The organism is Nocardia rhizosphaerihabitans (assembly GCF_014646295.1).
GTDB lineage: Bacteria > Actinomycetota > Actinomycetes > Mycobacteriales > Mycobacteriaceae > Nocardia > Nocardia rhizosphaerihabitans.
Genome location: NZ_BMNE01000008.1, coordinates 115,344 through 171,532, shown reverse-complemented (window position 1 = coordinate 171,532; position 56,189 = coordinate 115,344). Strand labels below are relative to the sequence as shown.

General features: G+C 69.8%; 56 protein-coding genes (2 of these 56 cut by a window edge). 33 read left to right on the top strand and 23 right to left on the bottom strand.

The features are described 5' to 3' along the window. On the top strand, positions 1-395 hold the 3' portion of the coding sequence (locus IEY60_RS28945) for an alpha-(1->6)-mannopyranosyltransferase A (RefSeq protein ID WP_373291780.1). 1,267 nt of this gene lie to the left of the window's left edge; only the last 395 of its 1,662 coding nucleotides appear in the window; its start codon lies beyond the left edge, outside the window; it ends in the stop codon at positions 393-395. Positions 396-448: 53 nt separating this feature from the next. Further along, a complete protein-coding gene (locus IEY60_RS28940; protein ID WP_189033734.1) occupies positions 449-1,456 on the top strand; it encodes a phytoene/squalene synthase family protein in 1,008 nt (335 codons plus the stop codon). 90 nt (positions 1,457-1,546) lie between these two features. On the opposite strand, the gene IEY60_RS28935 is transcribed toward IEY60_RS28940, so the two are convergent. Beyond that, positions 1,547-1,906: an ArsR/SmtB family transcription factor gene (locus tag IEY60_RS28935; RefSeq protein WP_189033672.1), complete on the bottom strand. Its 360-nt coding sequence runs from the start codon at positions 1,904-1,906 to the stop codon at positions 1,547-1,549. A 180-nt stretch (positions 1,907-2,086) separates the two neighbouring features. On the opposite strand from IEY60_RS28935, the gene IEY60_RS28930 reads away from it, so the two are divergent. Next, positions 2,087-3,997 (top strand): heavy metal translocating P-type ATPase, encoded by a 1,911-nt coding sequence (locus IEY60_RS28930; RefSeq protein ID WP_373291785.1) that lies wholly within the window; start codon positions 2,087-2,089, stop codon positions 3,995-3,997. A 113-nt stretch (positions 3,998-4,110) separates the two neighbouring features. Here IEY60_RS28930 and IEY60_RS28925 read toward each other — a convergent pair whose 3' ends face one another. After that, positions 4,111-4,479 (bottom strand): Rv2175c family DNA-binding protein, encoded by a 369-nt coding sequence (locus tag IEY60_RS28925; RefSeq protein WP_268241496.1) that lies wholly within the window; start codon positions 4,477-4,479, stop codon positions 4,111-4,113. Between the two features lie 146 nt (positions 4,480-4,625). Between IEY60_RS28925 and pknB the strand changes: the two genes are divergently transcribed. Further along, positions 4,626-6,596, top strand: coding sequence for a Stk1 family PASTA domain-containing Ser/Thr kinase (pknB, locus tag IEY60_RS28920; RefSeq protein WP_195826245.1), 1,971 nt, complete (start codon positions 4,626-4,628; stop codon positions 6,594-6,596). Between the two features lie 238 nt (positions 6,597-6,834). Here the strand turns inward: pknB and IEY60_RS28915 are convergent, their stop codons facing one another. After that, positions 6,835-8,220 (bottom strand): class II 3-deoxy-7-phosphoheptulonate synthase, encoded by a 1,386-nt coding sequence (locus tag IEY60_RS28915; RefSeq protein ID WP_189033669.1) that lies wholly within the window; start codon positions 8,218-8,220, stop codon positions 6,835-6,837. Positions 8,221-8,374: 154 nt separating this feature from the next. Here IEY60_RS28915 and IEY60_RS28910 point away from each other — a divergent pair, with 154 nt between their 5' ends. Further along, the gene (locus tag IEY60_RS28910) at positions 8,375-8,749 is read left to right on the top strand and encodes a hemophore-related protein (RefSeq protein WP_189033668.1); all 375 of its coding nucleotides are present in this window, start codon (positions 8,375-8,377) and stop codon (positions 8,747-8,749) included. Here the strand turns inward: IEY60_RS28910 and IEY60_RS28905 are convergent. Together IEY60_RS28905 and IEY60_RS28900 are read right to left on the bottom strand one after the other, a co-directional pair. Beyond that, positions 8,743-9,939, bottom strand: a complete 1,197-nt coding sequence (locus tag IEY60_RS28905; protein ID WP_189033667.1) for a sensor histidine kinase — start codon at positions 9,937-9,939, stop codon at positions 8,743-8,745. The genes IEY60_RS28910 and IEY60_RS28905 overlap by 7 nt on opposite strands. Then, entirely contained in the window at positions 9,936-10,592 is a 657-nt protein-coding gene (locus IEY60_RS28900) for a response regulator transcription factor (protein ID WP_189033666.1), read from the bottom strand. The genes IEY60_RS28905 and IEY60_RS28900 overlap by 4 nt, the downstream gene beginning before the upstream one ends. A gap of 171 nt (positions 10,593-10,763) precedes the next feature. Here IEY60_RS28900 and IEY60_RS28895 point away from each other — a divergent pair, with 171 nt between their 5' ends. Beyond that, complete coding sequence (locus tag IEY60_RS28895; RefSeq protein WP_189033732.1) at positions 10,764-11,261, top strand: polyadenylate-specific 3'-exoribonuclease AS; 498 nt, start codon at positions 10,764-10,766, stop codon at positions 11,259-11,261. A 65-nt stretch (positions 11,262-11,326) separates the two neighbouring features. Here IEY60_RS28895 and qcrB read toward each other — a convergent pair whose 3' ends face one another. The 4 genes from qcrB to ctaE are packed head-to-tail and all read right to left on the bottom strand — an operon-like array spanning position 11,327 to position 15,662. Beyond that, positions 11,327-12,952: a cytochrome bc1 complex cytochrome b subunit gene (qcrB, locus tag IEY60_RS28890; protein ID WP_189033665.1), complete on the bottom strand. Its 1,626-nt coding sequence runs from the start codon at positions 12,950-12,952 to the stop codon at positions 11,327-11,329. Beyond that, on the bottom strand, positions 12,949-14,088 hold the full coding sequence (qcrA, locus tag IEY60_RS28885; protein WP_189033664.1) for a cytochrome bc1 complex Rieske iron-sulfur subunit: 1,140 nt from the start codon (positions 14,086-14,088) through the stop codon (positions 12,949-12,951). The genes qcrB and qcrA overlap by 4 nt, the downstream gene beginning before the upstream one ends. Before the next feature lie 43 nt (positions 14,089-14,131). Beyond that, positions 14,132-14,995 (bottom strand): cytochrome bc1 complex diheme cytochrome c subunit, encoded by an 864-nt coding sequence (gene qcrC / locus IEY60_RS28880; protein ID WP_189033663.1) that lies wholly within the window; start codon positions 14,993-14,995, stop codon positions 14,132-14,134. A gap of 55 nt (positions 14,996-15,050) precedes the next feature. Beyond that, positions 15,051-15,662, bottom strand: a complete 612-nt coding sequence (gene ctaE, locus IEY60_RS28875) for an aa3-type cytochrome oxidase subunit III (protein WP_189033662.1) — start codon at positions 15,660-15,662, stop codon at positions 15,051-15,053. A 179-nt stretch (positions 15,663-15,841) separates the two neighbouring features. On the opposite strand from ctaE, the gene IEY60_RS28870 reads away from it, so the two are divergent. Together IEY60_RS28870 and trpD are read left to right on the top strand one after the other, a co-directional pair. After that, positions 15,842-16,261, top strand: a complete 420-nt coding sequence (locus IEY60_RS28870; RefSeq protein ID WP_189033661.1) for a hypothetical protein — start codon at positions 15,842-15,844, stop codon at positions 16,259-16,261. Positions 16,262-16,354: 93 nt separating this feature from the next. Then, positions 16,355-17,416 (top strand): anthranilate phosphoribosyltransferase, encoded by a 1,062-nt coding sequence (gene trpD / locus IEY60_RS28865; RefSeq protein ID WP_189033660.1) that lies wholly within the window; start codon positions 16,355-16,357, stop codon positions 17,414-17,416. A gap of 13 nt (positions 17,417-17,429) precedes the next feature. Here the strand turns inward: trpD and IEY60_RS28860 are convergent, their stop codons facing one another. From IEY60_RS28860 to IEY60_RS28850, 3 genes are read right to left on the bottom strand one after another with little or no spacing between them, the layout of a single operon-like run. After that, positions 17,430-17,705, bottom strand: a complete 276-nt coding sequence (locus IEY60_RS28860) for an Lrp/AsnC family transcriptional regulator (protein ID WP_189033659.1) — start codon at positions 17,703-17,705, stop codon at positions 17,430-17,432. Positions 17,706-17,709: 4 nt separating this feature from the next. Beyond that, complete coding sequence (gene trpF / locus IEY60_RS28855) at positions 17,710-18,312, bottom strand: phosphoribosylanthranilate isomerase (RefSeq protein WP_189033658.1); 603 nt, start codon at positions 18,310-18,312, stop codon at positions 17,710-17,712. A gap of 18 nt (positions 18,313-18,330) precedes the next feature. Beyond that, positions 18,331-20,115: a DEDD exonuclease domain-containing protein gene (locus tag IEY60_RS28850; RefSeq protein WP_189033657.1), complete on the bottom strand. Its 1,785-nt coding sequence runs from the start codon at positions 20,113-20,115 to the stop codon at positions 18,331-18,333. 678 nt (positions 20,116-20,793) lie between these two features. Between IEY60_RS28850 and IEY60_RS28845 the strand changes: the two genes are divergently transcribed. The 13 genes from IEY60_RS28845 (at position 20,794) to IEY60_RS28785 (ending at position 33,160) form a co-directional block, all read left to right on the top strand. Then, complete coding sequence (locus IEY60_RS28845; RefSeq protein WP_189033656.1) at positions 20,794-21,363, top strand: C40 family peptidase; 570 nt, start codon at positions 20,794-20,796, stop codon at positions 21,361-21,363. A gap of 229 nt (positions 21,364-21,592) precedes the next feature. Beyond that, entirely contained in the window at positions 21,593-22,606 is a 1,014-nt protein-coding gene (locus IEY60_RS28840; RefSeq protein ID WP_189033655.1) for an NlpC/P60 family protein, read from the top strand. 7 nt (positions 22,607-22,613) lie between these two features. After that, positions 22,614-23,627: a hypothetical protein gene (locus tag IEY60_RS28835; protein WP_189033654.1), complete on the top strand. Its 1,014-nt coding sequence runs from the start codon at positions 22,614-22,616 to the stop codon at positions 23,625-23,627. Between the two features lie 54 nt (positions 23,628-23,681). Further along, positions 23,682-24,809: a glycosyltransferase family 4 protein gene (locus tag IEY60_RS28830; RefSeq protein WP_189033653.1), complete on the top strand. Its 1,128-nt coding sequence runs from the start codon at positions 23,682-23,684 to the stop codon at positions 24,807-24,809. 43 nt (positions 24,810-24,852) lie between these two features. Continuing rightward, a complete protein-coding gene (locus tag IEY60_RS28825; RefSeq protein WP_189033652.1) occupies positions 24,853-25,248 on the top strand; it encodes an SRPBCC family protein in 396 nt (131 codons plus the stop codon). A 53-nt stretch (positions 25,249-25,301) separates the two neighbouring features. After that, a complete protein-coding gene (locus IEY60_RS28820; protein ID WP_189033651.1) occupies positions 25,302-25,739 on the top strand; it encodes an SRPBCC family protein in 438 nt (145 codons plus the stop codon). Then, positions 25,736-27,016 (top strand): ArsA family ATPase, encoded by a 1,281-nt coding sequence (locus tag IEY60_RS28815; RefSeq protein WP_308426138.1) that lies wholly within the window; start codon positions 25,736-25,738, stop codon positions 27,014-27,016. The genes IEY60_RS28820 and IEY60_RS28815 overlap by 4 nt, the downstream gene beginning before the upstream one ends. Further along, complete coding sequence (locus IEY60_RS28810) at positions 27,006-27,842, top strand: hypothetical protein (protein WP_189033650.1); 837 nt, start codon at positions 27,006-27,008, stop codon at positions 27,840-27,842. The genes IEY60_RS28815 and IEY60_RS28810 overlap by 11 nt, the downstream gene beginning before the upstream one ends. Further along, positions 27,839-28,834, top strand: coding sequence for an ROK family protein (locus IEY60_RS28805; RefSeq protein WP_189033649.1), 996 nt, complete (start codon positions 27,839-27,841; stop codon positions 28,832-28,834). The genes IEY60_RS28810 and IEY60_RS28805 overlap by 4 nt, the downstream gene beginning before the upstream one ends. A gap of 117 nt (positions 28,835-28,951) precedes the next feature. Beyond that, on the top strand, positions 28,952-29,680 hold the full coding sequence (locus IEY60_RS28800) for a lysophospholipid acyltransferase family protein (protein WP_189033648.1): 729 nt from the start codon (positions 28,952-28,954) through the stop codon (positions 29,678-29,680). 92 nt (positions 29,681-29,772) lie between these two features. Then, positions 29,773-30,546, top strand: a complete 774-nt coding sequence (locus tag IEY60_RS28795) for a sporulation protein (protein WP_189033647.1) — start codon at positions 29,773-29,775, stop codon at positions 30,544-30,546. A 113-nt stretch (positions 30,547-30,659) separates the two neighbouring features. Continuing rightward, a complete protein-coding gene (locus IEY60_RS28790) occupies positions 30,660-32,048 on the top strand; it encodes an ABC1 kinase family protein (protein WP_229740215.1) in 1,389 nt (462 codons plus the stop codon). Continuing rightward, entirely contained in the window at positions 32,045-33,160 is a 1,116-nt protein-coding gene (locus IEY60_RS28785) for an AraC family transcriptional regulator (RefSeq protein ID WP_229740214.1), read from the top strand. The genes IEY60_RS28790 and IEY60_RS28785 overlap by 4 nt, the downstream gene beginning before the upstream one ends. On the opposite strand, the gene IEY60_RS28780 is transcribed toward IEY60_RS28785, so the two are convergent. Further along, the gene (locus IEY60_RS28780; RefSeq protein ID WP_189033646.1) at positions 33,079-34,569 is read right to left on the bottom strand and encodes a flavin-containing monooxygenase; all 1,491 of its coding nucleotides are present in this window, start codon (positions 34,567-34,569) and stop codon (positions 33,079-33,081) included. The genes IEY60_RS28785 and IEY60_RS28780 overlap by 82 nt on opposite strands. A gap of 158 nt (positions 34,570-34,727) precedes the next feature. On the opposite strand from IEY60_RS28780, the gene IEY60_RS28775 reads away from it, so the two are divergent. After that, on the top strand, positions 34,728-36,281 hold the full coding sequence (locus IEY60_RS28775) for an alkaline phosphatase D family protein (RefSeq protein ID WP_189033645.1): 1,554 nt from the start codon (positions 34,728-34,730) through the stop codon (positions 36,279-36,281). 51 nt (positions 36,282-36,332) lie between these two features. After that, positions 36,333-37,604, top strand: coding sequence for an FAD-binding oxidoreductase (locus IEY60_RS28770; RefSeq protein ID WP_189033644.1), 1,272 nt, complete (start codon positions 36,333-36,335; stop codon positions 37,602-37,604). 69 nt (positions 37,605-37,673) lie between these two features. On the opposite strand, the gene IEY60_RS28765 is transcribed toward IEY60_RS28770, so the two are convergent. After that, positions 37,674-38,090, bottom strand: a complete 417-nt coding sequence (locus IEY60_RS28765) for a cytochrome c oxidase subunit 4 (protein WP_189033643.1) — start codon at positions 38,088-38,090, stop codon at positions 37,674-37,676. Between the two features lie 10 nt (positions 38,091-38,100). Next, positions 38,101-39,222 carry an aa3-type cytochrome oxidase subunit II gene (gene ctaC / locus IEY60_RS28760; protein WP_189033642.1) on the bottom strand — a complete coding sequence of 374 codons (1,122 nt, stop codon included), beginning with the start codon at positions 39,220-39,222 and terminating at the stop codon, positions 38,101-38,103. A 352-nt stretch (positions 39,223-39,574) separates the two neighbouring features. Here ctaC and asnB point away from each other — a divergent pair, with 352 nt between their 5' ends. Further along, a complete protein-coding gene (asnB, locus tag IEY60_RS28755) occupies positions 39,575-41,593 on the top strand; it encodes an asparagine synthase (glutamine-hydrolyzing) (protein ID WP_189033641.1) in 2,019 nt (672 codons plus the stop codon). Positions 41,594-41,652: 59 nt separating this feature from the next. On the opposite strand, the gene IEY60_RS28750 is transcribed toward asnB, so the two are convergent. Continuing rightward, the gene (locus IEY60_RS28750) at positions 41,653-42,579 is read right to left on the bottom strand and encodes a carbohydrate kinase family protein (RefSeq protein WP_373291784.1); all 927 of its coding nucleotides are present in this window, start codon (positions 42,577-42,579) and stop codon (positions 41,653-41,655) included. Between the two features lie 185 nt (positions 42,580-42,764). Then, positions 42,765-43,121: an iron-sulfur cluster insertion protein ErpA gene (erpA, locus tag IEY60_RS28745; RefSeq protein ID WP_067496006.1), complete on the bottom strand. Its 357-nt coding sequence runs from the start codon at positions 43,119-43,121 to the stop codon at positions 42,765-42,767. 258 nt (positions 43,122-43,379) lie between these two features. Here erpA and IEY60_RS28740 point away from each other — a divergent pair, with 258 nt between their 5' ends. Beyond that, the gene (locus tag IEY60_RS28740; protein WP_189033639.1) at positions 43,380-44,039 is read left to right on the top strand and encodes a DUF3043 domain-containing protein; all 660 of its coding nucleotides are present in this window, start codon (positions 43,380-43,382) and stop codon (positions 44,037-44,039) included. Positions 44,040-44,094: 55 nt separating this feature from the next. Here IEY60_RS28740 and IEY60_RS28735 read toward each other — a convergent pair whose 3' ends face one another. After that, entirely contained in the window at positions 44,095-44,262 is a 168-nt protein-coding gene (locus IEY60_RS28735; RefSeq protein WP_189033638.1) for a hypothetical protein, read from the bottom strand. A gap of 86 nt (positions 44,263-44,348) precedes the next feature. Between IEY60_RS28735 and IEY60_RS28730 the strand changes: the two genes are divergently transcribed. After that, entirely contained in the window at positions 44,349-45,344 is a 996-nt protein-coding gene (locus tag IEY60_RS28730; RefSeq protein WP_189033637.1) for a helix-turn-helix domain-containing protein, read from the top strand. Here the strand turns inward: IEY60_RS28730 and IEY60_RS28725 are convergent. Then, complete coding sequence (locus IEY60_RS28725; protein WP_189033636.1) at positions 45,304-45,735, bottom strand: hypothetical protein; 432 nt, start codon at positions 45,733-45,735, stop codon at positions 45,304-45,306. The genes IEY60_RS28730 and IEY60_RS28725 overlap by 41 nt on opposite strands. Before the next feature lie 2 nt (positions 45,736-45,737). Further along, positions 45,738-45,899, bottom strand: a complete 162-nt coding sequence (locus IEY60_RS28720; RefSeq protein ID WP_189033635.1) for a hypothetical protein — start codon at positions 45,897-45,899, stop codon at positions 45,738-45,740. Between the two features lie 204 nt (positions 45,900-46,103). Here IEY60_RS28720 and IEY60_RS28715 point away from each other — a divergent pair, with 204 nt between their 5' ends. The 5 genes from IEY60_RS28715 (at position 46,104) to IEY60_RS28695 (ending at position 50,530) form a co-directional block, all read left to right on the top strand. Further along, a complete protein-coding gene (locus IEY60_RS28715; protein ID WP_189033728.1) occupies positions 46,104-46,985 on the top strand; it encodes an alpha/beta hydrolase in 882 nt (293 codons plus the stop codon). Positions 46,986-47,075: 90 nt separating this feature from the next. Beyond that, a complete protein-coding gene (gene cobU, locus IEY60_RS28710; protein WP_189033634.1) occupies positions 47,076-47,612 on the top strand; it encodes a bifunctional adenosylcobinamide kinase/adenosylcobinamide-phosphate guanylyltransferase in 537 nt (178 codons plus the stop codon). An 80-nt stretch (positions 47,613-47,692) separates the two neighbouring features. After that, a complete protein-coding gene (cobT, locus tag IEY60_RS28705; protein WP_189033633.1) occupies positions 47,693-48,763 on the top strand; it encodes a nicotinate-nucleotide--dimethylbenzimidazole phosphoribosyltransferase in 1,071 nt (356 codons plus the stop codon). Between the two features lie 172 nt (positions 48,764-48,935). Continuing rightward, complete coding sequence (locus IEY60_RS28700) at positions 48,936-49,685, top strand: adenosylcobinamide-GDP ribazoletransferase (protein WP_189033632.1); 750 nt, start codon at positions 48,936-48,938, stop codon at positions 49,683-49,685. A gap of 131 nt (positions 49,686-49,816) precedes the next feature. Beyond that, on the top strand, positions 49,817-50,530 hold the full coding sequence (locus IEY60_RS28695; protein ID WP_189033631.1) for an MBL fold metallo-hydrolase: 714 nt from the start codon (positions 49,817-49,819) through the stop codon (positions 50,528-50,530). A 52-nt stretch (positions 50,531-50,582) separates the two neighbouring features. On the opposite strand, the gene IEY60_RS28690 is transcribed toward IEY60_RS28695, so the two are convergent. Together IEY60_RS28690 and gcvT are read right to left on the bottom strand one after the other, a co-directional pair. Next, complete coding sequence (locus tag IEY60_RS28690) at positions 50,583-51,680, bottom strand: branched-chain amino acid aminotransferase (protein WP_189033630.1); 1,098 nt, start codon at positions 51,678-51,680, stop codon at positions 50,583-50,585. A gap of 26 nt (positions 51,681-51,706) precedes the next feature. Continuing rightward, a complete protein-coding gene (gene gcvT, locus IEY60_RS28685; RefSeq protein ID WP_189033629.1) occupies positions 51,707-52,807 on the bottom strand; it encodes a glycine cleavage system aminomethyltransferase GcvT in 1,101 nt (366 codons plus the stop codon). 238 nt (positions 52,808-53,045) lie between these two features. Here gcvT and IEY60_RS28680 point away from each other — a divergent pair, with 238 nt between their 5' ends. Together IEY60_RS28680 and IEY60_RS28675 are read left to right on the top strand one after the other, a co-directional pair. Next, entirely contained in the window at positions 53,046-54,596 is a 1,551-nt protein-coding gene (locus tag IEY60_RS28680; protein ID WP_229740212.1) for a bifunctional phosphatase PAP2/diacylglycerol kinase family protein, read from the top strand. 81 nt (positions 54,597-54,677) lie between these two features. Next, complete coding sequence (locus tag IEY60_RS28675; RefSeq protein ID WP_189033628.1) at positions 54,678-55,310, top strand: nucleotidyltransferase domain-containing protein; 633 nt, start codon at positions 54,678-54,680, stop codon at positions 55,308-55,310. A gap of 5 nt (positions 55,311-55,315) precedes the next feature. Here the strand turns inward: IEY60_RS28675 and IEY60_RS28670 are convergent, their stop codons facing one another. After that, positions 55,316-56,189: the 3' portion of a glycoside hydrolase family 18 protein gene (locus IEY60_RS28670; RefSeq protein ID WP_189033627.1), read on the bottom strand. The gene runs 158 nt beyond the window's last position; 874 of the gene's 1,032 nt are visible here — the last part of the coding sequence; the start codon falls outside the window, past its right edge; its stop codon occupies positions 55,316-55,318.

Below are 56,189 nucleotides of genomic sequence, written 5' to 3'. Positions count from 1 at the left end.
GCCAGGTCGCCTTGATCGTGGTGCTCGTCGCGACCTGGTGGCGGTTCCGGCACAGCGAGCGTGAGGCCGTGATGGGCATCATCATCGCGTTCGTCGCGATCGTGCTGCTCTCGCCCGCCGCACTGCCCTGGTATTACTCGTGGCCGCTGGCGCTGGCCGCCGGGTTCGCACTCTCGACGCTGACCTTGCAGTGGCTGGTGGGCATCTGCACCTGGTTGATGCTGGTGTTCCAGCCCGACGGGTCGATCGGGCTGTACAACTTCTGGCACGTCGCGCTGGCTACCTTCGCCGCCGTCGTCGCCGCGCTGTCGCTGCGCACCGTCGACCCGCTGCACCTGCGTTCGGCCAGTTCCCACCCCGTCACCAGGGAACCGGCGCCCACCGTCCGGGCATGAGTGGTCAGCGTCCGGGTGCGGTCGCGCCTGCCGACCTTGCCGCGCGTCCCGCGATGCCGGACAGCGAGATTGCGCCTGCCGCCGGACACGGCAGGGTGACCACGCTCGATAGTGCGTACGCGAGCTGTCGGCGGATCGCCGCCGAACACGGGCGCACGTATTACCTGGCGACCACCTTGCTCACGCCACCGCGGCGACGAGCGGTGCACGCGCTGTACGCCTTCGCGCGGATGGTCGACGACATCGTCGATCACGCCGACAACCCGGCGCGGGTGCTCGATCCGCGCGACGGTGCGCACGCCGCCACGGCCGACGACCCGGCCGCGGTCAGCCCCGCCCAGCACCTCGATCTGGTCGAGAAGCAGCTGCGGCTCGCTCTCGAACGCGGCGATATCGACACCGCCGACCTGCGGCGACACCAAATCCTCACCGCGGCCGCCGACACGATCCGCCGCTACGACATCGCCCACACCCATTTCTGGACGTTCCTCGGCGCCATGCGCATGGACGTCCCCGGTACGGCCACGCACCGCACCCGCTACGCGACGATGACCGAGCTGCGCGAGTACATGCGCGGTTCCGCGGCCGCCATCGGCCTGCAATTGCTGCCGGTGCTCGGCACGGTCGTCCCCGTCGCCGAGGCCGAACCCGCCGCCGCGGCGCTGGGTGAGGCGTTCCAGCTCACGAACTTCCTGCGCGATGTCGCCGAGGACCTCGACCGCGACCGGATCTACCTGCCCGCCGACGAGCTGGCCGCCTTCGGTGTCGACGAAGACCACCTGCGCGCCTGCCGGGCCGCCGGCCGCACCGATCAGTCGCTGCGCCGCGCTCTGGCCCATCTGATCGCCGTCAATCGCGATATCTACCGCCGCGCCGAGCCCGGCATCGAGCTGCTCGAGCCGCGTGTGCGTCCGGCGATCCGGACCGCGGCCGTGCTCTACGCGGAGATCCTGGAACGCATCGAGGCGGCGGATTTCCAGGTCTTCGAGCGGCGGGCGACGGTACCCAACCATCGCCGAATCCTGGTCGCCGCCAAGGGGTTCGCCACTTCTCTCCGCTGACGATCGCCGCTCGCGGCGCCGGTCCGTTAGAGGAGACGCGAGGGCGGACGATCAGCCCCGCGATGCCGGGCCATTCGACGCGGCCCGATGTCAGCCCGCGATCTCGGGTCGCTCGGCTAGACCCAGGCGCAGGTGTTCGCTGTGGTAAATGGCCTCGTCGAGCAGTTGCGCGACGTGCTGGTCGTAGAGGCTGTAGACGATGCTGCGCCCGGCGCGGGTGCCGGTGACCAGACCCAGATTGCGGAGTAGCCGCAGCTGATGCGAGACGGCCGACTGTTCCATCCCGACCAATTCGGCGAGTTCGGTGACCGGGCGCGGGCCCTGACGCAGCTCGGAGAGGATCAGCAGCCTGCTCGGTGTCGCCAGCGCCTGCAGGGTGGTCGCCACGTGCGCGGCGGCGGCAGCGTCCAGCCGCGTCGCCGGGCGGTCGCCTTCCACACCGTGTCCCATGGCGTGGAGCTTAGCGGACTGTAACACATGAAAACCTCTTCATATGATCTGTTATTCTCGGGTCCTCGTTTCCCGCTTCGGAGGTGCCCTGTGGTCTCGTCCACCGCCACGCCCACCCGTCCGGCCGCCACCGCCTCGCGCGGTCCGACCGTGCGGACCCGGCTGTTCGCGATCCCCGAGATGCGCTGGGCCGCCGCGGCGACCGCGCTGTTCGCGCTCGGGCTGGCGGCGAAGCTGACCGGTGGGCCGTCGTGGTTGTGGTGGTCGCTGCTGCTGGCCTGCTATCTCACCGGCGGCTGGGAACCGGGGCTCGACGGTCTGAAAGCCTTGCGGGACAAGACGCTCGATGTCGACCTGCTGATGGTGGTGGCCGCGATCGGAGCCGCGGCGATCGGTCAGGTCGTCGACGGCGCGCTGCTCATCGTCATCTTCGCCACCTCGGGCGCGCTCGAAGCGCTGGCCACCACGCGCACCGAGGATTCGGTGCGTGGGCTGCTCACCCTGGCGCCCGACACGGCGACCCTGCTCACCGCCGACGGTGAACAGACCGTCGCCGCGGCCGATCTCGCCGTCGGTGACGTGATCCTGGTGCGGCCCGGCGACCGGATCGCCGCCGACGGACGCGTGGTCGACGGGGCGAGCGAGATCGATCAGGCCACCATCACCGGCGAACCGCTTCCGGTGGACAAGACCACCGGCGACGACGTGTTCGCCGGGACACTCAACGGCACCGGCGCACTGCGGGTCCGCGTCGAGCGCAGGGCCGAGGATTCCGTCGTCGCGCGGATCGCGGCGCTGGTCGAGGAGGCGGGCCGCACCAAGGCACGGACCCAGCTGTTCATCGAGAAGATCGAGCAGCGCTATTCGATCGCCATGGTCGTCGCCACCCTCGCGGTATTCGTGATTCCGCTGATTCTCGGTGCGGCGTTGCGGGATTCACTGCTGCGCGCGATGACATTCATGATCGTGGCCTCCCCCTGCGCGGTGGTGCTGGCCACCATGCCGCCGCTGCTCGCCGCCATCGCCAACGCGGGGCGCCACGGTGTGCTGGTGAAGTCGGCCGTGGTGATGGAACAGCTGGGCGCGACCACTCGCGTCGCGTTCGACAAGACGGGCACACTCACTCGCGGTGCACCGGAACTCGCCGAGATCCATACCCTCCTGGACTACAGCGAAGACCAGGTCCTGCGCCTGGCCGCCGCGGTCGAGCATCCCAGCGAGCATCCGCTGGCCGCCGCCACCGTGCGCGCCGCCCGCCGACGTGGGCTCGCGATCCCGGCTGTCATCGATTTCGCCGCCCGGCCGGGTCGCGGTGTGTCCGGCCGGGTCGACGGCAGCGTCGTGCGCGTCGGCTCGCCGCTTGTCCTCACGGACGACCAGACAGCGCCCGCCGGCCGCTCACCGCAGGCCTCCTCGGCCGGGGACCTCGTATCGATCGTGCAGTCGCGCGGCCGCACCGCGGTGGTCGTACTCCACGATGACGAACCGATCGCGGTGCTCGGCCTCACCGATCAGATCCGGACCGAGGCCGCAGGTGCCGTCGCGGCTCTCACCGAATCCACCGGCAGCGCACCGGTTCTCCTGACCGGCGACAACCACGCCACCGCCACCCAGCTCGCCCGGCAGGTCGGCATCACCGAGGTGCGCGCCGAATTGCTGCCACACGACAAGGTTGCGGCCGTGCGTGCGCTGGAAGGCGACGGTGCGCGGGTGACGATGGTCGGCGACGGCATCAACGACGCACCCGCGCTGGCCGCCGCGCACGTCGGGATCGCGATGGGTGGCGCGGGCTCGGATCTCACGCTGCAGACCGCCGACGCCGTCGTCGTCCGGGACGATCTGACCACGATTCCCGCCGTGCTCGCGCTGTCCCGCCGTGCCCGCCGGGTGGTACTGGCCAATCTCGCCATCGCGGGCGGTTTCATCGGGGTCCTGGTCGTCTGGGACCTGGTCGGCCATCTCCCGCTGCCCCTCGGCGTCCTCGGGCACGAGGGCTCGACCGTCATCGTCGGCCTCAACGGCCTGCGACTACTGCGCTCGTCCGCTTGGCGCCGCGCGATGGGCCAGGCTCAGGCCGACGGCCCGTTGTAGCCGACCACCACCGCGCTGAGCGTTCACCGAACGCTTCGACGGCCCTGATTGCGACCGATCAGCGCGATAGTGAACGTTCAGCGCGGTGGCCTGGAGCGAGCGGTGCGCCGGAATCAGAAGGGTTCGGCGGCGGCGCGGCGGACGACTTCGCGGGCCAGGGGGCCGTGCAGGGCGTCGACTGGGCGGCCGGGGAGGGAGTCGTCCTCGGTGTAGATCCAGCGCAGGATGTCCTCGTCGCTGTACTTGCCGTCGCGCATCACCGTGATCAGGCCGGGGAGCATCCGGACGATCTCGTCGTTGTCGTCGAAGAACCGGGACGGAATGCCTGCGACACCGTTGCGGCGGATCGCGAGGAGCTGGTGGTCACGCAGGAGCTGGTGCACCGCGGTGACCGGGATACCGAGTATGTCGGCGGCCTCGGGGAGCGAGACGACGGTTTCGGTGTCGGGCAGCACATCGTGGCTGCAGGGGAAGGCACTCACTCGCACAACCGTAGTACGTGTGCACGCTTCGCGTGATAGGGGCTGGCCCGCATCGGCTGGCATGCCATCATCACCCGGTTACGATCGTGGGGGCCGCACACGGTGGCCTTGTCGCTTGTCGCAGTGTCGCGAGGGGTGAGAAGTTTGTGAAAGCCGGAGGACATCACTTGATCGGCCAGATGCTGGAAGGGCGCTATCGCATCGATGCGCCGATCGCCCGCGGCGGAATGTCGATGGTGTTCCGGGGAACCGATACCCGGCTGGATCGCCCGGTGGCGATCAAGGTGATGGATCCGAAGTTCGCCGGGGATCCGCAGTTCCTGACCCGCTTCGAGTTCGAGGCGCGCGCGGTCGCGAAGCTGAAGCATCCGTCGCTGGTCGCCGTGTACGACCAGGGCATCGACGGCGAGTACCCGTTTCTGATCATGGAACTGGTCGAGGGCGGCACGCTGCGCGAACTGCTGCGCGAACGCGGCCCGATGCCGCCGCACGCCGTGCGCGCCGTCGCCGAGCCGGTGCTGCGCGCGATCGGCACCGCCCATGACGCGGGCCTGGTGCACCGCGACATCAAGCCCGAGAACGTGCTGATCTCCGATGCGGGCGAGGTGAAGATCGCCGACTTCGGCCTGGTCCGGGCCGTTGCCGCCGCCAACACGACCTCCGCCAGCGTCATCCTCGGCACCGCCGCCTACCTCTCCCCCGAGCAGGTGACCACCGGCACCGCCGACGCCCGCTCCGACGTGTACTCCTTCGGCATCCTGATCTTCGAACTGCTCACCGGCCGGGTGCCGTTCACCGGCGACAACTCGCTGTCGGTGGCCTATCAGCGGGTCGAGAACGACGTGCCGCCGCCGAGCCAGTTCATCGGCGGCGTGCCGCCGGAGTTCGACGCGCTGGTGGCCAAGGCCACCTCCCGCGATCCGCAGCAGCGCTACACCGACGCCCACGAGATGGCCGCGCACCTGCAGTCGATCGCGATGGAACTGAGCCTGCCCCCGTACCGGGTGCCCGCGCCGAGGGATTCGGCCGAACACCTCAGCGAGAGCTACCGGACCGGCGACGCGCACCACCCCGGTGAACGGCCCGCGACCCCGAATCCGGTTGCCGCGCATCCGGTTCCGAGCCCCGACCACCAGCCCCAGCACACCAGGGTGGTCACCGCGCCACGGCCGCGGCCCGACGAATACTCGCGCGCCCTCTCCCCCGCCGCGGCGCACAACCCGTTCGTGGCGAACGAGGGCACGTCCCGCCGCACCGGCGTGGTGTGGGCGGCGATCGTCACCGCGCTGACCCTGCTGGTCGGGATCGGCGGCTGGTGGCTCGGCGTCGGCCGCTACACCGCGGTGCCGCCGATCGCCGGGATGGACTCCGAACGCGCCGTCGCGGTGCTGCAGGAGGCGGGCTTCGAGACCGTGCTGCGCAACAAGGCCTCGGACACCATTCCGGTGGGCGGCGTGGTCGGCACCGATCCGTCGGCGGGCTCGCGGGTCACCAAGAGCTCCACGATCGCGGTGCTGATCTCCAACGGCAAGCCCAGGGTCCCCGATATCAAGCCGGGCGACCAGATCAGCGCGACCAACCAGGCGATCCGCGACGCGGGCCTGCAGCCGATCGACAGCGGCGAGGCGGCCAGTACCGCGCCGAAGGGCTCGCTGGCCAAGGTGGAGCCCGCGCCGGGCACGGTCCTGCCGATGGGCGCGCAGGTGAAGGTCTACCGCAGCAAGGGGTCGCAGCCGGTCAATGTGCCCGATGTGCGCGGCAAGACCGCCGAGGAGGCCGCTCGCGCCCTGACCAGTGCCGGGCTGACCGTGCGCGAGACCCGCGTGCAGTACGACAAGAGCGTCGAGGGCGACAAGGCGATCGGCACCGACCCCGCCGTCGGCACCACCCTGCAGTCGGGCGACAGTGTGACGCTGATCGTGTCGAGCGCGGTGAAGGTGCCCAATGTGATGGGTCAGAGCGTCGGCAGTGCCCGCTCCAAACTGCAGCAGCTGGGTCTCCAGGTGGAGGTCAAGTCGCTCACCGACTCCGACAGCTCCCTGGTGATCGGCCAGGTGCCCGGCTTCAACTCGAATGTGGAGGCGGGCAGCGTCGTGACGCTCACCGCCCTGCCTTGAAGAGATCGGGACAAGGACGACAAGGAAAAGCCCGGGCGCGGTCATCGCTGACCGGCCCGGGCCCTCACCGAACTCCCAGCTACGCACATCCCGACCCGGAGGAGGGATCGGCCACGCAGTGGCCGGTTCGCGGCCGTCCCGTCGATCAGGCGCCGTTGCGTAGGCGACGAAGGAGCAAGCAACGGTGCCTGATCGACGGGACCAACGGGCCGCGAACTCGAGCGCGCCAGCGCTCCAGTTAACGCAGCATCTCGGCGACCAGGAACGACAGCTCCAGCGACTGCTGGGTGTTCAAGCGCGGGTCGCAGGCGGTCTCGTAGCGGTCCTCGAGGTCGAGGTCGGAGATGTCCTGCGCGCCGCCGAGGCACTCGGTGACGTTCTCGCCGGTCAGCTCGATGTGCAGGCCGCCGGGGTGGGTGCCCAGGGCGTGGTGCACCTCGAAGAAGCCCTGCACCTCGTCGACGATGCGGTCGAAGTGGCGGGTCTTGAAGCCGGTCGAGGACTCGTGGGTGTTGCCGTGCATCGGGTCGCACTGCCAGATCACCTGGTGGCCGGTGGCCTGGACCTTCTCGATGATGGGCGGCAGCACGTCGCGCACCTTGCCGTTGCCCATCCGGGCGACCAGGGTGAGCCGGCCGGGCTCGTTGTTCGGGTCGAGGCGCTCGACATACTCCACGGCCTGGTCGGGCGTGGTGGTCGGGCCGATCTTCAGGCCGATCGGGTTGGCCAGCAGCTCGGCCAGCGCGATGTGGGCGCCGTCGAGCTGACGGGTGCGCTCACCGATCCACAGGAAGTGCGCGGACAGGTCGTAGAGCAGCGGCTCGCCGGTCTCGCTCTCGCTCAGCCGCAGCATCGCGCGCTCGTAGTCCAGGACGAGGGCTTCGTGCGAGGCGTAGATGCGGGCCGACTTCAGGCTCGGGTCGTTGACCTGGCAGGCGGTCATGAACCGCAGGCCGCGGTCGATCTCCTCGGCCAGCGCCTCGTAGCGGGCGCCCGCGGGCGACTGGGCGACGAAGTCGCGGTTCCAGTCGTGCACCTGGTGCAGGTCGGCCATGCCCGCGCTGGTCAGCGCGCGGACCAGGTTCATCGCGGCACTGGCGTTGGCGTAGGCGCGGACCAGGCGCGATGGGTCGTGGCGGCGCACCGCCTCGTCGGCGACCAGCGAGTTGACCATGTCGCCGCGGTAGGACTTGAGGCCGAGCGCGTCGATGTCGGAGGAGCGCGGCTTGGCGTACTGGCCCGCGATCCGCGCCACCTTCACCACCGGCAGGCTCGCGCCGTAGGTGAGCACGACGGCCATCTGCAGCAGGGTGCGGATGTTGCCGCGGATGTGCGGTTCGGTGTTGTCGGCGAAGGTCTCCGCGCAGTCACCGCCCTGCATGAGGAACGCCTCACCGCGCGCGACGGCGGCGAGCTGGGATTTGAGCTCCTCCACCTCGGCGGGCAGGCAGATCGGCGGCACGCTCTCGAGCACGGTGCGCATCGTCGCGGCCTCTTCGGCGTCCCACGACGGCTGCTGCAGGGCGGGCCGCGCCAAAGCGGCGTCGAGTCGGCTGCGCAGTTCCGCGGGCAGCGGCGGCAGTTCCGGCAGGCGGTCAATGGGTACGTCGACGGTCCAGGTCACCAGATCAGAATACGTAATCCGCGCGCGGAACCCCACCGCCGGGCCGGTCGGTGCGCAAGTCCGCCGCGCCGACCTCACGCCGGGCAAACAGGCGTGTTGATGGACTGCATGCGGGTCGCGACCCCGCGGCCACACCGAGAAAGGTTTACCGACGATGAAGTGGAACCACCTGTCGACCCGCACGGCGCTGGTGATCGGCCTCGCCGCGCTGGCGACCGCGGCGACCGTCGGCACGGCGACCGCCGCACCCGGCGATCGGACCCACCCGATGCTCGAGACGACATGTTCGGTGGAACAGATCGAGGCCGCGCTCGCCGAGCACGCGCCCGACCTCGCCCAGAAGCTCGCACAGCGCCCCGAGCATCGCGCGAAACTCGCGGAACTGCTGGCGAAGTCGCCCGAGGAGCGGCGCATCGTCATCCAGCAGCGTCAGGGCGAGCACCCCGGACCGCACGACGGCGGGCACGACGGGCACGACGGGCAGCACGCTCGGATGCTCGAAGTCCTCGAGGTGTGCGCCACCTACTGAGTGGGTCGTCGTGCTACCGCTATCCCGGGGGCGGGCAGTGACATCGTGATGATCAGCCCGCCGTCGGGATCGGCCGCCGCGTGCACGGTGCCGCCGTGCGCGTGGGCCACCGATCGGACGATGGACAGCCCGAGGCCCGCGCCGCGGCGGGCGCCGGGGTCGGTAGCACGGCGGGTGGTGTCCGCGGCGCGGCGGAACGGCTCGAACAGTCCGTCGAGTTCGAATTCCGGCACCATCCGGCCGGTGTTGGCGACGGTCAACCGGACGGCTCCGGTTTCGGTCGCGCACTCGATGCGCACCCGTCCGCCCGGGCGGTTGTACCGGACCGCATTGTCGACGAGGTTGTGCACCAGCCGCTCCAGCAGGATCGGGTCGCCGTCGACCGGCGCGGGCGAGACGTCACAGTCGAGCGACACCTCCGCGCCGGTGGCCTCGGCCGTGCTGAGGTCGGCCACATGCCGGGCGATTCCCGCCAGGTCACAGCGCCTGCGCTCGATGAGCTGCTGCTCGCTGGAGACCAGCAGCAACAACCCGTCGATCAGGCGTTCGTGACGGCCGTTGACCTCGAGCAGGGTCTCGCCGAGCTGCCGCAACGATTCGGGCGCGTCCGGCCGGTCCAGCGCCACCTCGATCAGGGTGCGGTTGATCGCCAGCGGGGTGCGCAGTTCGTGGGAGGCGTTGGCGACGAAGCGGCGCTGGCTGTCGAAGGCACGGTCGAGTCGTTCGAGCATGGCGTCGAAGGTGTCGGCGAGGTCCTTGATCTCGTCGGGCGGCCCTTCCAGCGCGATGCGTTCGTGCAGGCTGCGGTCGGCCACCCGGCGCGCGGTAGCGGTCACCCGCTGCAGCGGTGCCAGTGCCCGTCCCGCGAGTAGCCAGCCGAAGCCGGCGGCCGCGATCCCGACCACCGCGAGCGCCGTCAGCGACGAGATCAACATCGCCCGCAGCACATCACGACGTTCTTGTGCGGCCTGGGCGGCGATCGCCTCGGCGAGCCGTTCGGTACCGGGCATCCGATCGCCCAGCGCCAGGTGCTTGCTGATGATCATGTGCGTCGTCGCCGCGGGCCGCCGGTCCAGCCACTGCTCGAGCGAGAAGTACATCACCGCGATCAGCACCGCTCCGGCGACGAAGAACGAGGCCGCGTACAGCAGGGTCAGCCGCAGCCTGATGGTCGACCGTGGGCGGCTCATCGGATGCGGTAGCCCGCGCCGGGCTCGGTCTCGATCAGCGCCGGTTCCCCGAGCTTGCGGCGCAACATCATGATCGTGTACCTGACCACGCCGGTGAACGGGTCGATGTTCTCGTCCCACGCCTTCTCCAGTAGTTGTTCGGCCGACACCACACCGCCGTCCGCGCGCATCAGCTCACGCAGCACGGCGAACTCCTTCCGTGACACCGTGATCGGCAGACCGTCGCGGGTCAGTACGTGGCGGTGCACGTCGAGGCACAGCCCACCGCGGCGCAGGACCGGAGGGGTGGCCGGATGCGCCCGGCGCCCGAGCGCCTGCACCCGGGCGACCAGTTCGGCGAAGGCGAACGGCTTGGTCAGGTAGTCGTCGGCACCCAGCCCGAGCCCGGCGACCCGCTCACCGATCCCGGCCGCCGCGGTCAGCATCAGCACCCGGCTGTCCACGCCGTGCTCGATCATCCAGCCGCACACCTGGTCGCCGGACGCGCCGGGGATGTCCCGATCCAGGACGACGACGTCGTAGTCGTTGACCGGCACGCGTTCCAGTGCGGCGTCACCGTCGTAGACCACGTCCACCGCCATGGCATGCCGGCGCAGCCCCGTGCCGATCGCGTCGGCCAATATCGTCTCGTCTTCGACCACCAGCACCCGCACGGGCGACATCTTGCCCGCCGACCCTGTTTGTTCGCTGTGAGGTCACGGCATACCCGTGCGCGTCGCGTGCGAACCGTCGACATAGGGTTTCGGTCAACCCATCGTGGGCTACGGACCGTGCCGTCCCGCCGGAGGACCACGGCCGCCCACCGGCACGAAGAGGCGATCTCCCTGCGATATTTCTATGATTCGGAATTCGTCGAGGACGGCGTGACGATCGATCTGATCTCGATCGGCGTCGTCTGCGAGGACGGCCGCGAATACTACGCGGTGTCCACCGAATTCGATGCGCGGCGAGCCGGGCCGTGGGTCCGCAAACATGTGCTCCCGAAATTGCCGCCCGCGGGATCGCCGCTGTATCGCACCAGGGAACAGATCCGCGACGACCTGTTCAAGTTCTTCCTGCCCCGGCCGAGCGTGCAGCCGGAGCTGTGGGCCTGGGTGGGCGCCTACGATCACGTCGCGCTGTGCCAGCTGTGGGGTGACATGACCGCGCTGCCCAAGGGCATGCCGCGCTACACCAACGAGCTGCGTCAGCACTGGGTCGCGCACGGCAGCCCCGTGCTGCCGCCGATCCCCGACGACGCCCACGACGCGCTGGCCGACGCCAGGCACAACCTGGCCAAGTTCGAGGCGATCGAGGCCTACCGGCGCACCCCGCGCCTCTGAGCCGGAAACACGGGAAAGGCCCCGAGTCGCAGCGACTCGGGGCCTTTCTCGTTGTGCTTGCGCGATCAGTGACCGTGCGGCTCGTCACCGTTGGCGCGTGCCTGCTCGTTCGCGAGCGCGGTGAGCATCTTGTGCTCCTCGATGTGCTCGTTCTCGAAGTAGGCGTCGGACTCGGCCTTCGGGTCGGCCCGCAGGAAGCTACCGGTGCCCGGCTTGCCCGCCGAACCCAGCTTGTTCATCTTCTTGGGCACCGGGGCGCCCTGGTACTCCAGCGGGATCGCGTGGCCGTGGCCGTCGACCGGGCCCAGCGGCTGGTGCACCTCGATGTACTCACCGTGCGGCAGGCGCTTGATGACACCGGTCTCGATGCCGTGCTCGAGCACCGCCCGGTCACTGCGCTGCAGACCGATGCAGAACCGGTAGGTCACGAAGTACGCCAGCGGCGGCAGCAGCAGCACGCCGATGCGGCCGATCCAGGTCGTCGCGTTCAACGAGATGTCGAACTTGAACGCGATGATGTCGTTGACACACGACAGCGTCAGCACCACGTAGAACGCGATGGCCATGGCACCGATGGCGGTACGCACGGGCACGTCGCGCGGACGCTGGAGCAGGTTGTGATGCGCCGTGTGATCGTTGGTGAGGCGCTTCTCGATCCACGGGTAGGCGATCAGCAGGGTGAACACCAGACCCATGGTGAGGGCGACCCAGACGACGGCCGGGACCGTGTAGCGACCCAGGTAGAGCTCCCACGGCGGCATCAGACGCGCCAGACCGTCGGTCCACATCATGTAGAAGTCCGGCTGCGAACCCGCCGAGACCTGGGACGGGTTGTACGGACCCAGGTTCCAGATCGGATTGATCTGCAGGACACCACCCATGATGCCGACGATGCCGAGGGTGAACGCGAAGAACGCGCCCTGGTCCGCGGCGAACACCGGCACGATGCGCGCGCCGACCACGTTGTTCTCGGTCCGGCCCGGGCCGGGGAACTGGGTGTGCTTCTGGTACCAGACCAGCGCGACGTGCGCGCCGATCAGCGCCAGGATGATGCCGGGCAGCAGCAGCACGTGGGCGATGTAGAGACGCGGGATGATGATGTCGCCGGGGAAGTCGCCACCGAACATCAGCCAGTGCATCCAGGTACCGATGACCGGCAGGCTCATGGTGATACCACCGAACGCGGCACGAAGACCGGTGCCCGAGAGCAGGTCGTCGGGCAGCGAGTAGCCGAAGAAGCCCTCGAACATCGCCAGGATCAGCAGCAGCGAGCCGATCACCCAGTTCGCCTCACGCGGCTTGCGGAACGCGCCGGTGAAGAAGATGCGGAACAGGTGGATGATGATCGACGCCGCGAACAGCAGGGCCGCCCAGTGGTGGATCTGCCGGACGAACAGCCCGCCGCGCACCTCGAAGGAGATGTTCAGCGCGGTCTCGTACGCCCGCGACATGCCGACGCCGCGCAGCGGCTGGTAGGCGCCGTCGTAGGTGACGTGCGCCATCGACGGATCGAAGAACAGCGTCAGGTACACACCCGACAGCAGCAGGATGATGAACGCGTAGAGCGCGATCTCACCCAGCAGGAACGACCAGTGGGTCGGGAAGACCTTGTTGATCGACCGCTTCATGAACGCGGCGGCGCGATACCGCTCGTCCATCTCGTTGGCTTGGTTCGCCACCAGAGTGCTCATGAACGACGCTCCCAGAAGGCCGGGCCGAGCGGCTCGATGAAGTCGCCGTTGGCGACCAGGAAGCCCTCGGAGTTGACGGTGATCGGCAGCTGAGGCAGCGCGCGGGCGGCCGGACCGAAGACCGGCTTACCCCACTCGGTCGCCGAGAACTGCGACTGGTGGCAGGGGCACAGGATGCGGTTGGTCTGCTGCTCGAACAGTGAGGTCGGGCAACCGAGGTGGGTGCAGATCTTCGAGTAGGCGAAGTAGTCGCCGTAGTTGAAGCTCTCCTGGCCCTTGCGCTTGATCGCCTTCTCGGCATCCTCGGTACGCAACCGGATCAACATGACGGAGTTGCGGACACCGCGCAGCGACTGCAGGGTCGCGTGCGAATCGCCACGCCACTTCTCTTTCCACGGGAACACGGTTTCCATGGCGCCCGCGTCCAGGTCCTCCGGACGCACCAGCACGATGTCCTCGGGACGACCGGTGTCGCGACGGATGTAGATGGTCTCGCCCGGGTAGTCCGGGGTCCAGCCCGACACCCACAGCGGCGACTTGTCGCGCTTGGCCCACGGGTTCTTCACCATGCCGCCGATGAACACCAGCAGCGAGCCGATGCCGAGTACACCGACGCCGGCACCAGCGGTGCCGAGCATCATCTTGCGACGACCCAGGGTGGAGGTGTCGAGCGCGTCCTGCAGCTCGGCCGCCAGGGTCCGGCGCTCGACCTCGTCCGACGGGCCGTCGTGGCGCTGCTGGATCGAGATCTCGGCGGGGATGAACCGCTTGCGGATCAGCACGACGGCGATACCGATGACCAGCACCGAGATGCCGAAGGTCAGGCCGATGAGCGGGGTGAACAGCGCGTAGGCCTGGTGGCCTTCCTGGCGGTTGCCCTTCCACTCCCACGGCCAGAACAGGAAGACACCGATCAGCGCGGCGGCGGCAAGGCCGGAGATGGCGAACCAGAACGTGACCGCACGCTCGGCGCGCTTCTCGGCGCGGGTGCCCGGCACCGGCCACCGCTCGCCGCGGTACGCGACGTCGACGCCGTCACGCGCGGTACCGAGCTCGACCAGCTCGTCGCGCGTCATCGCGTCCAGTTCGTCTTCGGTGGGTTCGCGACCCATGTCGCTTCGCTCCTGTCCACTCATGACTGTGTCCTATCCGACATGCTCGCCTTCGCGCGCTGGCCGATCATGTCCGTGATCCGATCCACATCGCGGCGCCGACCACGGCGGTGATGCCGATGACCCAGATCGCGAGGCCCTCGGTCGCCGGACCGAACCCGCCGAGATCCCAGCCGCCGGGCGCCTTCTCCTCGGCCGCGTTCTTGACGTAGGCGACGATGTCGCGCTTCTCCTCCGGCGACAGCTGCCGGTCGGAGAACTTCGGCATGTTCTGCGGGCCGGTGACCATCGCGTTGTAGATCTGCGCCTCGTTGGCGGGCGCCAGCGAGGGCGCGAACTTGCCGCTGGAGAGCGCACCACCGCGGGCGGTGAAGTTGTGGCAGGAGGCGCAGTTCATCCGGAACAGCTCCGAGCCGCGGGCGATGTCGTCGCCACGCAGCGATTCCTGCGCGATCTCGCCGTTGGCGTCACGGATCACCGAGGGGCCACCGCCGTTGGCGGCGACGTACGCGCCGATCGCGTCGGTCTGATGCGCGTCGAACTTCTCCGGCTTGCGCATCGCCTGGGCTTCGTTGCGGGTCATCGGCATGCGGCCGGTGGACACCTGGAAGTAGACGGCGGCCTCGCCGACGCCGATCAGGCTGGGGCCACGTTCTTCCACACCCTGCAGGTTGGCGCCGTGGCAGGTGATGCACGAGGTGTCGTAGAGCTGCTTGCCCTCGCGGATGAGCGCGGACTGATCCTCGTGCGCGGTGGCGATCTGCGGCTCGGGAGTGAGCGCCGTGGCCAGGAAGCCGGCTCCGACCAGACCAACGAGCAACGCGAGACCGCCCGCGATACGACGGCGAACGCGACGCTGCTTACGCGTCTTGGCGGCCTGCCCGTTGCCGGGGCCAGCGGGCTCTGGGGCCGACGGGGGAGATGAACTCATCTGTGTCCCTTTGGAGTAGACGGAACCGACTTGTGCAAATGTTGTGCGCCCGCGCCTAGCGGACGAAGTAGATCGTGGCGAACAGCCCGATCCAGACGATGTCGACGAAGTGCCAGTAGTACGACACCACGATCGCGGCGGTCGCCTGCGCGGGCGTGAACTTGCTCAGCGTGGTGCGGATCAGCAGGAACACGAACGCGATCAGACCGCCGATCACGTGCAGGCCGTGGAAGCCGGTGGTGATGTAGAAGACCGAGCCGTAGGAGCTGCCTGCGATCGAGGTTCCCTCGTGGACCAGGTGGTAGTACTCGTAGCCCTGGCCGAACACGAAGAAGGTGCCCATCGCCAGGGTGATCATGTACCAGCGGCGCAGGCCGAACACGTCGCCCCGCTCCGCGGCGAACACGCCCATCTGGCAGGTGAACGACGATGCGATCAGCACGGCCGTCACCGGGATGGCGAGCGTCATGTTCAGCTCGGTCGGCTCCGGGGGCCAGTTGCCGTGCGCCTGCGCGCGCGCAACGAAGTACATGGCGAAGAGGCCGGCGAAGAACATCAGCTCGCTCGACAGCCAGATGATGGTTCCGACGCTGACCATGTTGGGCCGGTTCAGCGAATGCACACGCTGAGTAATGGCCGATCCTGGGGTGCCTACTGCGGTCGTCACGGGGTAAGTATGACTCTTCGTAGTACGACAGCTGTACCCGGGTACGAAACTTTGTCGCGCAAGGCGGAAAACCCACGCACAGAGGGGGTCCGCGACCTCGGTCGGCGTGTTGGCGACGATCACGTGACGACTCATTGTGACAGCGTTGGATGTGGATAACCTGAGACGAGGAGGCGGCGATGGTCGTGGTGCGGATGTGGCGGCGATTGTTCGGTGGAAGCGCGCAGGCGCTCGACCCGGCGCGGGCCGATCTGGTCGTGGTCGCGTCGAGTTTCGACGACGTCGAGGCCTGCTCGGCGGTGCTGGACCGGGCGACCGGCCTGGATCGGGAGGCCGAGGCGGTGCTGCGCCACCACCTGCGCCTGCCCGCCGGGCAGTTGGAGGCGGCCTGTGAGATCGCCGGATACGACGGGTACACGCGCGCCGAGCCGGTGCGTGCGGCCACTGACGAGCTGGTGCCGATCATCCTGCAGCGGGTGCAGGTACTCGACCCGCTGAGCTGTTCGCAGGAGCGTTCGCGGATGGCCGGGCTCGCCCAGCGCCACGACGGTGTCGCCGACGGCTGGGACGCGCTGCAGCCGCCTCGTCCCGCCCCTTAAACTTGCTCAGCGGCGCAATAAGGTTGCGCAACACAGGCGCGCGCGAGAAGAGTTTGCGCGACGGTGTCGGTCGAGGAGAAGGATGCGGAGCAGATGAGCGTGCGCAGCTGGCCCCAGGTGCTCGGAACCCTCGCCGACGGTGGTGACCTGGCCGCGGACGACACCACCTGGGTGATCGACGAGATCTTCACCGACAACGCCACCGCGGCCCAGATCGCGGCGTTCGGCGTCGCCATGAAGATCAAGGGCCCCACCCCCACCGAGCTGGCGGGCATGGTCGCGGGCATGCTCGGGCACGCCCGCCTTGTCCATGTCGACGGCGACGCGGTCGACATCGTCGGCACCGGCGGTGACCGGTCCGGCTCGGTGAACATCTCCACCATGTCCTCGGTGGTCGTGGCCTCGGCCGGTGTGCCGGTGGTCAAGCACGGCAACCGGGCCGCATCGTCCAAGTCCGGTGGCGCCGACGTGCTGGAGGCGCTGGGCGTGCGGCTCGCGCTCGGCCCGGAGTCGGTGGCGCGGTCGGTGCGCGAGGCGGGCATCGGTTTCTGCTTCGCGCCGCTGTTCCATGCCGGGCTGCGCTTCGCCGGGCCCGCGCGCAAGGAGATCGGCATCCCGACCGTGTTCAACGTGCTCGGGCCGCTCACCAACCCGGCACAGCCGCGGGCGGGGCTGATCGGCTGCGCGTTCGCCGACCTCGCGCCGGTGATCGCCGGTGTGTTCGCCGAGCGTGACGCCAGTGCGCTGGTGGTGCGCGGGCGCGACGGGCTCGACGAGATCACCACCTCCGACCTCACCGATGTGTGGGTGGTCAGCGGCGGGCGGATCAGGCAGACGGTGATCGATCCGACGCGCCTCGGTATCCCCCGCGTCGAGCTGGACGCGCTGCGCGGCGGCGACGCCGAGGTCAACGCCGGGATCGCGCGCGAGGTGTTCGCCGGGACGCCGGGCCCGGTGCGCGACGCGACCCTGCTCAACTCCGCCGCCGCGATCGTCGCCTACGACCTCTCGCGCGGGGTCGGCGATGCCGACCTGGACCTGGACGCCGCGCTGGCGGGCGGGCTCGAGCGCGCCGCGGCCGCCGTCGACAGCGGCGCGGCGGCGAAGCTGCTGCAGAGCTGGGCCGAGCTCACCCAGACCCTCGACGAGGGCTGAGCGAGCGAAAGCCTCACTCCCCCAGCGAGAATCCGGCTTCCACGTCGGCGCTCGAATATGACTTGAAGGCGATGTGGGTGGTGGTGCGGACCACGCCTTCCACCTTGTCGATGCCGCTGGTGACCACCTCGGCGATCCGCGCGTGATCGCGGACCCGCACGATCGCGATCAGGTCGACGTCACCGGCGCAGGAGTACACCTCGGCGACTCCTGCGGTGTCGGCGAGCGCCTGCGCGGTCTCGGGGATACGAGAGTTCTCGGCCTGGATCAGCACGATCGCGGTAATCATGGGATCAGCCTAGAACTTGCGGCCGCTCGGTGGCCGCTTTGAACCGTCGCATGAGGTCACGGCTCTTCACGCCGGGCGCCGATTCCACCGAACTGGACACGTCGACGCCGTAGGGACGGTGGCGGGTGATGGTGGCGGCGACATTGTCGGCGTCGAGTCCACCGGCCAGCACGACCTTGCCCGGCAGCGCGCGCACCCAGTCGGGGAACTCCTCGAAGATCCCGGAGCCCGCGCTGGCGTCGTAGAAGAAGTATTCGCTGGTCTGCTCGGGTGCGGGCGGCGTCGAGGAGCAGAAGGCGAGGTTCGGCAGGTCGGCCCACTGGTAGAGCTGCACGACGTCGAACGCGTCGGCCACCTCGGCGACCTCGGCCGCTTCCAGGGCGACGACGAAGGTGGTGATCCGGCCGCGCGCGTAGTCGGCGAGGGCGCGGGCCTGCTCGGGCGTGCGGTACCGCTTGCTCTTGGGCGTGACCATGACGCCGATCGCCGAGTAGCCGAGCTCGACGGCCCAGTCGATCTGTTCCTCGGTGGTCAGGCCGCACACCTTCACGAACATCCGCGGTTCGCCCTTTCTCCCGCTGTCACCGGGCGTGACAGGCGGTTCCATGATCCTCTCGCCGGGTGGTCACCGTTCGGCCAGGTATTGCTCCTCGGCGCTCCTGGTGGTCGCCGCGGTGCGCGCCAGCTGCGCCCAGCCTTTCCAGCGGGCCGCGCCGTGCAGTGGTTCGCGGTAGCCCTCGCTGGTGCGGACGATGCGGGCGCCGGGTTTGGCGAGCCAGCGGGCGATGACACCGACTTCTTCGGGCGGTGCGCCGCGCAGGGGCGGAATGGTGTCGTCAGGCGGCGGCTCGCAGGACGCGGCGTCGCCCAGGTCGGGGATCACCGTTTCGGCGGCGGCGACGATCTGGTCGACGACAGCCATGGGCGGGGTGCCGCGCGTGGCTGTGCCTGCCGCGGCGAGGCGGCCGTAGCGGATGACCGAGAATTCCCAGCCGCCCGCCCCGTCGGGCAGGGCGATGATCAGCTCCGGGATGCGGGCAAGCGCGGCGAGGCGCTGGGTGCGGTGCAGCATGGTGACGACGGTGGCGGTGCGGTCACGCAGGCGCGCCGCTGCCTCGAAATGCTCGGCGGCGGAATGGGTTTCGATACGGTCGAGCATGGCCCGCAGCAACGCGTCGGAGCGGCCGGTGAACAGGTCACGCACCGCCTCGACCGCCGGGGCGTAACCGGTGGCGTCCAGGTCGGCCGCGGGGCGAGCCGCCGGGCAGCCGCCGACCACCGCGGGCAGGCAGGTGTGTCTCGCCGCGCGGGTGAGCCGGGTGGCGCAGGTTCGCAGTCCGGCGAACTCGGCGATCGTCGCGGCCACGTCGACGGCGTCGGCGCGAGAACCGAACGGCCCCACCGCTGTTCGCGTCGGAGTGCGCACGGCGACGAGCCGGGGAAAGGCCTCGTCGCTGATCGTCAGCCACCAGCCGCGGCGGGGGAACTTCGAGCGGCGGTTGTACGGCGGCGCGTGCGCGGCGAGCAAACGCAGCTCGCGAACGCCCGCTTCCAGACCGTGCGCGCACACCACATGGTCGACCCGAATCGCCAGTGCCACCATCTCTTTCATCCGGCCGCGGGTCTCCGAACCGGTGAAGTAGTTGCGGACGCGGCGGCGCAGATTGACCGCGGTCCCTATATAGAGGACTTCGTCGGACGGACCGCGGAACAGATACACCCCGGGCGAGGTCGGCAGATCGCCGGCGAAAGTGCGCTTGGCCCGCTGGGTTCCGGTGACGCCGGGCAGGTAGTCGAGCAGCTCGGTGAGGCTGTGCACGCCCTGGTTGCCGACCCGGCCGATCAGCGCGTGCAGCACGTCGACGGTGGCGCGGGCGTCGTCGAGGGCGCGGTGCGTCGGGGTGGTCGACGCACCGAGGATCTGGGCGAGCACTCCGAGTCGCGCCGAGGGCGCCTCGTCGCGGGTGAGCACCCGTCGCGCCAGTTTCACCGTGCACAGCACCTGCGGGTTGGGCCAGGTGATGTCCTGGCGCGCCGCAGCGGCTTTGAGGAACGCGGTGTCGAAGCGGGCATTGTGCGCCACCAGCACCGCGCCCGCCGCGAACTCCAGAAAGCCCGGCAGCACCGCCTCGATCCGCGGCGCCTCGTACACCATCGCCGTGGTGATCCCGGTGATCTGCACGATCGCGGGCGGGATCGCGAACCCCGGATTCACCAGGGTCGCGAACTCCCCCAGCACTTCTCCCCCGCGCACCTTCACCGCCCCGATCTCGGTGATCGAATCCCCGTGCGGGCTGGTCCCGGTCGTTTCCAGGTCGACGACGACGAAGGTGGTGTCATACAGCGGAGTGTCGAGTTCGTCGAAGGCCAGCTGACGGGCGGCAGCCGGGAGCGGAACGGGATCGGGCACGGCGAGCAGCGTAGGACGGGGGTCCGACAAGCGGGGTCAGCGTTGGGTCGGTAGTGGCCGGTTCGGTGGGAGCGTCAGGCGCGGACGGGGGTGTCGGCCGGAGCCGGACCGGTCGACGGAGAATCCGACACGCTCGTCGCCGGCAATTCGCTGCGAGACTTTCGTTCCGATGCGAACAAAATGACCTTGATCAGGGTCGAATGAGACCGGGATCACAGTTTGCCGGATATCACATGACTGTCCCGAATTTCATCGGGTAAGAGCGATTACCGATCCGAGCACACAGAAGCAGGCGGCGCGCCGCCTGCGCGTACGACTGGGCGACCGACCGGTTACGAACGCGACGCGCGGGTGCGACCTGGGGGTTCACCCCTAGGGGTAGACCAATAGGCCGCGAAGAAGCCCAATGGCGACGCGCCGGACAGGAGCCCGGAAGCCCGCGGAGGCGACCTGGCGTTATCGTTTCGTGATTGGTGTGACGCAGCTCGCAGGCGAAGGCGGGTGATATCGCGGAATTTGCTTCCCGGACCGATGTCCGACTTTACAAACCACCGTGATGTCTTCGTAACCTTTTCGAGACCTCACGGAGTCCCCTCGGACCGGAAACGGTGCAACGGGATGAAGCCCGCCGCGTCATACGGACACGGCGTCGTGGGGCAGATTGGAAGTACCCGCATCATGGCGACCAACACCGTCAAGCGTCAGGCGCAGCGAGCCGTTGCCGCCGGAGCCGTCGGCGCTGCCACCATCGGCGCGTTCCTCCTGCCGGCCGCTCCCGCGTCGGCGACGCCGGTCACCGTTCCCGGTATCGGCACCTTCGAGGTGCCCAACGAGATCCCGCTGCCGCAGGGCATCCCCGGCATCGAGACCCCCGGCGCGCCGCCGGTGTTCACCGCGCCGCGTGCCACCGCCGCGGACATCGCGCTCGACGCCGCGCTGAGCAAGGTCGGCTCCCCCTACGTCTACGGTGCCGCGGGCCCGGACGCCTTCGACTGCTCGGGTCTGGTCCAGTGGGCCTATCGCCAGGCGGGCATGGAGCTGCCGCGCACCAGCGGCGCCCAGCTCGGTGCGGGCACCCCGGTCTCGATCGACGATCTGCGCCCCGGCGACCTGGTGTCGTTCTACGGCGGCGGCCACTCGGGCCTGTACGCCGGCGACGGCAATGTCGTGCACGCCTCCACCTCGGGCACCCCGGTCCAGCTCGCGCCGGTCTCCTCGATGCCGTTCGCGGGCGCTCGCCGCTTCTGATCGACACCGAACGGTGCGTCGTTCACGGGGAAGGGCGCACCGTGACCTGTCCGTGGCCTACTGGACACGGACACACGCAGTTCCGTAACCTGATCGAGATCTTCTCGCGAGACGAGAAGGTCCGGTTCAGGTAAAGCGCTGTATCGGCGGACAACGAGAGAACGGGGCACGGCGCACTGTGACTGCACACCACCGGAACCCGCGCGTGCCACGTGGCATCGCCGGAGCCATGTCCGCCGCGATCCTGGTGTGCGCCGCGTATGCCGCGGGCCCCTCCCTCGCCGATCCGGTGGCCCTGCCGACCACCGCGGGTGACGCGATCGCCAGGATGGTCGACCTGTCCCGGCAGGCCGAGGCACTCAACCAAGCCTCCCTCACCGCCCAGCAGGACCTCGACGCCAAGCTGTCGGTCCAGCGCGAGGCCGACGACAAGCTCGCCGCGAGCACCGCCGTCGCCGATGCCGCCCGCGCCGAGGTGCGCAAGTTCCAGCCGATGATCGATCGCACGGCGATCGCCACCTACACCGGCGCGCGCACCGATCGCATGTTCGCGGTGCTGTCGAGCAATTCGCCGCAGCAGCTGCTGGACAAGATGTCCACCCTCGACGTGCTCTCCCAGCAGACCGCGGCGAGCGTGCGCGAGTTCAAGAAGGCCGCCGACAGCGCGACCGCCGCCGAATCCGTCGCCCGTGCCGCCGCCGACACCGCCCGCGCCGCGACCGCGGCCGCGGAGTCCGTGCGCGCCGATGTCGACCGCAAGCGCAACGACCTCACCGTGGCCACCACCCAGGTCGTCGAGGCCTGGGGTGCGCTCTCGGCCAGGGACAAGTCCACACTGGCAGGCTCGCCGTTCCCGCCCGGATTCGATCGCGATTCGCTGCTGCAGGGCCTGGTCCCCGGCAGCGGCACCAGCGCACTGGCCGCGGCGCTGACCCGCGTCGGCGATCCGTATGTCTGGGGCGCCACCGGCCCCGACCAGTTCGACTGCTCCGGGCTCGTGCAGTGGGCCTTCAAGCAGGTCGGCAAGAACGTGCCGCGCACCAGCTCCCAGCAGGCGAACTTCGGCACCCCCGTGGCCAAGGACGATCTGCAGCCCGGCGATGTCGTGCTGTTCTATCCCGAGATCTCGCACGTCGGTATCTACGCGGGCAACGGCATGATGGTGCACGCCTCCACCTTCGGAGTGCCGGTGGCCGTCGCGCCGATCAACACCACCCCGTACCACTCGGCCCGGCGATACTGAGCCGACGGTGACCGATCCGTCGCGCCGCTCGTCCGGCCTCCGTTCCTGGTTCTCGGCCAACGGCCGCCTCGAATTCGTCCTCACGCTCGCCTCGGTCACCCTGCTGACCGGGGCGTGTCTGGCCCTGATCCTGGTGCCGCGCAACGCGGGTCCGCTGCAGCTGGCCACCGACGAGGCCGAGGTGCTCGACACCACCGAGGGCATCGACGACCCCCGGCTCACACCGGTGCGGCGCGAACTGCAGCCGTTCGGCCCGATCCTGGTGCGCCGGGTCGCCGCCGGCGGCGAGGCGGACGCGCTGCTGGTGGCCCATCCGGGTCACCGCGCCGATCTGGATGTTCTCGAACACGAACTCGAGCTGGCGATCGCCGATGTGAGCGCCGCGTGGGGTGTCGACTGGAATCGCGCGCCCGTGATCGTCGTCGCGGGGACGCCCACCGAGTTCACCGCGCTGACCAGGGCCGCGGGCGCGACGACCACCGCGGATGTGGCCGCCGTGTCGCTCACCGGCTCGTACGCGCCCGGAACCAGGCCCACCGACCAGCGGATCGTGTTCAATCCCGACGCGCGCCGCCGGGTCGGCGACGAGGGCCTGGCCACCCTGCTGCGCCACGAGCTCACCCATGTCGCGACCAGGGGCGTCACCACCGACGGCGCGCCGCTGTGGATGCTCGAGGGCTACGCCGAGTACGTCGCCCAGCGCGGCCGGGGCAACACCTTCTCCCAGATCGCGCCCACCCTGACCACCCGGCTGCGCGCCGGCGCCCTGCCCACCGAGCTGATCGGCGACGCCGACTTCACCGGGACCGACGCCGCCTACGCCTACGAATCCGCCTGGAGCACTTGCGCTTTCCTCGCCGATCGCTACGGCCCGGCCACCCTCACCGAGCTGTACAAGCGACTCGCGACCGGCCCACAGTCCCCCGCCGCCCAGGACGCCGCCTTCACTTCCGTCCTCGGCGTCTCGCGCGCCGAACTGCTCGACGGCTGGCGCGCCTGGCTGCGCGGCCGCGCCGTCTGACCACCACCCCTCCTCGAGTCACTCCGTGACGCTTACCTATTAGGTTGTTCACTTATGGCCCGAACTCTGCTGGTTACCAACGATTTCCCGCCTCGGCCGGGTGGAATCCAGTCGTATCTGCACGCGCTGGCGAATCAGCTGCCGCCCGACGACCTGGTCGTCTACGCACCGCGCTGGCGTGGTGACAGTCACGAGAAGTTCGACGCCGCACAGAAGTTCCGCGTCGTTCGGCATCCGACGACGCTCATGCTGCCGACTCCCGGTGTGATCAAGCGGGCGGGCGCGCTGCTGCGCGAGCACGACTGCGACACCGTCTGGTTCGGCGCCGCCGCACCGCTGGCCGCGATGGCGCCGATGCTGCGGCGCGCGGGCGCCGAGCGCATCCTGGCCAGCACCCACGGCCACGAGGTCGGCTGGTCGATGCTGCCCGGCGCGCGGCAGGTGCTGCGCTCGATCGGCGAGAACACCGATGTCGTCACCTATGTCAGCAAGTACACCCGCGGCCGGTTCGCCTCGGCGTTCGGCCCGCGGGCCGCGCTCGAGTACCTGCCACCGGGTGTCGACCCCGCCGAGTTCCGGCCCGACCCGGCCGCGCGCGCCGAGCTGCGCGCCCGCTACGGCCTCGGCGACCGGCCGACGGTGCTGTGCCTGTCGCGCCTGGTCGCGCGCAAGGGCCAGGACATGCTGATCGTCGCGATGAACGAGGTGCGCGAACGGGTCGACGGCGCGGTCCTGGTGATCGCGGGTGGCGGACCGTACGAGGCGCGGCTGCGCGGGCTGGCCGAGGCGCTCGGCGTCACCGACAGCGTCGTGTTCACCGGCCGGGTGCCCTCGGGTGAACTGGCCGCCCACCACACCATCGCCGACGTCTTCGCCATGCCGTGCCGCACCCGCGGCGCCGGGCTGGATGTCGAGGGGCTCGGCATCGTCTTCCTGGAGGCGTCGGCGACCGGGGTGCCGGTCGTCGCAGGCAGCTCCGGCGGCGCGCCCGAGACCGTCCGGGAGGGCGAGACCGGGCTGGTCGTGCACGGACGCTCGGTCGAGCAGATCAGCGACGCGCTCGTCGAGCTGCTCACCGACCGCGACAAGGCGGCCGCGATGGGCGCCGCGGGCCGCGCGTGGGTCGAGGAGAACTGGCATTGGGACCGCCAGGGCGCCCGGTTGCGGGAGCTGCTGCGGTGACACCCCGGCCGCTATCGGTGTGGCGTCCACTACGCTCAGCGAGGTGAGCAGTATCCAGGTCGCAGATCAGACCTTCCTCGCGGCGCCGCCCGCCGCGATCGCCGACGTGCTGAGCGCCACCGACAACTGGCGCCGCTGGTGGCCCGACCTGCGCCTCGACGTGCGCGAGGACCGCGGCGACAAGGGCATCCGCTGGACGGTGGCAGGCCCGCTGACCGGCACCATGGAGGTGTGGCTGGAGGCCTGCGCCGACGGCGCGATCCTGCACTACTTCCTGCACGCCGAACCCACCGTGGCCAAACCGATGTCGCCGCGCGCGCTGGCCGCGGCGAACCGGGCCCGCCGGGTCGCGGGCAAGACCATGTCGTTCGAACTGAAGGCCCGGCTCGAAGCCGGTCGACCCGCGGGCGTGGCGCCCACAGCCGTCGCGGCGCCCTGACGACGCCACCGGCACCGACTGCTCGTCCCGCACGAAAGGAACCGTTGTCCGCCATGGCCGACCGGACCCAGAGATCGATTGTCATCGAGGCGCCGTCCGAGCAGGTGATGGCCGTCATCGCGGATCTGGAGTCCTATCCGGAGTGGGTGGCGGCCGCGCAGTCGGTCGAGGTGCTCGACACCGACGCCGCAGGCCGGGCGGCGACCGCGCGATTCGTACTCGACGCCGGCGTCGTCAAGGACACCTACGTGCTGTCCTACAACTGGCGCGCCGACGGCCACGCGGTCAGCTGGCGACTGCTCAGCGGTGACCTGCAGAAGGCCCAGGACGGCAGCTACGAACTGCGCGAGCGGCCCGACGGCAGCACCGAGGTGATCTACGAGCTGACCGTCGACTTGAACATCCCGATGATCGGCATGTTCAAGCGCAAGGCCGAGAAGGTGATCACCGATACGGCCTTGAAGGAACTGAAGAAGCGGGTCGAGGGCTGAGCGCCCCGGGCGGTACCCGCGTCGAACTGTTCGTCGGCAAGGGCGGGGTCGGGAAGACGACGCTGGCCTGCGCGACGGGCATGAGCTACGCCCGCGCCGGGCGGCGGGTGCTGATCGCCTCGCTCGATCAGGCGCATTCGCTCGGCGACGCGCTCGGCTTCCGTTTCCCGCACGATCCGGGCACCGTCGCCGGGGTGGCCAGGGTGGCGCCCGGGCTCGAGGTGATCGAGATCGATTCCCTCGCCCTGCTCGAGGACCGCTTCCGTGACGTGGTGCGGATGCTGGCCAAGGGCGGCGGGCACGACCACGGCGTCGACCTGACCGCCATCGACCCGGCCGAACTCACCGGCCTGCCCGGCGTGCAAGAACTGCTGATGCTGGTGGAGATCGCCCAGTACACCGAGGAGGACGACTGGGACGTCATCGTCGTCGACTGCCCGCCCTCGGCCGACATGCTGCGCATCCTGACCGCCCCGGACACCCTGCTCAACTATCTCGAGCGCCTGTGGCCCCGGCACGCCCGCACGATGAGCGCGATCGGTGCCGATCTGCGCAAGGCGGTGCTGGCGGCCACGGTCGAGCGGATCGTCGGCGCGGTCACGCAGGTCCGTGATCTGCTCGCCGACCGCACCCGCACCAGCGCGCGGCTGATCACCGGCCCCGAGCAGGTCGCCGTCGCCGAGGCGCGGCGGGTGCGCTCGGCGGCCGCGCTGCTCGGCCTGCGCCTGGACGCGGTGGTGGTGAACAAGGTGCTGGCACCGGTGCCGCCGCCCGGCGACAACGCCCATCCGGCCGTGCACTGGTACCTCAACCGCCGTGCCGAGCAACTCGAGGTGGTCGCGCGGCTGCACGAGCAGCTCACCGACGTCCCGATCCTGCTCGCCCAGCACGCCGGCGCCGAACCGGTGGGGGTGAACGCGCTGGTCGCGTTCTCCTATTCGGTCGACACGCTGCCCGGCCCGCACGCTCAGGGCGCGGATTCGGGCGAACCGATGGTTCGATGGGAGTCGGGTTCCGGTGTCGACTCCGTGTACGCGATGCGGATTCGGCTACCGGTTGTCGATCCCGGCACCTTGCGGCTGGGCCGAGTGGAGGACGATCTGATCGTGGGAGCCGACGGGGTGCGCACACGCGTACGGCTCGCGCCGGTGCTGCAACGCTGCACCGTGGCGGGCGCCGAACTCGACGACGGTCACCTCGTGGTCCGCTTCCGGCCCGATCCGCAGGTGTGGCCCGCCGATCCGAACTACACGAAGGCCACCGCAGATGAGCAGTGACAGGCAGTCCGACCGCCACGGCCACCCCGACGGTTTCGCCGAGTTCACCGAGGAGCTGCGGCTGCTGGCCGAAGTGCTGCTGGCCAGAGTCGAACCCGTGCTACGCCGCACCGCCGCCGACGGCCAGGCCGATCTCGGCGGCTGCGCCTGGTGCCCGGTCTGCGCGGCCGCCGCCCTGGTACGCGGCGACCACCACGACGTGGTCGCCGCCCTCGCAGAGCACGGCACGTCGATGGTGACCGTGCTGCGCGAAGCGCTCGCCGGCGTGCCCGTCGAGCCGGTGCTGCCCCCGGAGTGGGCCGAACACGCTGCGGGACACCATGATTCGCACGAGGCTTGGGGTCACGCCGCCACGTCCACGGGTGCATCCCCCACCGCAGGCTCCGCCGCCCGACCTGCCGGGGCTTCGGCGGGCACGTCCACCGGCGCTCACGCCGAATCCTCGACCGGCCCCGGCGCACCGCACCGCACCGGCGCCGCCCAGGCAGATCCCGCGGTGGCTCCATCGGCCGACCGTGCCACCGGAACCGCGGCGCAACCCGATCACTCCGACAACCCGGGCCGGTCCCGCCTGCGCTGGGGCTCCGCACGCCCCGACCAGACCGCGGCCCCGCGACCGCGCCGGGTCGACGAATACGCCGCGCCGCGACAGCAGGGCGCCCCGGCCGGAACCGGGATGGGCCCGCATGTCCCGGCCGATCCCGCAACACCCTCCGGCACCGGACTCTTCGCGACGCCACCGACCGAGGACACCGACGACCACTCGCGCACCACTCGCGTACCACGCTCGCGCTATGTCGACATTCCGGTGACGATCCGGGGATGACCCAGCGGATCGACCGACAACACCTGCTCACCGTCGGCATCGACGTCGGCGGCACGAACATCCGCGCCTCGGTCGTCGACGCCGAGGGTGAGGTGCTCGACAGCGTGCAGGCCCCGACCCCGCATTCGGCGCGCGCGCTCGAGGACGCCATCGACCGCTCGGTGCGCGAGCTGGCGCGCAGGCATCCGATCGCCGCGGTCGGCCTCGCGGTCGCCGGCTTCATCTCCGACGACCGCTCGACCGTCCTGTTCGCCCCGCACCTGCCCTGGCAGGATGCCCCGGTCGCGCAACGGCTCTCCGCGCGTCTCGGACTGCCGGTGATCCTGGAACACGACGCCAATGCCGCCGGCTGGGCCGAATACCACTTCGGCGCCGCCGCGGGCGGGCACACCGTGGTACTCATCGCCATCGGCACCGGCATCGGCGCCGCCCTGCTCATCGACGGTCAGCTCTATCGCGGCAGTCACGGCGTCGCCCCCGAGCTCGGCCACCTCCAGGTGGTGCCCGCCGGCCGGGCCTGCGCCTGCGGCAAGCGCGGCTGCTGGGAGCGCTACTGCAGTGGAACGGCGCTGGCCGACACCGCGATCGAACTGCTGGCGACCGACCCGGTGCACTCGGTGCTGGCCCGCGACGTGATCCACGATCCCGGCTCGCTGACCGGACGCCGAGTGGCGGGCGCCGCCCAGGACGGCGACCCGCTCGCGGTCCGGGTGATGGCCGATTTCGCGCGCTGGCTCGGGCTCGGCCTGGCCTTCGTCAGCGACATCTTCGATCCCGATCTGGTCGTGATCGCCGGTGGCGTGAGCAGTTCGGCGCCACTGTTCCTGGACGAAGCGCGCGAGCACTACACGAGCGCGGTCACCGGTGCCGGGCACCGGCCGCTGGCGCGGCTGCGCACCACCCAGCTCGGCGAGGCCGCCGGCATGATCGGCGCGGCGGAATTGGCCAGGGCGGCGGCAGGCGCGCCGGTCGCAGGCAGGAGCGGGAGATGAGCGTCACAACCTGTGACCCTGGCTACCGTCCTGGGTTGGTTGTGACCTGCGACCAGCGGTAAAGTCGGTTTCCGACGAGGCTGTACACGACTATCCCGGTCCCGGGGAAAGGACGCCATGTTCTACTGGCTGCTCAAGTTCGTTCTCGTGGGACCGTTCATGCATCTGTACAACCGGCCCGAGGTCGAGGGTGTCGAGAACATCCCGACCGACGGCCCGGCGATCATGGCGGGCAATCACCTCTCCTTCTCCGACTGGCTGTTCGCGCCGCTGCTGTCCCCACGGCGGATCAACTACCTCGCCAAGGCGGAGTACTTCACCACCCCCGGCTTCAAGGGGCGCCTGCAGAAGTTCTTCTTCAGCGGCACGGGCCAGTACCCGATCGACCGTAGCGGCGCCAACGCCGCCGAGGACGCGCTCAACGCGGCCCGCAAGCTACTCGACGAGGGCCGCCTGGTGGGGCTGTACCCGGAGGGCACCCGTTCCCCCGACGGTCGCCTGTACAAGGGCAAGACCGGCATGGCGCGCCTTGCCCTGGAGACCGGCGTCCCGGTCATCCCCGTCGCGGTCATCGGCACCGACAAGGTGAGCCCGCCCGGACCGTTCAAGTGGCGCCGGCACAAGGTCGTCCTCAAGTTCGGTGCGCCGCTGGATTTCTCGCGCTACGAGGGCATGAGCGGCAACCGCTTCGTCGAGCGCGCCGTCACCGACGAGGTGATGTACGAGCTGATGCGCCTCACCGGCCAGGAATACGTCGACGTCTACGCGCACAGCCTCAAGAAGGGCGTCGTCCCCACCGATCGCCAGCTCGACGCCACCCGCATCCCGGACACCGCCGCCAGCTGAGGCGTAATCCGGTGCGCCGCAGGGCAATGAGCTAGCGCACAGCACCGGCAGACGGCAAGCGAACCATAAGGACCGTCGGCCAGACTGCTCACATGTTCAAGCAATTGCTGGCCGCGGCCGGTGTCGGCGGCGCCGAGGTCGAAACCGAATTGTTCACCCCCGGTGTGCAACCCGGCGGAATCGTCGAGGGCGTGATCCGGTTGCGCGGCGGTCGCGTCGACCAGGCGATCGGGCACGTGGCGGTCGAGTTCGTCACCCGCGTGGAGCGGGAGTACTCCGACGGCGAGGAGCGGATCGCCGACCTCGGCTTCGGCCGGGTCGGCGTCGCCGGGCCGTTCACCCTGATCGCGGGCACGGTGGCCGAATTGCGGTTCGCCGCACCGGTTCCGTTCGAGACACCGATCACCTTCTTCGACGGCCACCACCTGCCAGGTGCCGCGGTCGCGCTGCGCACCGTCGTCGACATCCACGGCGCCGTCGACGCCACCGACACCGATCCGATCGGCATCGGGGCGCTGCCCGCCCAGCACGTCGTGCTCGATGCCGTGCGGCGCATGGGTTTCGGGCTGCTCCGCACCGATGTGGAGGCGGGCACGATCGCCCGCACACCGCAGCGGCTGCCGTTCTATCAGGAGATCGAGTTCGGCCGCTCGCACCACTTCCCGCGGGTCAACCAGCTCGAGCTCACCTTCGTCGCCGCGGAGCAGGGCATGAGCGTCGTCCTCGAGGCCGATATCGAGGGTGGCTGGTTCCGGGAGGACCGCGACGGGATCGGGATGTTCTGGGTCGACTACTCGCGCCTGGCCGCGCAGGACTGGACCGCCGAGATCCACCGCACCCTGGCCGGGCTCGGCGCCCTCGGCTGAGAGGCCGTAAGCCCACCGGGCTCGCCCACCCGCTTGGTAGCCTCTTGCGAGGCACTCAGCCGACGGGTGGGCAGCCACAGGGGTGGCGGGCGTCGGTGGACAGCGAGGTGGACATGGTCGGACGGGACGCAGAGGGCCGGGTGATGCCGTTCGCTCGCCGCGCGACATCGCCCGATGATCCGCGGATCGGTAAGCCGCCCACCGGCAAGGTCGCCCGCAGCGCCCGGCTCGCCGCGGTGCCCGTCGCCTACGCGGGGCGGCGCATCGCCGGACTCGGCAAGCGCGCCGTCGGCCGCAATGCCGAGGACGTGGAACGCGACATCCGCACCAGGACCGCCGAGCACCTGTTCCAGGTGCTCGGCGAATTGAAGGGCTGCGTCGCGAAGCTGGGCCAGCTGCTCGGCCTGCTCGAACTGGGCCTCGCGCCCGACCTGGCCGAGCCGTATCGCCAAGCCCTTGCGCGCCTGCACGACTCGGCCCCCGCCATGCTGCCCGGCGCCGTCCACGCGGAGCTGGCCGCGCATCTCGGCGACGAATGGCGCTCGCTGTTTCTCGATTTCGACGACCGCGCGGCGGCGGCGGCCTCGGTGGGCCAGGTCCATCGCGCACGCTGGCACGACGGTACACCGGTGGCCGTGAAGGTGATGTACCCCGGCGGCCGCCGCGCCGTCCTGGCCGATCTCCAGGTCCTGCGCCGGGCCACCCCGCTGTTCACCGCGCTGCTGCCCGGCGCCGACACCCGCCCGGTGATCGAGGCGCTGTGCGACGAGATCCACGCCGAACTCGACTACGCCAGGGAGGCGGCCAACCAGCGCGCGTTCGCCCTCGCCTTCGCCGCCGATCCGGACGTGGTCGTCAGCCGGGTGATCGCGCAGCGCGGCGACGTCCTGGTCACCGAATGGCTCGACGGCGCCCCGCTGACCCGGCTGATCGCCCGCGGAGAGGCCGCCGAACTCGACCGGCTCGGCGTGCTGATCCTGCGCTTCCTGTTCTCCGCGCCCGCCCGCGCCGCCCTCGTCTACGGCGACCCGCATCCCGGCAATTTCCTGCGCATGCCCGACGGCCGCCTCGGCGTCGTCGACTTCGGCGCGTGCACCCCGTGGCCCGCCGCCTTCCTCGACGTCGCCGGTGACGTGGGCGCGGCCGTGATCGCCGACTCCCCCGCCGACCTCGAGGCCGCCATCCGCCGCCACGGTTTCGTCGCTCCCGGCCGCGAACTCGACATCGCCACCGTCGCCGCCCGCCTGCAACCCGTCCGCGACGCCCTGCTGGCCCCCACCTACCCGCTCTCGGCCGACTGGCTGCGCGAGCAGGTGCGCCTGGCTACCGACCTGCGCCTGTCGAATGTCTTGCGCCAGTTGACGATGCCGCCCGACCACACGCCGATCCTGCGCTCCTTCCTCGGCGGCGTCGCGGTCCTGTGCCAACTCCAGACCGAGGTGCCACTCCGCGCGGAATGCACCCGCTGGTATCCCGAAACCGCGGCCGCCGCGGGGCTGTGACCGTGGTGCACTGGGACATTCCGCGCACGCCGATGGGGGCGCTGCTGACGACCCGCCTCGGCGAGGAGCGCGGTGTCCCCGTGGCGACCTGCCTGCGCGGTACCGGCCTCACCGCCGACCTGCTCGCCGACCCGAACGCCGAGATCTCCGCGACCGCCGAGCTGGCCGTCATCGCCAATCTGCTCCGCGAACTCGACGATCCGCCCGGGCTCGGCCTGCGCGCGGGCACCCTGTTCCGGCTCACCTCGTACGGCATGTGGGGTTTCGCGCTCATCAGCAGCCCGACCCCGCGCTCAGCGATCCAGGCCGGTCTGCAGTTCATCGACCTGACCTTCGCCTTCAGCGACATCCAGATGCGCCGCGCCGACACCGAACTCCAGCTCACCCTCACCGCCCCCGATGTCGCCGAACCGTTGCGACGCTTCGTGATCGAGCGCGACATGGCCGCCATCCAAACCCTCAACCGCGACCTGCTCGCCACCCCGATCCCGATCAACCACGTGTGCTTCGCCTTTCCCGCGCCGCCACCCGCGGACCTCGCGCTCTACACCGAGACCTTCGGGCTGATCCCGGAATTCGATGCCGAGGAATGCCTGGCGGGTTTCGACCAGGCCCACGTCGACGCGCCACTGCCGCAGGCCAACGAACACACCGCCGCCGTCGCCACCGAGCACTGCCGCGACCTGCTCGACCGGCGCAAGGCCCGCGGCGGCACCGCGGGGCGCGTGCGCGACATCCTGGTCGAGCACCTCGCGCACCCGCCCGACGCGCCCCAGCTGGCGGCCATGCTGTTCGTCAGCGAACGCACCCTGCGGCACCGCCTGGCCAAGGAGGGCACCTCCTACCGCGCCCTGCTCGACGAGGTCCGCGAACGTCTCGCCGAGGAGATGCTGGTGACCCGCGGCCTGCCGGTCGCCGAGATCGCCCACCGCCTCGGCTATGTGGAGGTGTCGAGCTTTTCCCAGGCCTTCCGCCGCTGGAAAGGCATGGGGCCCCGCGCCTATCGCGACCGATGCCGGTCGCGCGGTGCTCAGCGAGCCGTCGATACCGACTCGTCCGCGGTCGTGACGACGAACTCCGCGTCGTCGAACCGGCGCAGGCGCCTGCGATAGTCGAAGGTGAAGCCCGGCCAGTTGTTGGTGTTGCGGCCGGCGGCGGTTGTGTACCAGCTGGTGCAGCCGCTGTTCCACACCGTCGTCCGGATCGCCTCCTGCACCGCGGCATTCGAGCATTCCTCCACCTCGGGGCGCACATCGATCGAGCGAGCGCCCGCGGCGAGCCGGTCGACGGCCTGCAGCACATAGCCGAACTGGGATTCCAGCATGTAGACGATCGAATTGTGCCCGAGGTTGGTGTTGGGTCCGAAGAGGACGAACAGATTCGGGAAGCCGGCCACGGTGATCCCGAGGTGAGCTCGGGCGCCGTCGCGCCACACCTCGTCGAGGCGACGGCCGCCGCGCCCGGTCACCGTGATCGGCGCGAGGAACTCGTTGGCCTGGAATCCGGTGCCGAGCAACAGCGCGTCGGCCTCGTGCAGCACGCCGTCGGCGGTGCGCAGCCCGGTCGGTTCGATCCGGGTGATCCGCTCGGTCACCACCGCCACGTTCGGCCGGTTGAGCGCCTCGTAGTAGTCGTTGGAGATCAGGATCCGCTTGCAGCCGATCTTCGTCGACGGAGTCAGCCGCGCCCGGAGCTCGGCATCGGGTACCTGGGCGGCCAGGTAGCGCTCGAAACGCCGCTGCACCAACGCCATCGCCTGCGGGAACTTGGTGAACGCGAAGGCGCGCGGTTCCAGCGCGAGGTAGGTCGCGGCGCGCGAGAGCGCCAGCAGGCCGGGCACCCGGCGCAACGCGAGGAGAGCACGCTCGCTGTAGGCGTAGTCCGGCTTGGGAATCACATGCGCGGCCTCGCGCTGGAACAGCTCCAGGCGCGCCGCCCGTCGCGCCACCCGCGGCACGAGCTGGATCGCGGACGCACCGGTGCCGATCACCGCGACGCGCTTGCCGTCCAGGTCGTAGTCGTGATTCCAGGTGGCGGAATGGAACATCTCCCCGGCGAACTCGTCGATGCCCTCGATCGCGGGAATCGCGGGCCTGCTCAGCTGACCGGTCGCGGCCACCAGCGCACGCACCCGGTACTCCTCGCCGCCCGCGACCCGCACCACCCACTCACCGGCGTCCTCGTCGTAGGCGGCCGAGGTCACCTCGGCGGCGAACCGGATGTGCTTGCGCAGGTCGAACCGGTCGGCGACCTCGCGCAGATAGGCGAGGATCTCCGGCTGCTCGGCGAACCGCCGCGACCAATCGGCCTTGGGCGCGAAGGAGAACGAATACAGATGCGACGGAACATCACACGCGGCGCCGGGATAGGTGTTGTCCCGCCAGGTGCCGCCCACCTCGTCGGCGCGTTCGAACACGACGATGTCGTCGTAGCCCGCCGCCTTCAGTCGCACGGCCATGCCGAGCCCGCCGAATCCGGTCCCGATGATCCCCACCGAGGGTCGCGTGGTGTGTCCAGTCATGTCGACGACGGTAGGCGCGCGACGACTCGCGGCACAGTGCGCGAACGGCGGCAAAGTTACTGGATCCGGCAATCCGGATGCGAACCGTACGGCACCGTTCACGTGACGTTGCCGCACCCGCGTCCCCCTGTTCCGCCCGGCGATGCACCGTGAAACGTATGGCTGGTTCGGATTTCGCGATGTCCCGGCGCACCCTGTTGCGCGCCACCGCCCTAGGTCTGGTGACCACCCCCGCGCTGGCCGCGTGCGCCGATGACGGCCCCGGCCTGGTCCGGGCCAGGCCCAGCCTCACCCACGGCGTCGCCGTCGGTGACCCGCGCAACGACGGCGCCCTGATCTGGGCGCGCTCGGACAAGCCCGCGACGCTGATCGTGGAGACCGCGGCGACCGAGAAGTTCAGCGACGTCAAGCGATTCACCGGCCCCCTGCTCACCCCGGCCACCGACGGCACCGGCCGCGTCCGCGTCAACGGCCTGCCCGCGGGCGAGCTGGTGCACTACCGGGTCCGCCTCGACGGCGAGGACGGCGCGAGCTCGGAGACCGTCACCGGCGTCTTCCGCACCGCGCCGACCGCGCCCGCCGACATCAGGCTGCAGTGGTCCGGTGACGTCGCGGGCCAGGGCTTCGGCATCAATCCCGACCTGGGCGGCATGAAGGTCTTCGCCACCATGGCCGCCCGCGACCCGCATCTGTTCCTGCATTCCGGCGACTGCATCTACGCCGACAACGCGCTGAAGGAGTCGGTGACGCTGCCCGACGGCCGGATCTGGAAGAACATCACCGCCGAGGCCAAGAACGCGCCCGCCGAGACCCTCGACCAGTTCCGTGGCAACTACGCCTACAACCTCACCGACGACAACTACCGCCGCTTCAACGCCGCCGTAGCCCAGATCGTGCAGTGGGACGACCACGAGACCACCAACAACTGGTACCCCGGCGGCACCGTCGCCGCCGACAAGGGCTACACCGAGCGCAGCATGGACACCCTGGCCGCGCGCTCGTGGCAGGCCTTCCACGAGTGGATGCCGCTGGAGCCCTCCGAAGCCGTCGACGGCAGGCTGTACCGCAAGATCGCCTACGGCCCGCTGCTGGACGTGTTCGTCCTCGACATGCGCGCCTACAAGGACGCCAACGGCGCCAACACCGCACCGCAGGGCTCGGTCCTGGGCGCAGCGCAGACCACGTGGCTCATCGACGGGCTACGGGAGTCGAAGGCGACCTGGAAGATCGTCGCCGCCGACCTGCCGCTGGGCGTGATCGTCCCCGACGGCAAGACCTCCTTCGAAGGCCCCGCCAATGCCGCCCCCGGCGCACCCTCGGGCCGCGAAACCGAGATCGCCCAGGTGCTCTCGGCGATCAAGGCGAACAAGGTCGCCGACGTCGTCTGGCTCACCGCCGACGTCCACTACACCGCCGCGCACCACTACTCACCCGCCCGCGCGGCCTTCACCGACTTCGACGAGTTCTGGGAGTTCGTCTCCGGCCCGCTCAACGCGGGCGCGTTCGGCCCCAACAACCTCGACCCGACCTTCGGGCCCGAGGCGGTGTTCGTGCACGCGCCGCCCGCGCCCAACACCTCGCCGCTGGACGCGCAGTACCAGCATTTCGGTGAGGTCCGCATCGACGGGCGCTCCGGCGAACTCACGGTCGACCTGTGCGATGCGACCGGAAAAGTCCTGTTCAGCAAGCAGCTCGCCCCTGCCCGGAAATAGCTGCGAGGTACCGTGCGCAAGAATCGCCGAGCTGTGGTTAGCTATGCGGTCATGGGCACGCCGCACACCGTTATCTCCGAAGAATATCTCCCCCGGGACACTGCGGATGTCGTTCGCACTGTGCGTGATTCGCGTGATCGTTCGGAACGGTTGACGGTTCGCGGCGGCGAGCAGACCGAAGAGTCCTATGGCCTGACCGATCAGCGCGCGGTGCTCTCGCTGCGCAAGATGAACTCGGTGCTCGACATCAACCTGGGCAGGCGCACCGTCCGCGTGCAGGCGGGCGCCAAGCTCTCCGAGATCGACCGCCGCCTCGGCGCGCACGGCCTGGGCCTGCCCGTGGTCGGCGACCACCGCGACATCACCGCGGGCGGTTTCGCCTCCGTCGGTGGCGTCAGCACCGCCTCGCACCGCTACGGCATGTTCATCGATCAGATCGTCGACCTCGAGTACGTCGACCCCGACGGCCGGATCGGCACCTGCGGGCGCGGCCACCACACCGAGCGGTTCCACCGCATTCTCGGCGCGGGCGGCCGGGCGGGCATCATCACCGCCCTGACCCTCGACGTCGTCGAGGTCGACAAGGACCACACCTGGCTCACCACCGACGCCGACCGGTTCCTGGACTTCGATTCCTTCGTCGAGCACGCCACCACCGAGATCACCAACCCCGGCAGCGCGGCGCTGCAGGTCGGCCGCTGGGTCGACACCGCGCCGCTGAAGGTGGCGCGCCCGGTCGGCGCCGGCCAGGTGACCCTCGGCGCCGTCCGCTTCGGCCAATGGTCCAGCCTCTACCCCACCGCGCCCACCCGCGGCCTGCGGGCCCGGCGCGAGGTCGGCACCCGCACCCGGAAATCGCTGGGCGCCATCGCCTCTGCCGCGGGCGGGCGCGCGGGCATGCCGGTGCGCAATGCCGCGGCGGGCGCGCTGATGTTCGCGCCCAAGGTGCTCACCATGCGCGACGCGGAGTACCTGGCCGACACCGTCATCAGCTCCTCCGAGCGCGGTCCCGCCTACCGCGTCGGCGTGTTCGCGCCGCTGGCCAACTACGGCTCGGTGTTCTACGGCCTGCACGACCTGTTCGCCGACCACCGCGAACGCACGGGCTGCTTCACCGTCATCTCCGCGATGACCTACGGCGTGCGCTCGGCGTACCTGCGTGCCGAAGCCGCCGCCCGCGGCCTCGCCGCCGCCGACTACGGCCTGATCACCTTCACCTGCCGCCTGCGCCCCTCGGCCCTGCCCTCGGAGCAGTTGCGCGAGATCGTCTCCGGCATCGACGACATCTGCCGCTCGGAACAGGCACTGCGCTACAGCGTCTGACCCACTGACAAAGGAAGGGCCCCACCGGATTCCGGTGGGGCCCTTCCTTTGTCTCTCTGTAGCAGTCGCTCAGTGCTTCTCGGCGCCGAGGTAGTACTCGAACACCAGACCGGCGGCGGCGGCGAGCACGAGCACGACGCCGAGGGCGATCAGCCACATCTGGAAGAACGCCAGACCCAGCGCGGTCACCGAACCGGCGGCGGCCAGGGTGATGGGCCAGAAGCTACCGGGCGAGAAGAAGCCCAGGTCACCGGCGCCGTCGACGATCTCGGCCTCCTCGTAGTCCTCGGGCCGCAGGTCGATGCGGCGCGCGACGAACCGGAAGTAGGTGCCGATGATCAGCGACAGGCCCGCGGTCAGCACGATCGCGGTCGTACCGGCCCATTCGATGCCGGTGCGCGACTGCGCGGTGAAGAAACCGTAGACGATGCCCACCAGGATGAAGAACGCCGTGAGCAGTTCGAAGATCCGCGCTTCGATCCTCATATCAGAATCCTCACTTGCTCTCGTTCACCGAAGCGCTCTTGATGTCACGCTTGGTGTTGAAGGGGTACGTGGAGGTGGCCACCGGCGACTCGCCGATCGACTCGAGGGCCTCACCGTTGGTCTTGCCGTCGATGCGCGCCTGCATGTACTTGGCGTACTTCTCCGGCGATACCGCGCGGACCTCGAAGTTCATCATCGAGTGGTAGGTGCCGCACATCTCGGCGCAGCGGCCGACGAACGCGCCTTCCTTCTCGATCTCGGAGATCTGGAAGACGTTGTCGGACTGGTTTTCCTTCGGGTTCGGCATCACGTCGCGCTTGAACATGAACTCCGGCACCCAGAAGGCGTGGATCACGTCGGCGGCGGCGAGCTGGAACTCGATGCGCTTACCGGTCGGCAGCACCAGGACGGGGATCTCGTCGCTGGAGCCGATGGTCTCGACCTTGTCGTAGTGCAGGTACGAGAGCAGGTCGTTGGCCGGCTTGCCGTGCAGGGGACCCGGCTGCGGGTGGCCCTCTTCGTTCTTGCGCTCGGCGTACTCGGCCAGCTGCTCTTCGTTGATCAGCTCACGCTCGGTGTCGATGCCGTTCCAGGTCAGCCCGCCGACATTGTTGATGTTGCGGTAACCGAACTTCCAGTTCCACTGGAAGGCGGTCACGTCGACGGTGACATCCGGGTTGTCGGTCTTCTCGTGCACGTAGTTCTGCACGACCACGGTGAAGTAGAACAGCACCGCGATGATCACGAACGGGATCGCCGTGTAGGTCAGCTCCAGCGACACGTTGTAGCCCGTCTGGCGCGGGAACTCCGGGGAGTCCTTGCGCTTGCGGTGCATGATGACGGTCCAGAAGGTCAGACCCCAGACCAGCACGCCCATGGCGAGCGCGGCCAGCACGGACCAGGTCCACAGCTCCCGCATCCGGGTGGCCTGCGGCGTGATGCCCGAGGGCCAGCCGAACCGCAGCCATACATTGTCGATCGAGCAGCCCGAGACGAGGACGGCAGTGATCCCCAAGGACACCGCCAGCCCGGCCCGTCGAAGGATGCGGCCCTGCCGACCCCGAACGGGTCGTGCCCCGATCTCTTCGCTCGCCTTGTGCGCCACGCTCACGCCTTCCTGGTCGCTACACATTCCGACACATTGCGTCGTCCGGGCCGCGATCCGCCCGTTCCGACACCGCTTTCAAGCACGTTTCAGGCCGCCCTCGAGTATTGCCGCTGTGAAGCCCGCACACCTGAGAAGGACCTGAGTACTACGCAGCGTAGACCAAAGCGGGCGCCGACTTGTCGCGGGGTCGTATTCGACACTCCGTCGCGACCGTCCCGGATGCGGCGACCTGCGGTTTGCCGCTCCCAGCGCGTCGCGGTGGCGGTGGCGACGGGTTGCGCGCGGCGCGTCGCACCGGTGTGCGGCATACTCGGACACAGCGTTTGGGCCCGGAAGTGGCCACCCCATCATCGAACGAGAGAAGGTTGCCGACACCGTGTGCGGACTGCTCGGATTCCTGTCAGCTGATACGGCGACGACCGAGGTGGTCGATCAGGTGTACGACGCGCTGCACTGCCAGCGGCACCGTGGGCCCGACGAGAAGGGCACCTGGCACGACGATCACATGATCTTCGGCTTCAACCGCCTCTCGATCATCGATATCGAGCACTCGCACCAGCCGCTGCGCTGGGGCCCCGCCGAGAACCCGCAGCGCTATGCGATGACGTTCAACGGCGAGATCTACAACTACCTGGAACTGCGCGAGCAGCTGGCCGCCGAGCACGGCGCCGAGTTCCCCGACGGCAAGATCTTCGCCACCGACGGCGACGGCGAGTCCATCGTGGCCGCCTTCCACTTCTGGGGCCCCGAGGCCGTGCGCAAGCTGCGCGGCATGTTCGCCTTCGCGATCTGGGACACCGAGACCCAGGAGCTGTTCCTGGCGCGCGACCCGTTCGGCATCAAGCCGCTGTTCTACGCGACCGGCCCCGGCGGCACCGCCTTCGCCAGCGAGAAGAAGAGCGTCCTCGAACTGCTCAACCCGCTCGGGGTCTCCGACGAGCTGGATCCGCGCGCGCTCGAGCACTACACGGTGCTGCAGTACGTGCCCGAGCCCGAGTCGCTGCACAAGAACATCCGCCGCCTCGAATCCGGCACCTACGCCACCGTGCAGGTCGGGCAGGCGCCGAAGGCCACCCGCTACTTCCGGCCCGACTTCCGGGTCCGCCCGTTCGCCCCGGCGACCGCACGGCGAGCCGGAGGCGGTAGCGGAGCGTGGCCACGGAGGCTCTCGAGCGGTCGCCGAATCGACACTGACGCCGCGCAGGCCCGCTACGCCGAGATCGCCGCCGCGCTCGAGGACTCGGTCGCCAAGCACATGCGCGCCGATGTGACCGTCGGCTCGTTCCTGTCCGGCGGCATCGACTCCACCGCCATCGCGGCGCTGGCGATGCGGCACAACCCGAAGCTGATCACCTTCACCACCGGTTTCGAGCGCGAGGGCTACTCCGAGGTCGACGTGGCCGCCGAGAGCGCCGAGCTGATCGGCGCCCGCCACATCGTCAAGGTGGTCTCCCCCGCCGAGTTCGCCGCCGCCATCCCCGAGATCGTCTGGTACCTCGACGACCCGGTGGCCGACCCGGCGCTGGTGCCGCTGTACTTCGTGGCCAAGGAAGCGCGCAAGCACGTCAAGGTGGTGCTCTCCGGCGAGGGCGCCGACGAGCTGTTCGGCGGCTATACCATCTACCGGGAGCCGTTGTCGCTCAAGCCCTTCGAGTACCTGCCCGCCGGGCTGCGCAAGCTCGTCGGCAAGCTCGGCGACAAGATCCCCGACGGCAAGCGCGGCAAGTCCCTGCTGCAGCGAGGGTCGCTCACCCTCGAGGACCGCTACTACGGCAACGCCCGCAGCTTCAACGACGCGCAGCTGCGCTCGGTGCTGCGCGAGTTCCGCCCCGAGTGGACCCACCAGGACGTCACCGCCCCGATCTACGCCCAGTCCGCGGGCTGGGACCCGGTCGCCCGCATGCAGCACCTGGATCTGTTCACCTGGCTGCGCGGCGACATCCTGGTCAAGGCCGACAAGATGACCATGGCCAACTCCCTGGAACTGCGCGTGCCGTTCCTGGACAACGAGGTCATGCGCGTCGCCCAGGGCCTGCCCTACGACCAGAAGATCACCAAGGAGACCTCGAAGTACGCGCTGCGCCAGGCACTGGACGGGATCGTTCCCGACCACGTCCTCAACCGCGCCAAGCTCGGCTTCCCGGTTCCGCTGCGGCACTGGCTGCGCGGCACCGAACTCTACGACTGGGCCGAAACCCAGATCGCGGAGTCCCAGACCGATCACCTGCTGAACAAGCCGGCCGTCTTGCAGATGCTGCGCGACCACCGCGCCGGCGTCTCCGACCACAGCCGCCGCCTCTGGACCTTGCTCGTCTTCATGGTCTGGCACGGCATCTTCGTCGAGGACCGCATCAAGCCGGAGATCCAGGAGCCGGTCTACCCGGTCTCGCTGTAGTCCCCGCGACGCACGAACGCCCCCTCGATCGGAAGATCGAGGGGGCGTTCGGTTTTCGGTTACAGCAGCACGGACAGCTCGTCGGCGGCGTCGGCGCCGTAGGCCTTGGTGAGGCGTTCGACGGCCTCGTCCTTGTTGAGGGTCCATTCCTGGGTACCGGTGGTCTCCAGGATCAGTACGGCGATCAGCGAACCGAGCTGGGCGGAACGCTCGAGGCTCAGGCCGGCGCGGTGGGCGGTGAGGAACCCGGCGCGGAAGCCGTCGCCGACGCCGGTCGGGTCGACCTTGGCCACCTCGGGCACCACGCCGACGCGGACCTCGGTGCCGTCGGCGTCGACGACCAGCACGCCTTCCGAACCCAGCGTGGTGACCCGGATGCCGACCTTCGCGGTGATCTCCGCTTCGCCGAGCCCGGTCTTCTGCTGCAGCAGGGCCCACTCGTACTTGTTGGTGAACAGGTAGGCGGCTCCGTCGACCAGCTCGGCGGCCTGCTCGCCGTCGAGGCGGGCCAGCTGCTGGGACGGATCGGCGGCGTAGGCGATGCCCTCGGCCTTGGCCTGCCGGGTGTGGGCGACCATCGCCTCGGGATCGTTGGCCCCGACCAGCACCAGGTCGACATCGTGTTCGGCGGCGATCGCGGCGATATCGATATCGCGCGCCTCGCTCATCGCACCCGGGTAGAACGACGCGATCTGCGCCATCGCCTCGTCGGTGGTGCACACGAACCGCGCGGTGTGGGCCTTGTCGGAGATGTGCACGGCGGAGCAGTCGACCCCGTTGCTCTCCAGCCACTGCCGGTACTCGGCGAAGTCGGCGCCGACGGCGCCCACCAGCACCGGACGCTGCTTCAACAGGCCCATGGCGTAGGCGATATTGCCCGCGACGCCGCCGCGACGGATCTGCAGATCGTCGACGAGGAAACTCAGGGACACATGGTCGAGCTGATCGGCGAGCAGCACATCGGCGAACTTGCCGGGAAATCGCATGAGGTGGTCGGTGGCGATGGACGCGGACACAGCAACAGACACGAGGCAAGGCCCCTTCGACACTAGGCGCGGAAAGCAAGAAGTCCGGGATCATCAGATCCCGGACTTCAACGGTAGCAAGCCGCTACCCCCGCTGGTTCACCTCTGCGCAACCCCAGCGTTTTCCACGGCGTGGGCGCCCAACCTCAGTTGAACGAGTCGCCGCAGGCGCAGGAGCCGGTGGCGTTCGGGTTGTCGATCGTGAAGCCCTGCTTCTCGATGGTGTCGACGAAGTCGATCGAGGCGCCCTGGATGTAGGGGGCGCTCATGCGGTCGACGGCCAGCTTCACGCCGGAGAACTCGACGACGATGTCACCGTCGAGGACGCGATCGTCGAAGAAGAGCTGGTAGCGCAGACCGGCACAACCACCCGGCTGCACGGCGATCCGCAGGGCCAGGTCGTCGCGACCTTCCTGGTCGAGCAGCGCCTTCGCCTTGGCGGCGGCAGCGTCGGTCAGCGTCGCACCGTGGGTCTCGGTGGCGGTCTCGTTCTGCACAGTCATGGACACTCCTAAGTCGGCCGGCCCGTGAAACGGACCTCAGGTGCACAGCGCACGACTGATTTCAACACCATCGCGGCGGCTGCTATTCCTATTTTGCCACCCGCGCCACGCAGCGTGGATTCGACCTGGGTGGTTCACCCCACAGTACCTGCCGGATCGGAGTGATCCAGCTCGCACACCAGGCGCCGGTGAGACCGGGCGCACCACTGACCGGACCGCATTTCCCGATGGTCGGCATCATCGAATAGCCTGGTGAACGTGAAATTGTTCCGTCGCGACGAGTCCAGCACCATCGACGAGTCCGTCGACCCCTCGGTGCCGGACGTCGAACAGACCGCTCCCGCACCCGCCTCCACCACGCCGGGCAAGGGTCGCCCGACCCCGAAAAGGCGTGAGGCCGAAGGCAAACGGCGCGGCCCGGTCGCGCCCGCCCCGATGACCGCCAAGGAGGCCCGCGCCCGCCGCAAGGCGGTCAAGGGCACCAAGGAAGACCGCAAGGCCGCCGCGGCCGACCGCCGCGCCGCCGTGCAGGATCGCCGCGCCAGGATGCTGGCGGGCGAGGACAAGTACCTGCTGCCGCGCGATCAGGGCCCGGTCCGCGCCTACGTGCGCGATCTGGTCGACGCGCGCCGCAACCTGGTCGGCCTGTTCATGCCGATGGCGCTGGTGCTGATCATGTCGATGTTCGTCGCGCCGGGTCTGCAGACCATCGTCACCCTCGCGATGCTGGTCATGATGGTGTTCATGATCATCGAGGGCTTCGTGCTCGGCAAGATCGTGAACAACCGGGTGATCGAGCGTTTCCCCGACACCACCGACACCGGCTTCAAGCTGGGCTGGTACGCGTTCGTCCGCGCCTCCCAGATCCGCAAGATGCGCGCGCCCAAGCCGCGGGTCGGCCCCGGCGACGCCGTCTGAGTTATCCCTGTCACGAATGCCGTTCCACCCGTCGGGTGGGGCGGCATTCGTGCTGTCAGTGGTGGCCGGGCCGGATGTAGTTCGCATAGCCGGCGATGGCGGACAGTTCGGCGTCGATCCGCTGGGCGTCCCGGTCGACGACCCCGGTCGATCCGGCGGTGCCGCGGCCGATGAGGACGGCGAGTCCGATGATGGCGGCGAGGACGATCAAGAAAGTAACCATGGCAGAAATTTTGCGCTCGTTGCTTTTCGGCCGAAAGTGGCTGTTCTGTCATTGTGCGTAAAGATTCAGCCAGATAGCATGGGGTGATGCTGTCAAAGGTTGGCGTCGTCCTCAACGACAAACTCGCCATGTTCGAATTCGGCGTCGTCTGCGAGGTTTTCGGACTCGACCGCACCGCCGACGGCCTGCCCGGCTTCGACTTCAAGGTCTGTGGCGCCACGCCAGGCAAGCCGCTGCGCTCCACCACCCCGGGCGTCACGGTGACGCCCGAGTACGGCCTCGACGAGCTCGTGCACGCCGATCTCGTCGCCATCCCCGCCTTCCCGTTCAGCCTGGGCCACAGCTATGACGACAGGGTCGTCGAGGCGGTCCGCGCGGCATCGGAGGCGGGCGCGATCGTCCTGACCGTCTGCTCCGGCGCGTTCCTGGCCGGCGAGGCGGGGCTGCTCGACGGCCGCAAGTGCACGACCCACTGGCGCTACGTCGACATCCTCGCCGCCCAGTTCCCCGCCGCCACCGTCGACCCGGATGTCCTGTTCGTCGACGAGGGCAACCTGATCACCAGCGCAGGCACCGCGGCGGGCATCGACGCCTGCCTGCATCTGGTCCGCCGCGAGATCGGCACGGCCGCCGCCAACGGCATCGCCCGCCGGATGGTCGTCCCCCCGCAGCGCGACGGCGGTCAGCGCCAGTTCATCGAGCAGCCGGTGCCCGAATGCCGGTCCGAGGGCCTGTCGACCACGCTGACCTGGCTGACCGAGAATCTCGCCCACCCGCACACCGTCGACGAGCTGGCCGCGCGCTCGAGCATGTCCACCCGCACCTTCGCCCGCCGCTTCGCCGCCGAAACCGGCACCACCCCGGTCAAGTGGCTCACCACCCAGCGCGTCCTGTTCGCCAAGCACCTTCTCGAGGCGACCGACATGCCGCTCGAGCGCATCGCCGACCAGTCCGGCTTCGGCTCCGGCGCCCTGCTGCGCCACCACTTCCAGCGCCAGGTCGGCATCGCCCCTACCGAGTACCGCCGCCGCTTCGGCACACCTACCCCCGAGCCCGCAGCCGACGACCGTCCCGCGCATTGAGCGACATCAGCACGATATTGACCGCGCCCGCGGTGAGCTCCAGCGCCTGCACGCCGTAGAAAGCAGCCCCGAACCGATCCGTTCCCGCCAGCACCGCGAGCGTGATCGCCGACGGGATCAGCACCAGCAGACCGTTGCCCGCGATGAACGGCATCCGGCGCCTCTTCGCGGCGATGATCGGATCGGTGGAGCCGCCCGCCAGCCGGAACCCACTGCCCCCGGTGACGGCCAGCGCGAGCACCAGCACCGGCAGCCCCCACGGAATCGCCAGTTTCACCGCGCGCACGGCGGCTTCGGACCCGAAGAGCTCGGTCAGCACGGTGGACGTCCAGAAGGTGAGGATCGTGAGCAGTCCGATCACACCGGCGACGGGATGGATTCGAGCGAGCACGGCTACCCCTCCAGAGTGACGATCGCGTGGCGGATCAGACGCAGGAACACCTCGCGGTCGGAGTCCGAAAGCCCGGCGGTGGCAAGGGCATTCACCTCGCGCGCGGTCGCGGTGAGTTCCGGGCGTAATCGCCGCGCCCGGTCGGCGAGGTGGATACATGGCAAGCCATCTAAATTTCTCTCGCGGCGGCGATTCGATTGGTGAACAGCACAGTTCCCTACCTGCCCGGTCTGTATACCCTCAGCATCGCCTTGACTCGGCGGTACGCCGCTGGCCAGGCTGGCCGGGTGTCACATACCGGGTGGGGAAGTCTTCGCAGGCTGATCAGAGCGGTCGTCACGGCCGCCGTGGTCGTGTCGTCGATCGGGATGTCCGTGGCCGCTGCCGCGCCGGTATCACGCGCTCCCGCAGGGGGTTTCGAGGAGCTGTTCGTTCCGTCGAGCATGGGCCCGATCAAGGTCCAGGTGCAGTGGGCGGCGCGTGGCGGCAGTTCGGCGCTGTACCTGCTCGACGGGCTGCGCGCGCCCGCGGACCACAGCCAGTGGACCACCGATACCGACGCGCTGCGCCAATTCGCCGGTGACGATGTGACTTTGGTATTCCCGGTCGGCGGCCACTCCAGCTTCTACACCGACTGGTACCGCCCGAGCAGCACCAATCAGCAAGCCACGACCTACAGGTGGGAAACCTTCCTCACCCGCGAACTGCCTGACTTCCTGGCCGGATACGGCGTCTCCCGCACGAACAACGCGATCGTCGGCGTCTCCATGGGCGGCAATGCGGCATTGACCCTGGCCGCCCACCATCGCGACCAGTTCCGCTTCGCCGGATCGTTTTCCGGGTTCCTCAACCCGACCTATCCGATATGGAACCACGCCATGCGCGCCGCCATGCTGCACGAAGGCGGCTTCAATATCGACGACATGTGGGGCGCCGCCGGCGATCCCGCCTGGAGCCGCAACGACGCCACCGTCCAGGCCGAACGGCTGCGTGGCCTGCCCGTGTACGTCACCAGCGGAAACGGTGTCCCCGGGCCGCTCGACCTGCCGAGCGCTGTCGGCGACACGATCAACGCGGCCGGGATCGAAGCGTTCGCGGTGATCGCGGCGAGCATCTTCCGCGACCGGACCGCCGCCCTGGGCATCCCCGCCCGCGTCGACTTCGGCAACGGCACCCACACCTGGCCGTACTGGCAGCTATCCCTCGCCACCGCACGTCCGATGATCTTGGACGCGCTCGGCGCGCAGTGAGTCGACCGCTCGGCGTTCGGCAGTCCGGTGCCCAGTCCAACCATGAGCCGACCGGTGAACGGTCGGCGCAGCGCTTGCTACGGTGCTGGGATGCCAGCCAGCGTCGGGCCAACCCGCACCCTCGTCCTCGGCGGCGCGCGCTCCGGCAAGTCGGCCTTCGCCGAGAGTCTGGTGGCCGATGCCCCTGCGGTCCGGTACCTGGCGACGGCGGTTCTCGATCCGGCCGACCATGATTTCGCCGACCGGATCGCGGGCCATCGCGAGCGTCGGCCCGCGCACTGGTCGACGGTCGAGAACACCGAGCCCGCAACGGTTCTCGCCACCGAGGCGCCCGCGACCCTGCTCGACGACATCGGCACCTGGCTCACCGCCCGCCTCGACGCCCGCGCCGCCTGGGATGCCCCGCGCGGCACCGTGGCCCCCGACTGCGACGCGCTCGTCGCGGCCGTCGAGGCCTATCGGCAGCGGCTGGTGATCGTCTCGCCCGAGGTCGGAATGGGTGTCATCCCGGCGACCCGCTCGGGCCGGTTGTTCCGCGACGAGATCGGCACGCTCAACCAGCGGCTCGCGCAGGTGTGCGACGAGGCGTTCCTCATCGTCGCCGGGCTGCCGGTCCGGCTGAAATGAGCCGGGTCGGTCGGCGCGACGCACCCTGATCCGGGCAAGATGAGCGTCGACACCAGGCACCACTGTCGAAAGGCTTCCCAGTGACTCATGGATTCGCGCCGGTAGCGGCCCCGGACGCGCAGGTGCGCGCGGCGGCCGAGCAGCGCCAGACGCAGCTCACGAAGCCTGCCGGATCGCTGGGACGGCTCGAGACACTCGGCAACTGGATCGCCGCCTGCCAGGGTGTGTGCCCGCCCAAGCAGTTCGAGCGGGCCCGCGTGGTGGTGTTCGCCGGGGATCACGGGGTCGCCGAATACGGTGTCTCGGCGTATCCGAGCGCGGTCACCGGGCAGATGGTTGCCAATTTCCTGGCGGGCGGCGCGGCGGTGAACGCGCTGGCCGCGGTCGCGGGCGCGACGGTGCGGGTCGCCGATATCGCCGTCGCGGGTGACACCGATCCGTCCGTCTCCCAGCACAAGGTGCGCCGCGGCAGCGGCTCGATCGACCGCGAGGACGCCCTCACCGACGACGAGGTCACCGCCGCGCTGGCCGCGGGCCGCGCCATCGCCGACGAGGAGATCGACGCCGGCGCGGACCTGCTCATCGCCGGTGACATGGGTATCGGCAACACCACCCCCGCCACCGTCCTGATCGCCACCCTCACCGGCACCGAGCCGGTCGCCGCCGTCGGCCGCGGCACCGGCGTCGACGACGCGGGCTGGATCCGCAAGGTCGCCGCCATCCGCGACGGCATGCGCCGCGCCCGTCCCGTCGCCAAAGATCCCGTCGACCTGCTGCGCGTCGCGGGCGGCGCCGACTTCGCCGCGATGACCGGATTCCTGGCCCAGGCCGCGACCCGCCGGACCCCGGTCATCCTCGACGGTGTCGTCGTCACCGCCGCCGCTCTGGTCGCCGAGGACATCGCCGCGGGCGCCAAGGAATGGTGGCTGCCCGGCCACCGCTCTACCGAACCCGCCCACGACCTGGCCTTGAAGCACCTGCGCCTGGAACCGCTGGTCGACCTCGGCATGCGCCTCGGCGAAGGATCGGGCGCGCTCACCGCCCTGCCGATCCTGCGCGCCGCCGTCGCCACCCTCGCCGAGATGTCGACCTTCGCCGACGCGGGTGTCAGCACGGCCGACCAGCCGGACGCCATCGACCTGGTCAAGTGAGCTCGGCGCCGACGGCGGCCCGCACGACCCGGTCGTCACACGATCCCGCCTGCTCCGTTCAGCGAGTTGTGCGCCGGTCCGCCGGGCATCGACCGTACGCCGCGCAGCTCGGTAACCGCCGCCCTCCGGCGCGGTCCACTCGAATGGTGTCGACCACCGGCCGGGTGTCGTCGTGAACAGCATCCGGCTGGCCGTTTCGTGGCTCACGGTTCTCCCGATTACCGGACCGGCCACTGTCGACCGCCGGGCCGCGGGTCACGCCATCGCGCTCGCGCCGCTGGTCGGCCTGCTGCTCGGCGGTCTCGCCACGGCGGCGATGCGCCTGTCGGTCGCGGCCGGACTCACCACGATGCTGGCCGGGCTGCTCACCGTCGGGCTGCTGGCCCTGCTCACCCGCGGCATGCATCTGGACGGTCTCGCCGACACCGCCGACGGACTCGGCAGTTACGGTCCGCCCGAGCGGGCCAGGCAGATCATGAAGTCCGGCGGGGCTGGCCCGTTCGGCGTCGCCGCGCTGATCTTCGCCATCGCGATCCAGGCCGTCGCCTTCGCCGCCCTCGCCGACGAGGGCCGCTGGCTCGCCATCGCGCTCGCCGTGACGCTCGGGCGGGTCGCCGTCGTCCTCGCCTGCCGCCGCGGCATCAACGCTGCCCCGGACTCTGGGTTCGGGACGCTGGTCGCGGGCACCCAGCCCCTCGCCCCGGTGCTGATCTGGTCGGCGCTGGCCACCGGCTGGTCGGTTTTCGCGGTCCCTGGCAACCTTTGGCTCGGCCCCCTGGTCACCGTCACGGTCCTCGCCGTGTCGGTGCTGATCACGCGTCACAGCGTCCGGCGATTCGGCGGATTGTCCGGTGACGTGCTCGGCGCCGCGGTCGAGATCACGGTTTCATTTGCGGCTGTTGGGTTCTCGCTCGCAGGGTGAATCACGCCCCGCAATGTGAAACCTGCACTGTTCATAATTCCGGGGCACCGCCGGTTGTGTGGTCCCACAGACCGTCCGCTCATCGGTACTCGGGTGCTCCCCCAGCACACCGGTGGCAATACAGTGATGACATGTCTTCCGAACGCCTCTACTTCCGCCAGCTGCTGTCCGGCCGGGATTACGCCGTCGGCGATCCGATCGCCACGCAGATGCGTAATTTCGCGTATCTGATCGGCGACCGGGAGACCGGCGAGACCGTCGTGGTCGACCCCGCGTACAAGGCATCGGACCTGGTCGACGTCGCGACCGCCGACGGAATGACCGTCACCGGCGTCCTCGCCACCCACCACCACCCCGACCACGTCGGCGGCACCATGCTCGGTTTCACCCTCGGTGGCGTGCGCGAGCTGCTGGAGAAGACCAGCGTCGCGGTGCACGTGAACAAGCAGGAACTGGACTGGGTCGCCCAGACCACCGGGATCGCGCCGAGCGAGCTGACCGGACACGACAACGGTGACAAGGTCAAGGTCGGCGCGCTGGAGATCGAACTCCTGCACACCCCCGGCCACACGCCGGGCAGCCAGTGCTTCCTGTTCGACGGCCGCCTCATCTCCGGCGACACCCTGTTCGTCGACGGCTGCGGCCGCACCGACTTCCCCGGCGGTGACTCCGACGAGATGTTCCGCAGCCTGCGTCATCTGGCCGCGCTGGACGGCAACCCGGTCGTCTACCCCGGCCACTGGTACTCCGAGGAGCCCAGCGCCGAACTGTCCTCGATCCGCGACAACAACTACGTGCTGCGGCCGCAGACCCTGCAGCAGTGGCAGGCCTTGATGCCGGGCTGACAGACGAAAGGAGCGGGCCCCGTTCCGGACCCGCTCCTTCCGAATGCCATGCCTACACCGTGCGCATCCACCCGTGGGAGTCGGCGAAGGTACCGCGCTGGATGCCGGTCAGCGTGTCGCGCAGCGCCATCGTCACCGCGCCGGGCTCGCCGCCGCCGATGCTGAACTCGCCCTCGGCCGACTTCACCCAGCCGACCGGCGTGATGACCGCGGCGGTTCCGCACGCGAAAACCTCACTGATCTCACCGGATTCGGCGCCCTTGCGCCATTCCTCGACCGAGACCTTGCGCTCCTCGACCGGGTACCCGGAATCGGCGGCCAGGGTCAGCAGCGAGTCACGGGTGATGCCCGGCAGCAGCGAACCGGACAGTTCCGGGGTGACCAGCCGGGCCTCGGAGCCGGTGCCGAACACGAAGAACAGGTTGTTGGTGCCCATCTCCTCGACGTAGCTGCGCTCGCAGGCGTCGAGCCAGACGACCTGGTCGCAGCCCTTCTCGGTGGCTTGGGCCTGGGCCAGCAGCGAGGCGGCGTAGTTGCCCGCCACCTTCGCCTCACCGGTGCCGCCGGGCGCGGCCCGCACGTACTCGGTCGACAGCCACACCCGCACCGGCTTCACGCCACGCGGGAAGTACGCGCCCGCCGGCGAGGCCAGCAGCAGGTACTTGTAGGCCGAGGCGGGCTTCACGCCGAGGCCCGCCTCGGTGGAGAACATGAACGGCCGCAGGTACAGCGACTCTTCGCCACCGGCGGCGGGCACCCAGTCGGCGTCGACCGCGAGCAGCTGACGCACGGATTCGACGAACAGCTCCTCCGGCAGTTCGGCCATCGCCATCCTGGCCGCCGAGCGGCGGAAGCGCGCGGCATTGGCGTCGATCCGGAAGGTGGCGATGCTGCCGTCGGGCTGGCGGTAGGCCTTGAGCCCTTCGAAGATCGCCTGGCCGTAGTGGAACACCATGGTCGCCGGGTCCATCGACAGCGGGCCGTACGGCTCGACCCGCGCGTTGCCCCACTCGCCGTCGGCGTAATCGATCGACACCATGTGGTCGGTGAAGAACCGCCCGAAACCGGGAGCCGCCAGTACCTCTTCCCGCTGCTGCGCCGAACGGGGCGCCGGATGCGGAATACGAGTGAACTGTGCAGCGACTGTCATGATGCGATCCTATCTTTTGCGCGTAATTACTTCGTTTTGGTGTCGACGAACGGCGGCTTGACCACTTCGCAGCGCAGCTTGCGCCCGCGCACGTCGACCTCCACCTCGTCGCCGGGCTCCAGCTTCGCCGTGGTGTCGAGCAGCGCCAGCGCGATGCCGACCTTCAGCGACGGCGAGAACGTGCCCGAGGTGGTCTCCCCGACCGGTTCGCCGTCGCGCAGCACGGTCTGCCCCTGCCGCAGCACGCCGCGATCGAGCGCCTTCAGACCCATCAGCGTGCGCCGGGGACCGTCGGCCTTCTCCTGCTCGAGCGCCGCCTTGCCCCAGAACTCCGGCTTCTTCCAGCCGACCGCCCAGCCGGTGCGCGCCTGGTTCGGGGTGATGTCGAGCGACAGCTCGTGGCCGTGCAGCGGGTAGCCCATCTCGGTGCGCAGCGTGTCACGCGCGCCGAGCCCGGCGGGCTGCCCGCCTGCCGCCAGCACCTGCTCGGTGAGCGCGCGGAACACCGCTTCCGCGTCGTCCCAGCGCGGCAGCAGCTCGTAGCCGTGCTCACCGGTGTAGCCGGTCCGGCACACCCGCACCGGGCGGCCGTCCCACTCGGCGTCGGCGTAGGCCATGTACTCCATGTCGGTCGGCAGGCCGAGCGCGGTGAGCACCTCGGTCGACCTGGGGCCCTGCACCGCGAACACCGCGTACTCGCGGTGCTCGTCGGTCACGGTGATCCCGGCGGGCGCCACCTTCTGCAGCTCGGCCACCACGGCCGCGGTGTTCGCGGCGTTCGGCACGAGGAACACCTCGTCCTCGCCGACGTAGTAGGCGATCAGGTCGTCGATCACGCCGCCGTCGGCCGCGCAGCACAGCGTGTACTGGGCCTTGCCCGGCCGGATCCTGGCCAGGTCGTTGGTCAGCGCAGAGTTCACGAACGCCGCCGCGCCGGGTCCCGCGACGGTCGCCTTGCCCAGGTGACTCACATCGAACAGGCCGACCGTGGTGCGCACGGCGGTGTGCTCGCCGACGGTTCCGCCGTACTGCACCGGCATCTCCCACCCGCCGAACGGCGCGAAGGTGGCTCCGAGCTCGACATGAACAGCGTGGATGGGGCCCTCGAGCAGCGCGTTGTCGGTCATGGGCCCGAGCTTATCGGTCCGTCCCCGCGCCGCGCGAACCTCCCGATTCGCCGGGTGGCCCCAGGAATCGGGGGCGCGGGATCAACCTCGGCTGCGTGCTGCAGTCGCTGTCCGGCGAATCGTCCACGGCGGATTGCGATCCGCCGACGATCCCGGCGCCCTGATCCGGTTCCGGTCGGGGTGACCGGGGCCGATTTACCGAAAGCCGATGATCGGCAACGGCTGTAAGGTCGTGACCGTGAGTGAGTTGTACGGCCGCAGGTTCCGCAGGGTCGCCCGCATGGACGTCGTCATGAGCCGGGCAGTGTCCCGGATTCCGGAGTCGGCAGCCGATCGCGGCATGCTGCGGCTGACCAGGTCGGCCAACACCGGCGGCCTGTGGCTGGCGGCGGCCGCGCTGCTGGCGGTGAAACCGGGCCCGCCGCGGCGCGCCGCCTTGCGCGGGGCGATCGCCCTGGCCGGGTCGAGTTTCACGGTCAATCTGGTGCTCAAGTCGCTCATCCCGCGCCGCCGTCCACCGGCCGAGCTCATGCCGCACGGCCGACGACTGATCGACCAGCCGTTCTCGTCGTCGTTCCCGTCGGGCCACAGCGCCAATGCGGCGGCCTTCGCCACCGCCGTCGCGCTGGAGAGCCCGCGCACCGCGCTGGCCGTCGCGCCGGTGGCCGCCGCGGTGGCCTATTCGCGCATCCACACCGGCGCGCACTGGCCCTCCGATGTCCTGGTCGGCGCCGCCGTCGGCACCAGCGTCGCGCTGGCCACCCGCCGGTGGTGGCCGATTCGCGAATCCGACGAGGCCGAGGCGCACGTGGTGCGCGACGTCCCCGCGCTGGTCGACGGCAAAGGCCTACTGCTGCTGATCAATCCGCGTTCGGGCGACTCCACCTACGACCCGACTCCCGACATCGCCGAGGCGCTGCCCGCGGCGGCCCTGCTGCACACCCAGCCCGATCGCGACGCCGCCGAGTTGTTGCAGGAGGCACTCGACCCGTCGATCGTCGCGGTCGGCGCGGCGGGCGGTGACGGCACCATCGCCGCGGCCGCCGCCGTCGCACTCCGCAACGAGCTGCCGCTGGTCGTCGTCCCGGCGGGCACCCTCAACCACTTCGCCCGCGATCTCGGCGTCTACGACCTGCGCGAGGTCGCCGACGCGACCGGCGCGGGCGAGGCCGTCGAAGTCGACATCGCCGCAGTCGAATTCGAGAACACCGACGGTCCGCGCACCCACTACCTGATCAACACCGCCAGCATCGGCGCCTATCCCGATCTGGTCCGCCTGCGCGAGAAATGGGAGGACCGCTGGGGCAAGTGGCCGGCGTTCGCCGCCGCGCTGATCGTCACCCTGCACCAGGCCGAACCGATCCGCATCCGCCTCGACGACCGCTGGCACGATCTGTGGTTCCTGTTCGTCGGCAACGGCCCGTACCACCCGCACGGCGCCGTCCCCGCGTTCCGCTCCCGGCTGGACGAGGGCCTGCTCGACGTGCGCTGGCTGCGCGCCGATGTGCGGTTCTCCCGCACCCGCGCGGTCATCGCGCTGATGCTGGCCGCGATCGGGCACAGCCGGGTCTACGGCGAACGCCAGATGCACGAGCTGTCGGTGGCCGTGCACACTCCGGTCGCGGTGGCCGCCGACGGCGAAGTCGTCGGCACCGCACGGGATCTGCGCTTCACCGTCGCGGGCAAGGTCCCGGTCTATCGCCGCGACGAGGACAACCCGCGCTGGGAGGATCGCGCCCGCCCGCACCACCGTCGTCCCCTTGCCTGGCTCATGGACCGCCGACGCTGATTCCTCACGAACCCGTCTCACCTCGATCACCATCGGCCACAACAACCTTGCGCGGCCCGCGCCGGTGGACATGATGGAGGCATGAGTTCGCCGGACGGTGCACGTCCGATCACCGCAACCGAAGCCGATCGCCGCTGGGACCCGTGGACCCCGAGCGTGGTCGCCGCCCGTCTGAGTGCCTGCACCGCGCCGTGGGCGGTCGCGGGCGGCTGGGCCGTCGACCTGTTCGCCGGCGGCATCTCCCGTGCCCACGCCGACATCGAAATCGCCGTTCCCCGAGCGGATTTCCCCGAGATCGCGGCCGCGTTCCCGGAATACGAATGGGACATCGTCGGCGACGGCCATCTCTGGCCCTTCGCCAACGCCGCCGACCGCACCGACCTGCATCAGGCCTGGCTACGCGACCCGTTCACCGGCGCGTTCCACCTCGACGTCTTCCGCGAACCGCACCGCGGCGACACCTGGATCTGCCGGCGCGACCCCACGATCACGCTGCCCTACGCCGAGCTGATCCGAACCACGCCGTCCGGCATCCCCTATGTGATCCCGGAGGTGGTCCTGCTGTTCAAGGCAAAGGCCACACGCGCCAAGGACGATGCGGATTTCCACCGGGTCCTGCCGCTGCTGTCCGAGGACCGGCGCGCCCGGCTGTCGACCTGGCTGGCGCAGGTCCACCCCGAGCACCCGTGGCTGAGCAGAACCGCGGCGGCCTGACCGCATCAGGGCAGTCGGCACCATCCCCGCCGATAGTCGGCCCAATCCTGGGGCCTGGCAGCGAAATCCACGTACAGCGCCACCCCGAAGTTCGCGCGCTCGACATCGGCGCTCGTGAGCCCGAGCCGAATCCCGCGTACCGCGGCGGCCACCGTCTCGGCCGCACCGTGATGCCCCGGATCGTCGGCCCAGAACGCGGGCGCCCCCATCAGCAGATCCACCTCGTGCGGGGTCACCTCCGCCGCCAGTTCGGTCTGCTGCGCCACGTACCCGCTGTAGAGCGCCTTTGTCGGCATGGCGGTGTCGTAGGACATCACCGCCACCTGGTCGACGCGACGCGCCACGTCGGCGAAATAGGCTTGGCTCCACCACTTCCCGTGGTCGGCGACCGCGAGACCCACCGAGTGCAGCCCGGGCAGCGGATCGATGACCGGCGCCGACACCGACAGCGGCACTCTCGCAGCCGAGGTCACCGCCTTGGTCGCGTCGAGCAGCGCGAGGAATCCCGGCGATCCGGACCGCACCGGCTCCAAGTCGTAGTGCACCCCGTCGAATCCGTACGCGAGCACCCGCCGCGCCGATGCCACCACCCGCTCGCGCGACTGCGCCGACTCCACATCCAGGCCGTCGAATTCGGGCTGCACGACATCGCCAAGCCACGACTGCACCCGGATGCCGGGCAGTTTCGCGTGCACCGCGTCGACGAACCATCGCGCCCGCGGCGCCAGATCGTCGCGCAGACTCCCGTCGTGCTCGAGCGGACCGGTGTGCACGTACAGGTCACGAATTCCGGTGCCCGCCACCATGGTCGCCAACTGGTCGACATCGGCGTCGGTCCGGCGCCCGTCCACCCACGCGTGCCCGAGCCAGAACGCGTCC

Coding starts and splice junctions, on each gene's coding strand:
- IEY60_RS28940 (WP_189033734.1), top strand. CDS start 449: ATGCCGGACAGCGAGATTGCGCCTGCCGCCGGACACGGCAGGGTGACC.
- IEY60_RS28935 (WP_189033672.1), bottom strand. CDS start 1,906: ATGGGACACGGTGTGGAAGGCGACCGCCCGGCGACGCGGCTGGACGCT.
- IEY60_RS28930 (WP_373291785.1), top strand. CDS start 2,087: ATGCGCTGGGCCGCCGCGGCGACCGCGCTGTTCGCGCTCGGGCTGGCG.
- IEY60_RS28910 (WP_189033668.1), top strand. CDS start 8,375: ATGAAGTGGAACCACCTGTCGACCCGCACGGCGCTGGTGATCGGCCTC.
- IEY60_RS28905 (WP_189033667.1), bottom strand. CDS start 9,939: ATGAGCCGCCCACGGTCGACCATCAGGCTGCGGCTGACCCTGCTGTAC.
- qcrB (WP_189033665.1), bottom strand. CDS start 12,952: ATGAGCACTCTGGTGGCGAACCAAGCCAACGAGATGGACGAGCGGTAT.
- qcrA (WP_189033664.1), bottom strand. CDS start 14,088: ATGAGTGGACAGGAGCGAAGCGACATGGGTCGCGAACCCACCGAAGAC.
- qcrC (WP_189033663.1), bottom strand. CDS start 14,995: ATGAGTTCATCTCCCCCGTCGGCCCCAGAGCCCGCTGGCCCCGGCAAC.
- IEY60_RS28870 (WP_189033661.1), top strand. CDS start 15,842: ATGGTCGTGGTGCGGATGTGGCGGCGATTGTTCGGTGGAAGCGCGCAG.
- trpD (WP_189033660.1), top strand. CDS start 16,355: ATGAGCGTGCGCAGCTGGCCCCAGGTGCTCGGAACCCTCGCCGACGGT.
- IEY60_RS28860 (WP_189033659.1), bottom strand. CDS start 17,705: ATGATTACCGCGATCGTGCTGATCCAGGCCGAGAACTCTCGTATCCCC.
- trpF (WP_189033658.1), bottom strand. CDS start 18,312: ATGGAACCGCCTGTCACGCCCGGTGACAGCGGGAGAAAGGGCGAACCG.
- IEY60_RS28845 (WP_189033656.1), top strand. CDS start 20,794: ATGGCGACCAACACCGTCAAGCGTCAGGCGCAGCGAGCCGTTGCCGCC.
- IEY60_RS28840 (WP_189033655.1), top strand. CDS start 21,593: ATGTCCGCCGCGATCCTGGTGTGCGCCGCGTATGCCGCGGGCCCCTCC.
- IEY60_RS28830 (WP_189033653.1), top strand. CDS start 23,682: ATGGCCCGAACTCTGCTGGTTACCAACGATTTCCCGCCTCGGCCGGGT.
- IEY60_RS28820 (WP_189033651.1), top strand. CDS start 25,302: ATGGCCGACCGGACCCAGAGATCGATTGTCATCGAGGCGCCGTCCGAG.
- IEY60_RS28810 (WP_189033650.1), top strand. CDS start 27,006: ATGAGCAGTGACAGGCAGTCCGACCGCCACGGCCACCCCGACGGTTTC.
- IEY60_RS28805 (WP_189033649.1), top strand. CDS start 27,839: ATGACCCAGCGGATCGACCGACAACACCTGCTCACCGTCGGCATCGAC.
- IEY60_RS28800 (WP_189033648.1), top strand. CDS start 28,952: ATGTTCTACTGGCTGCTCAAGTTCGTTCTCGTGGGACCGTTCATGCAT.
- IEY60_RS28795 (WP_189033647.1), top strand. CDS start 29,773: ATGTTCAAGCAATTGCTGGCCGCGGCCGGTGTCGGCGGCGCCGAGGTC.
- IEY60_RS28790 (WP_229740215.1), top strand. CDS start 30,660: ATGGTCGGACGGGACGCAGAGGGCCGGGTGATGCCGTTCGCTCGCCGC.
- IEY60_RS28780 (WP_189033646.1), bottom strand. CDS start 34,569: ATGACTGGACACACCACGCGACCCTCGGTGGGGATCATCGGGACCGGA.
- IEY60_RS28775 (WP_189033645.1), top strand. CDS start 34,728: ATGGCTGGTTCGGATTTCGCGATGTCCCGGCGCACCCTGTTGCGCGCC.
- IEY60_RS28770 (WP_189033644.1), top strand. CDS start 36,333: ATGGGCACGCCGCACACCGTTATCTCCGAAGAATATCTCCCCCGGGAC.
- IEY60_RS28765 (WP_189033643.1), bottom strand. CDS start 38,090: ATGAGGATCGAAGCGCGGATCTTCGAACTGCTCACGGCGTTCTTCATC.
- ctaC (WP_189033642.1), bottom strand. CDS start 39,222: ATGTGTAGCGACCAGGAAGGCGTGAGCGTGGCGCACAAGGCGAGCGAA.
- IEY60_RS28750 (WP_373291784.1), bottom strand. CDS start 42,579: ATGCGATTTCCCGGCAAGTTCGCCGATGTGCTGCTCGCCGATCAGCTC.
- erpA (WP_067496006.1), bottom strand. CDS start 43,121: ATGACTGTGCAGAACGAGACCGCCACCGAGACCCACGGTGCGACGCTG.
- IEY60_RS28735 (WP_189033638.1), bottom strand. CDS start 44,262: ATGGTTACTTTCTTGATCGTCCTCGCCGCCATCATCGGACTCGCCGTC.
- IEY60_RS28730 (WP_189033637.1), top strand. CDS start 44,349: ATGCTGTCAAAGGTTGGCGTCGTCCTCAACGACAAACTCGCCATGTTC.
- IEY60_RS28715 (WP_189033728.1), top strand. CDS start 46,104: ATGTCCGTGGCCGCTGCCGCGCCGGTATCACGCGCTCCCGCAGGGGGT.
- cobU (WP_189033634.1), top strand. CDS start 47,076: ATGCCAGCCAGCGTCGGGCCAACCCGCACCCTCGTCCTCGGCGGCGCG.
- IEY60_RS28695 (WP_189033631.1), top strand. CDS start 49,817: ATGTCTTCCGAACGCCTCTACTTCCGCCAGCTGCTGTCCGGCCGGGAT.
- IEY60_RS28690 (WP_189033630.1), bottom strand. CDS start 51,680: ATGACAGTCGCTGCACAGTTCACTCGTATTCCGCATCCGGCGCCCCGT.
- gcvT (WP_189033629.1), bottom strand. CDS start 52,807: ATGACCGACAACGCGCTGCTCGAGGGCCCCATCCACGCTGTTCATGTC.
- IEY60_RS28675 (WP_189033628.1), top strand. CDS start 54,678: ATGAGTTCGCCGGACGGTGCACGTCCGATCACCGCAACCGAAGCCGAT.